At 64.8% G+C, this 52836-nt stretch carries 65 protein-coding genes (2 of these 65 cut by a window edge); 19 read left to right on the plus strand and 46 right to left on the minus strand.

Features of this window, described 5'->3' with window-relative positions; genetic code table 11:
• The 12 genes from J2X92_RS19200 to J2X92_RS19255 form a co-directional block, all read right to left on the minus strand.
• Positions 1-1382, minus strand: the 5' portion of a protein-coding gene (locus J2X92_RS19200; protein ID WP_307577757.1) for a sugar ABC transporter ATP-binding protein. 157 nt of this gene lie to the left of the window's left edge; 1382 of the gene's 1539 nt are visible here — the first part of the coding sequence; its start codon is at positions 1380-1382; its stop codon lies beyond the left edge, outside the window.
• On the minus strand, positions 1379-2548 hold the full coding sequence (locus J2X92_RS19205) for an ROK family protein (protein ID WP_307577923.1): 1170 nt from the start codon (positions 2546-2548) through the stop codon (positions 1379-1381). The genes J2X92_RS19200 and J2X92_RS19205 overlap by 4 nt, the downstream gene beginning before the upstream one ends.
• A 236-nt stretch (positions 2549-2784) precedes the next feature.
• Positions 2785-3204 carry a F0F1 ATP synthase subunit epsilon gene (locus J2X92_RS19210; RefSeq protein WP_307577759.1) on the minus strand — a complete coding sequence of 140 codons (420 nt, stop codon included), beginning with the start codon at positions 3202-3204 and terminating at the stop codon, positions 2785-2787.
• A gap of 127 nt (positions 3205-3331) precedes the next feature.
• A complete protein-coding gene (gene atpD, locus J2X92_RS19215) occupies positions 3332-4732 on the minus strand; it encodes a F0F1 ATP synthase subunit beta (protein WP_021012757.1) in 1401 nt (466 codons plus the stop codon).
• A gap of 127 nt (positions 4733-4859) precedes the next feature.
• On the minus strand, positions 4860-5246 hold the full coding sequence (locus J2X92_RS19220) for a hypothetical protein (protein ID WP_307577761.1): 387 nt from the start codon (positions 5244-5246) through the stop codon (positions 4860-4862).
• A gap of 86 nt (positions 5247-5332) precedes the next feature.
• Entirely contained in the window at positions 5333-6208 is an 876-nt protein-coding gene (gene atpG / locus J2X92_RS19225) for a F0F1 ATP synthase subunit gamma (RefSeq protein ID WP_307577763.1), read from the minus strand.
• Positions 6209-6229: 21 nt separating this feature from the next.
• Positions 6230-7783, minus strand: coding sequence for a F0F1 ATP synthase subunit alpha (gene atpA / locus J2X92_RS19230; protein ID WP_307577765.1), 1554 nt, complete (start codon positions 7781-7783; stop codon positions 6230-6232).
• A gap of 48 nt (positions 7784-7831) precedes the next feature.
• Positions 7832-8362 carry a F0F1 ATP synthase subunit delta gene (locus tag J2X92_RS19235; RefSeq protein WP_307577767.1) on the minus strand — a complete coding sequence of 177 codons (531 nt, stop codon included), beginning with the start codon at positions 8360-8362 and terminating at the stop codon, positions 7832-7834.
• Between the two features lie 8 nt (positions 8363-8370).
• On the minus strand, positions 8371-8841 hold the full coding sequence (locus J2X92_RS19240; protein ID WP_007830193.1) for a F0F1 ATP synthase subunit B: 471 nt from the start codon (positions 8839-8841) through the stop codon (positions 8371-8373).
• A 77-nt stretch (positions 8842-8918) separates the two neighbouring features.
• Positions 8919-9182: a F0F1 ATP synthase subunit C gene (atpE, locus tag J2X92_RS19245; protein WP_007830191.1), complete on the minus strand. Its 264-nt coding sequence runs from the start codon at positions 9180-9182 to the stop codon at positions 8919-8921.
• Between the two features lie 60 nt (positions 9183-9242).
• Positions 9243-10112 (minus strand): F0F1 ATP synthase subunit A, encoded by an 870-nt coding sequence (gene atpB / locus J2X92_RS19250; RefSeq protein WP_093017239.1) that lies wholly within the window; start codon positions 10110-10112, stop codon positions 9243-9245.
• A 4-nt stretch (positions 10113-10116) separates the two neighbouring features.
• Positions 10117-10602, minus strand: a complete 486-nt coding sequence (locus J2X92_RS19255; RefSeq protein ID WP_093017241.1) for an ATP synthase subunit I — start codon at positions 10600-10602, stop codon at positions 10117-10119.
• 157 nt (positions 10603-10759) lie between these two features.
• Between J2X92_RS19255 and J2X92_RS19260 the strand changes: the two genes are divergently transcribed.
• The 15 genes from J2X92_RS19260 to J2X92_RS19330 all read left to right on the plus strand — a co-directional run bounded on the left by J2X92_RS19260 (position 10760) and on the right by J2X92_RS19330 (position 24261).
• Positions 10760-11653, plus strand: coding sequence for a D-amino acid aminotransferase (locus tag J2X92_RS19260; protein ID WP_307577770.1), 894 nt, complete (start codon positions 10760-10762; stop codon positions 11651-11653).
• Positions 11650-11958, plus strand: a complete 309-nt coding sequence (locus J2X92_RS19265) for a YbeD family protein (RefSeq protein WP_093017245.1) — start codon at positions 11650-11652, stop codon at positions 11956-11958. The genes J2X92_RS19260 and J2X92_RS19265 overlap by 4 nt, the downstream gene beginning before the upstream one ends.
• Before the next feature lie 10 nt (positions 11959-11968).
• The gene (lipB, locus tag J2X92_RS19270; protein WP_307577772.1) at positions 11969-12670 is read left to right on the plus strand and encodes a lipoyl(octanoyl) transferase LipB; all 702 of its coding nucleotides are present in this window, start codon (positions 11969-11971) and stop codon (positions 12668-12670) included.
• Between the two features lie 7 nt (positions 12671-12677).
• Complete coding sequence (lipA, locus tag J2X92_RS19275) at positions 12678-13676, plus strand: lipoyl synthase (protein WP_307577774.1); 999 nt, start codon at positions 12678-12680, stop codon at positions 13674-13676.
• Positions 13677-13711: 35 nt separating this feature from the next.
• Entirely contained in the window at positions 13712-15190 is a 1479-nt protein-coding gene (locus J2X92_RS19280; protein WP_307577776.1) for a glycosyltransferase family 4 protein, read from the plus strand.
• Positions 15187-15963, plus strand: a complete 777-nt coding sequence (locus tag J2X92_RS19285; RefSeq protein WP_307577778.1) for a hypothetical protein — start codon at positions 15187-15189, stop codon at positions 15961-15963. The genes J2X92_RS19280 and J2X92_RS19285 overlap by 4 nt, the downstream gene beginning before the upstream one ends.
• A 7-nt stretch (positions 15964-15970) precedes the next feature.
• A complete protein-coding gene (cysC, locus tag J2X92_RS19290) occupies positions 15971-16504 on the plus strand; it encodes an adenylyl-sulfate kinase (RefSeq protein ID WP_307577780.1) in 534 nt (177 codons plus the stop codon).
• Positions 16505-16518: 14 nt separating this feature from the next.
• Positions 16519-17394, plus strand: coding sequence for a sulfotransferase family protein (locus tag J2X92_RS19295; RefSeq protein ID WP_307577782.1), 876 nt, complete (start codon positions 16519-16521; stop codon positions 17392-17394).
• A gap of 46 nt (positions 17395-17440) precedes the next feature.
• Complete coding sequence (locus tag J2X92_RS19300; protein WP_307577784.1) at positions 17441-18394, plus strand: Gfo/Idh/MocA family protein; 954 nt, start codon at positions 17441-17443, stop codon at positions 18392-18394.
• Complete coding sequence (locus J2X92_RS19305; RefSeq protein ID WP_307577785.1) at positions 18391-19545, plus strand: DegT/DnrJ/EryC1/StrS family aminotransferase; 1155 nt, start codon at positions 18391-18393, stop codon at positions 19543-19545. The genes J2X92_RS19300 and J2X92_RS19305 overlap by 4 nt, the downstream gene beginning before the upstream one ends.
• Entirely contained in the window at positions 19542-21080 is a 1539-nt protein-coding gene (locus tag J2X92_RS19310; RefSeq protein ID WP_307577787.1) for a class I adenylate-forming enzyme family protein, read from the plus strand. Before J2X92_RS19305 ends, J2X92_RS19310 begins: the two co-directional genes overlap by 4 nt.
• Entirely contained in the window at positions 21061-22191 is a 1131-nt protein-coding gene (locus J2X92_RS19315) for an SLC13 family permease (RefSeq protein ID WP_307577789.1), read from the plus strand. The genes J2X92_RS19310 and J2X92_RS19315 overlap by 20 nt, the downstream gene beginning before the upstream one ends.
• 37 nt (positions 22192-22228) lie before the next feature.
• The gene (locus J2X92_RS19320) at positions 22229-22942 is read left to right on the plus strand and encodes an AraC family transcriptional regulator (protein ID WP_307577791.1); all 714 of its coding nucleotides are present in this window, start codon (positions 22229-22231) and stop codon (positions 22940-22942) included.
• Positions 22943-23012: 70 nt separating this feature from the next.
• Entirely contained in the window at positions 23013-23858 is an 846-nt protein-coding gene (locus J2X92_RS19325) for a DMT family transporter (protein WP_307577793.1), read from the plus strand.
• 79 nt (positions 23859-23937) lie between these two features.
• Positions 23938-24261 carry a hypothetical protein gene (locus tag J2X92_RS19330; protein WP_055807961.1) on the plus strand — a complete coding sequence of 108 codons (324 nt, stop codon included), beginning with the start codon at positions 23938-23940 and terminating at the stop codon, positions 24259-24261.
• 7 nt (positions 24262-24268) lie between these two features.
• On the opposite strand, the gene J2X92_RS19335 is transcribed toward J2X92_RS19330, so the two are convergent.
• From J2X92_RS19335 to J2X92_RS19380, 10 genes are all read right to left on the minus strand, one after another.
• The gene (locus J2X92_RS19335; protein ID WP_307577795.1) at positions 24269-25312 is read right to left on the minus strand and encodes an NADP-dependent oxidoreductase; all 1044 of its coding nucleotides are present in this window, start codon (positions 25310-25312) and stop codon (positions 24269-24271) included.
• Between the two features lie 108 nt (positions 25313-25420).
• Positions 25421-26815: a HAMP domain-containing sensor histidine kinase gene (locus J2X92_RS19340; protein ID WP_307577797.1), complete on the minus strand. Its 1395-nt coding sequence runs from the start codon at positions 26813-26815 to the stop codon at positions 25421-25423.
• Positions 26812-27513 (minus strand): response regulator transcription factor, encoded by a 702-nt coding sequence (locus J2X92_RS19345; RefSeq protein ID WP_307577925.1) that lies wholly within the window; start codon positions 27511-27513, stop codon positions 26812-26814. Before J2X92_RS19345 ends, J2X92_RS19340 begins: the two co-directional genes overlap by 4 nt.
• A gap of 112 nt (positions 27514-27625) precedes the next feature.
• Positions 27626-28159 carry a DUF4260 domain-containing protein gene (locus J2X92_RS19350; RefSeq protein ID WP_307577799.1) on the minus strand — a complete coding sequence of 178 codons (534 nt, stop codon included), beginning with the start codon at positions 28157-28159 and terminating at the stop codon, positions 27626-27628.
• Positions 28113-28580, minus strand: coding sequence for a Spy/CpxP family protein refolding chaperone (locus J2X92_RS19355; RefSeq protein ID WP_307577801.1), 468 nt, complete (start codon positions 28578-28580; stop codon positions 28113-28115). The genes J2X92_RS19350 and J2X92_RS19355 overlap by 47 nt, the downstream gene beginning before the upstream one ends.
• 42 nt (positions 28581-28622) lie before the next feature.
• Positions 28623-28994 (minus strand): DUF4148 domain-containing protein, encoded by a 372-nt coding sequence (locus J2X92_RS19360; protein WP_307577803.1) that lies wholly within the window; start codon positions 28992-28994, stop codon positions 28623-28625.
• Between the two features lie 140 nt (positions 28995-29134).
• Entirely contained in the window at positions 29135-30928 is a 1794-nt protein-coding gene (gene ptsP / locus J2X92_RS19365; protein ID WP_307577805.1) for a phosphoenolpyruvate--protein phosphotransferase, read from the minus strand.
• On the minus strand, positions 30925-31194 hold the full coding sequence (locus J2X92_RS19370; protein WP_093017279.1) for an HPr family phosphocarrier protein: 270 nt from the start codon (positions 31192-31194) through the stop codon (positions 30925-30927). Before J2X92_RS19370 ends, ptsP begins: the two co-directional genes overlap by 4 nt.
• Positions 31163-31618 (minus strand): PTS sugar transporter subunit IIA, encoded by a 456-nt coding sequence (locus tag J2X92_RS19375; RefSeq protein WP_055807946.1) that lies wholly within the window; start codon positions 31616-31618, stop codon positions 31163-31165. Before J2X92_RS19375 ends, J2X92_RS19370 begins: the two co-directional genes overlap by 32 nt.
• A 270-nt stretch (positions 31619-31888) precedes the next feature.
• The gene (locus J2X92_RS19380; protein WP_307577809.1) at positions 31889-32431 is read right to left on the minus strand and encodes a hypothetical protein; all 543 of its coding nucleotides are present in this window, start codon (positions 32429-32431) and stop codon (positions 31889-31891) included.
• Positions 32432-32520: 89 nt separating this feature from the next.
• Here J2X92_RS19380 and J2X92_RS19385 point away from each other — a divergent pair, with 89 nt between their 5' ends.
• Complete coding sequence (locus J2X92_RS19385) at positions 32521-33018, plus strand: TlpA disulfide reductase family protein (RefSeq protein ID WP_307577811.1); 498 nt, start codon at positions 32521-32523, stop codon at positions 33016-33018.
• Between the two features lie 94 nt (positions 33019-33112).
• On the opposite strand, the gene J2X92_RS19390 is transcribed toward J2X92_RS19385, so the two are convergent.
• On the minus strand, positions 33113-33559 hold the full coding sequence (locus J2X92_RS19390; RefSeq protein WP_307577813.1) for a c-type cytochrome: 447 nt from the start codon (positions 33557-33559) through the stop codon (positions 33113-33115).
• Positions 33560-33718: 159 nt separating this feature from the next.
• Between J2X92_RS19390 and J2X92_RS19395 the strand changes: the two genes are divergently transcribed.
• Positions 33719-34441 (plus strand): cytochrome b/b6 domain-containing protein, encoded by a 723-nt coding sequence (locus J2X92_RS19395; protein WP_307577814.1) that lies wholly within the window; start codon positions 33719-33721, stop codon positions 34439-34441.
• Positions 34438-35025, plus strand: coding sequence for a GNAT family N-acetyltransferase (locus J2X92_RS19400; RefSeq protein ID WP_307577816.1), 588 nt, complete (start codon positions 34438-34440; stop codon positions 35023-35025). Before J2X92_RS19395 ends, J2X92_RS19400 begins: the two co-directional genes overlap by 4 nt.
• On the opposite strand, the gene J2X92_RS19405 is transcribed toward J2X92_RS19400, so the two are convergent.
• From J2X92_RS19405 to J2X92_RS19515, 23 genes are all read right to left on the minus strand, one after another.
• Complete coding sequence (locus tag J2X92_RS19405) at positions 35026-35532, minus strand: peroxiredoxin (RefSeq protein ID WP_307577818.1); 507 nt, start codon at positions 35530-35532, stop codon at positions 35026-35028.
• Positions 35533-35626: 94 nt separating this feature from the next.
• Positions 35627-35896 (minus strand): 30S ribosomal protein S17, encoded by a 270-nt coding sequence (gene rpsQ / locus J2X92_RS19410; RefSeq protein WP_015867662.1) that lies wholly within the window; start codon positions 35894-35896, stop codon positions 35627-35629.
• A gap of 9 nt (positions 35897-35905) precedes the next feature.
• Positions 35906-36115: a 50S ribosomal protein L29 gene (gene rpmC / locus J2X92_RS19415; protein ID WP_041946241.1), complete on the minus strand. Its 210-nt coding sequence runs from the start codon at positions 36113-36115 to the stop codon at positions 35906-35908.
• A 55-nt stretch (positions 36116-36170) separates the two neighbouring features.
• Positions 36171-36587: a 50S ribosomal protein L16 gene (gene rplP / locus J2X92_RS19420; protein WP_015867664.1), complete on the minus strand. Its 417-nt coding sequence runs from the start codon at positions 36585-36587 to the stop codon at positions 36171-36173.
• 28 nt (positions 36588-36615) lie between these two features.
• Entirely contained in the window at positions 36616-37542 is a 927-nt protein-coding gene (rpsC, locus tag J2X92_RS19425) for a 30S ribosomal protein S3 (protein WP_028259872.1), read from the minus strand.
• Positions 37543-37559: 17 nt separating this feature from the next.
• Positions 37560-37892 carry a 50S ribosomal protein L22 gene (rplV, locus tag J2X92_RS19430; RefSeq protein ID WP_007838134.1) on the minus strand — a complete coding sequence of 111 codons (333 nt, stop codon included), beginning with the start codon at positions 37890-37892 and terminating at the stop codon, positions 37560-37562.
• A gap of 9 nt (positions 37893-37901) precedes the next feature.
• On the minus strand, positions 37902-38180 hold the full coding sequence (gene rpsS, locus J2X92_RS19435; protein WP_007838132.1) for a 30S ribosomal protein S19: 279 nt from the start codon (positions 38178-38180) through the stop codon (positions 37902-37904).
• A 10-nt stretch (positions 38181-38190) separates the two neighbouring features.
• Entirely contained in the window at positions 38191-39015 is an 825-nt protein-coding gene (rplB, locus tag J2X92_RS19440; RefSeq protein WP_055807934.1) for a 50S ribosomal protein L2, read from the minus strand.
• Positions 39016-39017: 2 nt separating this feature from the next.
• Entirely contained in the window at positions 39018-39353 is a 336-nt protein-coding gene (gene rplW / locus J2X92_RS19445; protein WP_007838129.1) for a 50S ribosomal protein L23, read from the minus strand.
• On the minus strand, positions 39350-39970 hold the full coding sequence (gene rplD, locus J2X92_RS19450) for a 50S ribosomal protein L4 (RefSeq protein WP_013543942.1): 621 nt from the start codon (positions 39968-39970) through the stop codon (positions 39350-39352). Before rplD ends, rplW begins: the two co-directional genes overlap by 4 nt.
• Positions 39970-40650: a 50S ribosomal protein L3 gene (gene rplC / locus J2X92_RS19455; protein ID WP_055807931.1), complete on the minus strand. Its 681-nt coding sequence runs from the start codon at positions 40648-40650 to the stop codon at positions 39970-39972. Before rplC ends, rplD begins: the two co-directional genes overlap by 1 nt.
• A gap of 253 nt (positions 40651-40903) precedes the next feature.
• Positions 40904-41449: a hypothetical protein gene (locus J2X92_RS19460; RefSeq protein ID WP_307577823.1), complete on the minus strand. Its 546-nt coding sequence runs from the start codon at positions 41447-41449 to the stop codon at positions 40904-40906.
• Positions 41450-41463: 14 nt separating this feature from the next.
• A complete protein-coding gene (locus J2X92_RS19465; protein ID WP_307577825.1) occupies positions 41464-43062 on the minus strand; it encodes a hypothetical protein in 1599 nt (532 codons plus the stop codon).
• A 152-nt stretch (positions 43063-43214) separates the two neighbouring features.
• Positions 43215-43529, minus strand: coding sequence for a 30S ribosomal protein S10 (gene rpsJ / locus J2X92_RS19470; RefSeq protein WP_007838118.1), 315 nt, complete (start codon positions 43527-43529; stop codon positions 43215-43217).
• Positions 43530-43550: 21 nt separating this feature from the next.
• Positions 43551-44744 (minus strand): elongation factor Tu, encoded by a 1194-nt coding sequence (gene tuf / locus J2X92_RS19475; RefSeq protein ID WP_012745744.1) that lies wholly within the window; start codon positions 44742-44744, stop codon positions 43551-43553.
• Positions 44745-44889: 145 nt separating this feature from the next.
• Positions 44890-46989: an elongation factor G gene (gene fusA / locus J2X92_RS19480; RefSeq protein ID WP_307577827.1), complete on the minus strand. Its 2100-nt coding sequence runs from the start codon at positions 46987-46989 to the stop codon at positions 44890-44892.
• Positions 46990-47085: 96 nt separating this feature from the next.
• Positions 47086-47559, minus strand: coding sequence for a 30S ribosomal protein S7 (gene rpsG / locus J2X92_RS19485; protein ID WP_013543947.1), 474 nt, complete (start codon positions 47557-47559; stop codon positions 47086-47088).
• A 150-nt stretch (positions 47560-47709) separates the two neighbouring features.
• Positions 47710-48087, minus strand: a complete 378-nt coding sequence (gene rpsL, locus J2X92_RS19490) for a 30S ribosomal protein S12 (protein WP_013543948.1) — start codon at positions 48085-48087, stop codon at positions 47710-47712.
• Between the two features lie 161 nt (positions 48088-48248).
• Positions 48249-49418 (minus strand): D-alanyl-D-alanine carboxypeptidase family protein, encoded by a 1170-nt coding sequence (locus tag J2X92_RS19495; protein ID WP_307577828.1) that lies wholly within the window; start codon positions 49416-49418, stop codon positions 48249-48251.
• A 41-nt stretch (positions 49419-49459) separates the two neighbouring features.
• Positions 49460-50098 carry an alpha/beta hydrolase gene (locus tag J2X92_RS19500; RefSeq protein WP_307577830.1) on the minus strand — a complete coding sequence of 213 codons (639 nt, stop codon included), beginning with the start codon at positions 50096-50098 and terminating at the stop codon, positions 49460-49462.
• 72 nt (positions 50099-50170) lie between these two features.
• The gene (locus J2X92_RS19505) at positions 50171-50524 is read right to left on the minus strand and encodes a (2Fe-2S) ferredoxin domain-containing protein (protein WP_307577832.1); all 354 of its coding nucleotides are present in this window, start codon (positions 50522-50524) and stop codon (positions 50171-50173) included.
• Between the two features lie 44 nt (positions 50525-50568).
• A complete protein-coding gene (locus J2X92_RS19510; protein WP_307577834.1) occupies positions 50569-51684 on the minus strand; it encodes a VanZ family protein in 1116 nt (371 codons plus the stop codon).
• A gap of 13 nt (positions 51685-51697) precedes the next feature.
• On the minus strand, positions 51698-52126 hold the full coding sequence (locus J2X92_RS19515) for a CopD family protein (protein WP_307577836.1): 429 nt from the start codon (positions 52124-52126) through the stop codon (positions 51698-51700).
• A gap of 370 nt (positions 52127-52496) precedes the next feature.
• Between J2X92_RS19515 and hemB the strand changes: the two genes are divergently transcribed.
• A protein-coding gene (hemB, locus tag J2X92_RS19520; protein ID WP_307577927.1) for a porphobilinogen synthase crosses the window boundary here: on the plus strand, positions 52497-52836 show its 5' end (the start). Its footprint extends 650 nt past the window's final position; the window shows 340 of its 990 coding nt (coding positions 1-340); its start codon is at positions 52497-52499; its stop codon lies off the right edge, out of view.

Raw genomic sequence — 52836 nt, forward strand, 5'->3', positions numbered from 1 at the left:
ACGATCACCGCGAGCCCTTCGCGGGCGAGTCGCTGGATCAGGAAATAGATGTCGCGCTTGGCGCCGATGTCGACGCCGCGCGTGGGCTCGTCGAGCACCACCACCTTGGGCTTGGGCTGCAGCACTTTGGCGAGCGCGAGCTTCTGCTGGTTGCCGCCCGAGAGCGAAGATGCCTTGACGTCGAGCGAGCCGGTGCGAATGCCGTAGTCCTTCACGGCCTCGGCCAGCGCGCCGCGTTCGGCCTCGGGCTGGAGCCAGGGCTGCGCATAGCGCTCGAGCGCCATCAGCGTGAGGTTCTGGCGCAGGCCGAAGTTCACGTGCAAGCCCTTGCCCTTGCGGTCTTCGCTCAGGTAGGTGAGGCCGTGCCGCGCCGCGTCGCGCGGATTGCGCCAGCCCGTCTGGTGCGGCACTGGCTTGCCGAGCATTTCGACATCGCCGCTGGCGGGCCGAAGGCCCAACAGGCCTTCGAACAGCTCGGTGCGGCCGGCGCCCACAAGGCCCGCAAAGCCGAGGATCTCGCCGGGGCGCACCTCGAAGTCGACGTCGTGCGCCCAGCCGGGCACGCTGAAGTTGCGCACCCGCATGGCGGGCGCATCGGCCGCCACCACCACGTCGCGCGGCGGGTACAGGTCGGCGAGTTCACGGCCCACCATGAGATTGGCCATCTGGTGGCGCGTGACCTGGGGCGTGGGTGCGCGCGCCACGAAGCGGCCGTCACGCATCACGATCACCTCGTCGGTCACCTGCTCGACCTCGTCCAGCTTGTGCGAGATGTAGACGATGGTCACGCCGTCGGCGCGCAGCTGCGCAATGAGCTTGAAGAGGCGCTCGGTCTCGCCGGGCGTGAGCGTGGCGGTCGGCTCGTCCATGATGAGCAGGCGCGCGCGTCGTGCGATGGCCTTGGCAATCTCTACCAGCTGCTTCTCGGCCACGATGAGCCGCCGCACCTTGGTGCGCGGATCGACTTGCAGGCCGACGGCGGCGAGCGCTGCCGCAGCATCGCGTTCCATCGACGCATCGTCGAGCAGCCAGCCTTTCTTCTTCTCGTGGCCGAGGAAGATGTTCTGCGCCACGCTCAGGTCTTCGGCGAGATTGAACTCCTGGTGGATCAGCACGATGCCCAGCGCCTCGGCATCGCGCGAACTCGCGAACTGCTGCGGCTGTCCGTTGACGCGCAGCGCGCCGCCGGTGAGCGACTCGTACCCCGCAAGAATCTTCATCAGCGTCGACTTGCCGGCGCCGTTCTCGCCGAGCAATCCGTAGACGCGTCCGGGCGCGAGCGAAAAGCTCACGCCGTGCAGCACCTGCACCGGGCCGAAGGCCTTCACCACGCCGTCGAATTCGACCGCGACGCTTCCCTTGGTTGCTGCCTGTGCCGTCATGGCGCCACCCCGCGGACTTTCAGTGTTTCGTGCATTGCGAGCACGCCTGCGCCGATCAGCCCGCCCTGCACGCCCAGTGGCGTGTACTGGATTTCCAGGTGGCGCGTGGAGAGCGCGAGCGAGCGCTGGTAGACGCTCTGCCGCACGGCCGCGAGAAACAACGGCCCGATGCGCGTGATGCCGCCGCCGATGAACACATGCGACGGATTGAAGAAGTTCACCACCGACGCCAGCATCTGGCCGATGAGATTGCCGGCCCGCTGGATGATGCCGTTGGCGGCCGTATCGCCGGCGCGGCTCGCCTGGCCTACGTCGACGGCGTCGATGCGCCCGTGCACGCGCAAGCATTCGGCGAGCAAGGCGCTCTCGCCGGCTTCGGCCGCCTGCACGGCCATGCGCGTGATGGCCGGCCCCGCGGCCATGGCCTCGACGCAGCCGACGTTGCCGCAGTGGCAGCGCGGGCCCTCTTGGTCGACGCAGATGTGGCCCACGTCGCCGGCCGAACCGGCCGCGCCGCGATAGACCTCGCCGTGGCAGACGATGCCGCAGCCGATGCCGGTGCCGATCTTGATCACGAGAAAGTTGTTTAGCGAGCGCTTCAGCCGCCAGAGCTCGCCGAGCGCCATCAGGTTCACGTCGTTGTCGACGAAAACCGGCGCGGCGTAGTCCTCCCGCAGGTAGTCGCGGATCGAGAAGCTGTCCCAGGCCGGCATGAGCGGCGGGTTCACCAGCTGCCCGATCTCGAAGTTGACCGGACCGGGCACGCCGATGCCAATGCCCAGCACGTTCCTGGCGCTGCTGTTGCAGCGCGCGAGCAGTTCACGCATGAGCACGCGCACCCGCGCCAGCACCACGGCGGGGCCTTCGCGCACGTCGGCCGGTTCGTCGTGCTGCGCGAGAACGGTGAGGTCGGGGCGCAGCACCGCGACGTCGAGGCTGGTGGCGCCGATGTCGATGCCCACGAGCACGCCCAGGCCGGCGTGGAGCTGGAGGTTTTCGGCACGCCGTCCGCCCGACGAGCGCTGCAGTCCGGCTTCGGCCAAGAGGCCTTGGTCGACCAGGCCCGCAATCAGCGCATTGGCCTTGCTCTTGGAGAAGCCGAGCTGCTCGGCCATGGCATGGCGCGATCCGCCGGCAGACCAGAAGGTGGTCTCCAGCAATCGCATTTCGTCCGCAGTGATGCCACTCCAGGGTGCCACGCGCCATGTCTCCGATATTCTTTTGCCATCCCGCAGCGGATGCTGTTCGGGCGGAATGCGAATACTAGGTGCGCGGCTTCAGCCGAACAAGATCGAACTTTGACCAAATTTGGATCAAAACGGCACAACCCGAAGCGCCAGACGCGAAAAAGCCGCCCGGAGGCGGCTTTTTGTGAAGCAACGACGAAGAGCCTTCTTCGCGCTTACTTTTTCTGGCGGTACTTGCGCAGCGCTGCGAGCTGCGCAGCCATCACGGCGAGTTCCGACTGCGCCATTGCGATGTCGATGTCGGTCCTGGCGTTCTTGAGCGCTTCCTCGGCGGCCGCCTTGGCCTTGTTGGCCTTCTCGTCGTCGAGGTCCTTGCCGCGGATGGCGGTGTCGGACAGCACGGTGACGGCGTTGGGCTGCACTTCGAGAATGCCGCCGGCCACGAAGACGAACTCTTCGCCGCCATCGGCCGTTTCGATGCGCACCGCACCGGGACGGATACGCGTGATCAGCGGGGTGTGGCGCGGATAGATGCCGAGCTCACCGGCTTCACCGGGCAGCGCGACGAACTTGGCTTCGCCCGAGAAGATCGACTCTTCCGCGCTGACCACGTCCACATGAATGGTGTTTGCCATCTTTTTTCCTTTGCCGTTCTATGGAGAACATCGGAAAGCAAGCAGTCGGCCGTCTGGTGAGGCGCCGCGCAGCCGTACAGAAGTACGGCGAGCACGGCAACGAAGCCAGGGGGTCGACCGCGCCGCTTTACGCGACCTTCTTGGCCTTTTCGAACGCTTCGTCGATACCACCCACCATGTAGAACGCTTGTTCCGGCAGGTGGTCGGCTTCGCCGTTCACGATCATCTTGAAACCGCGGATGGTTTCGGCCAGCGGCACGTACTTGCCGGGCGAACCCGTGAACACTTCGGCCACGTGGAACGGCTGCGACAGGAAACGCTGGATCTTGCGGGCGCGGGCCACGGCCAGCTTGTCTTCCGGTGCCAGTTCGTCCATGCCCAGAATCGCGATGATGTCGCGCAGTTCCTTGTAGCGCTGCAGCGTGCCTTGCACGGCGCGGGCCACGTTGTAGTGCTCTTCGCCGACCACGTTCGGGTCGAGCTGGCGCGAGGTCGAGTCCAGCGGATCCACGGCGGGGTAGATACCGAGCGAAGCGATGTCGCGCGACAGCACCACGGTCGAGTCCAAGTGGGCGAAGGTGGTGGCGGGCGACGGGTCGGTCAAGTCGTCGGCTGGCACGTACACGGCCTGGATCGAGGTGATCGAGCCGACCTTGGTCGACGTGATCCGCTCTTGCAGGCGGCCCATTTCTTCAGCCAGCGTCGGCTGATAGCCCACGGCGGAAGGCATGCGGCCCAGGAGAGCCGACACTTCGGTACCGGCCAGCGTGTAGCGGTAGATGTTGTCCACGAAGAACAGCACATCACGGCCTTCGTCGCGGAACGACTCGGCGATGGTCAGGCCGGTCAGCGCCACGCGCAGACGGTTGCCCGGGGGTTCGTTCATCTGGCCGTAGACCATGGCCACCTTCGAGTCCTCGAGCTTCTCGAGGTTCACGACGCCGGAGTCGGCCATCTCGTGATAGAAGTCGTTGCCTTCGCGGGTACGTTCACCCACACCAGCGAACACCGACAGACCCGAGTGAGCCTTGGCGATGTTGTTGATGAGTTCCATCATGTTCACGGTCTTGCCCACGCCGGCGCCGCCGAACAGGCCCACCTTGCCGCCCTTGGCGAACGGGCACACCAAGTCGATCACCTTGATGCCGGTTTCCAGCAGGTCTTGCGAGGGCGACAGTTCGTCGTACGCGGGAGCCTTGCGGTGGATCGAAGCGGTGAGGTCTTGGCTCACTTCGCCGCGCTCGTCGATCGGGCGGCCGAGCACGTCCATGATGCGGCCCAGCGTGGCCTTGCCGACGGGCACCGTGATGGGTGCGCCGGTGTTGGTGACGATCAGGCCGCGGCGCAGGCCGTCGGACGAGCCGAGCGCAATGGTACGCACCACGCCGTCGCCGAGCTGCTGCTGGACTTCGAGGGTCAGCCCGCCGCCTTCGAATTTCAAGGCGTCATACACCTTGGGCATCTGGTCACGCGGGAACTCCACGTCGACCACGGCGCCGATACATTGGACAATTTTTCCTTCAGCCATGGCGTTTCCTTCTGGATCTCAATAATGTTGCGACAGGTTCTTGCAGAAGCGTCCTTGTGCCATCGCGGGCCGCTTTTGCAAGAATGCCGGACGGGCCGGCACCCTTGATTTCAGATACTTCTTCCGATCAGCACTTCATTGCCGCCGCCTGTGCGGCGAAAGCATCGCTGGCAGCCTTGCAGGCCTGGCCCAGTGCGGCCTTGTCGGTGCCCAACGAAGCCCAGGCGGCCTTGGTCTGCTCCACGCTGGCCTTCATTGCATCGGCGGCTGCACCGCTTTGCGCGGACGCGCAGGCCTGCGCCTTGGACAGGTAGTCGTTGCACTCCTGCGGCAGGTCCGCGGCCGATGCCGTCGGCGCGGTTGCAGCCGGCGGTGCAGCTGGCGCAGGCGCCGCCGGAGCGGGAGCCGGTGCTGGCGTGGCGGCGGGTGCAGGCGGTGCCGCGGGTGCCTCTTCCTTCTTGGAGCAGGCAGTCAGCGCGGCGGCCATGGCCACCAGAACGAGAAGTTTTTTCATTATGCAGAGTCCCCTAAAAAAGGCCTTCGGTTATCGAGCCCGCAGAGCGGACCTCGAATGGCAATGTGGCCCGGTACATTGCCGCATCAAACACCGGCGGCCGCAGCGGCGCCGGACACGATTTCCGAAAGTTCCTTGGTGATGCCTGCCTGGCGGGTCTTGTTGTAGACCAGCTTGAGCTCGTTGATCACGTTGCCTGCGTTGTCCGTTGCCGCCTTCATGGCCACCATGCGGGCAGAGTGCTCGGAAGCCATGTTCTCGGCCACGGCCTGGTAGACCAGCGATTCCACGTAGCGCACCAGCAGCTCGTCGATCACGCTTTGCGCATCGGGCTCGTAGATGTAGTCCCACGAATGCTGGCCCGCCTCGACTTGCAGCGAGTCTGCGGCCAGCGGCAGCAGCTGCTCGACGAGCGGCTCCTGCTTGATCGTATTGATGAACTTGGTGTAGCACAGGTACACGGCCGACAGCTTGCCTTCGGCATAGGCGTCGAGCAGCGTCTTGACCGGCCCGATGAGCTTGTCCAGATGAGGCGTGTCGCCCAGGTGGGTGACATGGGCCACCACGCGCGCACCGATGCGGTTCAGGAAGCCCAGGCCCTTGCTGCCGATGGCCACCGAGTCGATGGCGATGCCCGCGCTCTGCGCCTCCCGCAGCTTGCCGGTGACGGCGCGCAGCAGGTTGGTGTTCAAGCCACCGCACAGGCCCTTGTCGCTCGTGACGATGATGAAGCCGATGGCCTTGGCATCGTTCTTCTTCATGAACGCGTGGGTGTACTCGGGATTCGCCTTGCCCAGGTTGGCCGCAATGTTGCGAATTTTCTCGCTGTAGGGGCGGGCGGCACGCATGCGCTCTTGCGCCTTGCGCATCTTGGAAACCGAGACCATTTCCATGGCCTTGGTGATCTTCTTGGTGTTTTCCACCGATTTGATCTTGCCGCGGATTTCCTTACCAGCTGCCATGAGTGCTCCTTGTCCGGCCGATCAGGCGAACGACTTCTTGAACGACGTGATGGCGGCGGTCAGCTCGGCTTCGGCATCCTTGTCGAGCGCCTTGGCCTTTTCGATCTTGTCGAGCAGCGCAGCATGGCTGGACTTCAGGAACTGGTGCAGGCCGTGTTCGAACGGCAGCACCTTCTTGATCTCCAGGTCGTCCATGAAACCCTTGTTCACCGCGAACAGCGTGGCGCCCATCAGCGAGATGGGCAGCGGGCTGTACTGGGCTTGCTTCAGCAGTTCGGTCACGCGGGCGCCGCGGTCCAGCTGCTTGCGGGTGGCTTCGTCCAGGTCGGAAGCGAACTGCGCGAACGCAGCCAGTTCACGGTACTGGGCGAGGTCGGTACGGATACCGCCCGACAGGCCCTTGATGACCTTGGTCTGCGCCGACGAACCCACGCGCGACACCGAGATACCGGCGTTGATGGCGGGGCGGATGCCGGCGTTGAACAGGTTGGTTTCCAGGAAGATCTGGCCGTCGGTGATCGAGATCACGTTGGTCGGAACGAAGGCGGACACGTCGCCGGCTTGCGTTTCGATGATCGGCAGCGCGGTGAGCGAACCGGTCTTGCCCTTGACCGCGCCCTTGGTGAACGCTTCGACGTAGTCGGCGTTCACGCGGGCTGCGCGTTCGAGCAGGCGGCTGTGGAGATAGAACACGTCGCCGGGGTAGGCTTCGCGGCCTGGCGGGCGACGCAGCAGCAGCGAGACCTGGCGATAGGCCACGGCTTGCTTGGAAAGGTCGTCATAGACGATGAGCGCGTCTTCGCCGCGGTCACGGAAGTATTCGCCCATCGTGCAGCCCGAGTAAGCCGACACGTATTGCATGGCTGCCGATTCGGAAGCCGATGCGGCCACCACGATGGTGTAGTCCATCGCGCCGGCTTGTTCCAGTGCACGCACCACGTTCTTGATCGACGAAGCCTTCTGGCCGATCGCGACGTAGACGCAGGTCATGTTCTGACCCTTCTGGTTGATGATCGCGTCGATTGCCACGGCGGTCTTGCCGGTCTGGCGGTCGCCGATGATCAGCTCGCGCTGGCCACGGCCGATCGGCACCATCGAGTCGATCGACTTGAGGCCGGTCTGCATCGGCTGGTCGACGGACTTCCGTGCGATCACGCCCGGAGCGACCTTTTCGATCACGTCGGTCATCTTGGCGTTGATCGGACCCTTGCCGTCGATCGGCTGGCCGAGGGCGTTCACCACGCGGCCAATGAGTTCGGGGCCCACGGGCACTTCCAGGATGCGGCCCGTGCACTTGACGGTGTCGCCTTCGGAGATGTGCTCGTATTCGCCCAGAATCACGGCGCCGACCGAGTCGCGCTCGAGGTTCAGCGCGAGGCCGAACGACGGCGTGCCGTCTGCCGTGGGTGGGAACTCGAGCATTTCGCCCTGCATTGCATCGGACAGGCCGTGCACGCGCACGATGCCGTCGGTCACCGAGACCACGGTGCCCTCGTTGCGGATGTTGGCGCTGACCCCAAGGCCCTCGATGCGGCTCTTGATCAGTTCGGAAATTTCTGCGGGATTGAGTTGCATGACTCTTTCCTTCTTTCTTTGAGGCTACAAGTAGAGGGCTGAAGACCGTCAGGCCGCCAGCGCAACTTTCATTTGTTCAAGGCGCGCTTTGACGGAGGTGTCGAGCACCTCGTCGCCGACCACCACACGGATGCCGCCGATCAGTTCCGGCTCTTGCTGGACCGTGACCTGCAGCTTGCGGGCGAAACGCTTTTCGAGCGCGGCCGCCACATTGGCCAGAGCCGCGGCGTCGATTGGAAAGGCGCTGTAGACCACGGCGTCGGACGAACCGCTCTTCGCATTGGCCAGTGCCCGGAACTGCTTCGCAATTTCCGGCAGCACCGAGAAACGCCCGTTGTCCAGGAGCGCACCCAGGAAGTTCTGGGCATTGGCAGTCAGCGGTGCACCGAAGGCGCCGGCGACCACACCGAGAACCTGTTCGGCCGTGGCCTTGGGGTTGTCGGCGAACTGCTTGAGTTCCGAGTTGGCCGCGATGGCGGCCACCTTGTCGAGCCATGCGCTGGTTCCGGCGACGTCGGACGACGACGCCTTGAAAAGCGCTTCGGCGTAGGGACGTGCGATGGTGGCGAGTTCTGCCATGGCTTCTATCAGAGTTCGGTCTGCAGGCGGGCAAGCAAATCGGCGTGAACGCCCGCATTCACTTCCTTGCGCAGAATCTGCTCTGCGCCCTTGACGGCCAGTGCGGCAACCTGCTCGCGCAGTGCTTCGCGCGCCTTCAGTGCCTGCTGGTCGGCTTCGACACGTGCAGCAGCAACGATCTTGTTGCCTTCTTCGGTCGCGCGGGCCTTGGCCTCTTCAACGATGGCCTGGGCGCGACGTTCGGCGTCGGCAAGACGTTGCGCGGACTCATTGCGTGCCTGGCCCAGTTCGGCTTCCACGCGCTTGTTGGCGGCGGACAACTCGGATTTGGCCTTGTCGGCTGCAGCGAGGCCTTCGGCGATCTTCGCAGCGCGGTCGTCCAGCGCCTTGGCGATCGGCGGCCACACGAACTTCATCGTGAACCCGACCAGGATCAGGAACACGATCATCTGAACGATCAGGGTACCGGTAATGCTCACTTTTCACCCTCTCTTTGGGATTGAATGCGAAGCCATTCCACGGAAGGGAACGACGTCACGGGTCCGACGAGAAAGACTTACTTCGGCAGGTTGGCGATCTGAGCCAGGAACGGGTTGGCCGTTGCGAACCACAGCGCGATACCGGTGCCGATAATGAAAGCGGCGTCGATCAGACCAGCCAGCAGGAACATCTTGGTTTGAAGTTCACCCATGAGTTCAGGCTGACGTGCGGCCGACTCGAGGTACTTGCTGCCCATGATGCCGATGCCGATACATGCGCCCACAGCGCCCAGACCGATGATCAGGCCGGCGGCCAGTGCAACAAAGCTAATAACTTCCATGATGACTCCTAGAGGACTTTGGTTGAAGAGAAAACAAAAAACTAAAACGAAACCGAACGATCAGTGGTGATCGTGAGCCTGGCCGATGTAGACCAGCGCCAGCATCATGAACACGAAGGCTTGCAGCGTGATGATCAGGATGTGGAAGATGGCCCAGGCCGTGCCCGCGATGATGTGGCCGATGGCCAGGCCGATGCCGGTGGCCGACAGCGTGAAGGCACCGCCCATCAACGCGATCAGCAGAAAGATCAGTTCGCCGGCGTACATGTTGCCGAACAGACGCATGCCGTGCGAGACCGTCTTGGCGACGAACTCGATCATCTGCATGGCGAAGTTGAACGGATACAGCGCCCAGTGGTTGCCGAACGGCGCAGTGAAGAGCTCGTGCACCCAGCCGCCCAGGCCCTTGATCTTGATGTTGTAGAACAGGCAGACCAGCAGCACGGCAACCGACATGCCCATCGTCACCGAGAGGTCGGCCGTGGGCACGACACGCAGGTAGGCGTGGTGCGGGTCTTCACCGGCGATGCCGAAGATCTTGGCCCAGATTGCCGGGAACAAATCGACCGGGAACAGGTCCATTGCGTTCAGCAGGAAGATCCACACGAAGATGGTGAGCGCCAGCGGAGCGACGAACTTGCGGCTGGTGGCGTTGTGCACGATGCCCTTGGCCTGCTGGTCGACCATTTCGACCAGGAGCTCGACGGCCGCTTGAAAACGCCCGGGAACACCCGAAGTAGCCTTGCGGGCCGCGAGCCAGAGCAGCCAGCAACCCAGCATGCCCAACGCGATCGAGAAAAAGAGCGAGTCGAAATTGAATACCGAGAAATCCGCAACACCTCCGGGCTTGGAGCTTTGCAGGTGCGTCAAGTGGTGAATGATGTATTCACCCGCGGTCTGACCATGTTCCGCAGCGTTTTCAGCAGCCATTCAGTTACTCGTCTCTATGTTGCCGGCGCCGGGGCGAGAACATCACCGCCAACCAGGCCGCCTTCATTGTCACCACCAAGCCGACCAGCATTGCAGGCCAGCTCAGCGCCGTAATCAGCCTTGGCGCCGCGAACAACATCGCAAGCGACAAGGCCATCTTGACCATTTCCCACAGGAAGAACCCAACCACCGCAGTGCCCGGATTCAGGGAAGAAAACCGGCCGGTCAACCCCCGTGCGAACACCGCAGCAGGAATGACCACCGCGATCGCACCGTAAGCGGCGGACCAACCCAGATTTTGCCTCCCCGTCAGTCCCCAGGCGGCCAACGCCACCAGCAGACCGACAACCAACTGCCCCGCGATGACCCACCAAAGGGAAATCGAGGGATGCCTTGCTCGCAGTTCACGCGCCTCATCGGCGGTCAACGGCTTGTATTCCGTGTCGAGGTCTTCAGCGACCCCTTCATCTTTTCGGGCGATTGTTTTCATTTCGAATGAAGCCCGGATGACGACCCAGAATTTCTACAAAGCCATTGATTATAAGTAAAAACCCAGCCCGTCCGGCCACTTGAAGTGTCGCCGTTGCAAATCGAGGCTTCGCAGGCTGACGAGAACCCGACTTGGCGCACGCAACCATAATTCCTGCATGCATCCTCTCACTGCCGCACTTCCCAACACGCTCTGCTACCTCGACGGCGAATACACCGCCGTCAAGGATGCCAAGGTCAGCGTGCTCGACCGTGGCTTCATTTTCGGCGACGGCGTCTATGAGGTCGTCCCCGCCTATGGTGGCCAGCCCTTCTGCTTCGAAGAACATATGGCGCGGCTCGATCGTTCGCTGACCGAGTTGCAAATTGCCAATCCACTCACGCTCGCCGAGTGGCGCGGCATCGTGATGCGCTTGATTGCCCCGGGTGGCGATGCACCGCAAGCCGTCTACTTCCAGGTCACCCGCGGCGTTGCGCCGCGCGACCATGCGATGGTCAAGGGCCTCCAGCCTACCGTCTTCGTGATGGTGAACCCGCTGCCACCGGTGTCCGATGCGGTGCGCGCCAAGGGCGTGACCTGCGTGACCGCAGACGACTTCCGCTGGCAGAAGGCCCACATCAAGAGCACCAGCCTGCTGGGCGCCGTGCTCTCCCGGCAGATCAGTGTCGAGGCCGGCGCGGCAGAGACCGTCATGTTCCGTGGCGACTGGCTCAGCGAGGCTTCGTCGAGCAACGTATGGATGGTGAAAGACGGCGTGCTCATCGGCCCGCCCAAGGACAACCTCGTGCTCACCGGCATCCGTTACGGCCTGCTCGAACGCCTGTGCAAGGAAGGCGGCATTCCCTTTGCGCTGCGGCGCGTTTCGCGCGATGAAGTCTTCAGTGCCGACGAACTGATTCTGTCCTCGGCCAGCAAGGAAGTGCTGCCCGTCGTCGCGCTCGACGGCAAGACCATTGGCAATGGCCATCCCGGCCCCATCTACAAGAGCTTGTATGCGGCCTACCAGCAGGCCAAGCAACGCAACGCTGAGAAGCAAGGAGCCCCGGCATGACCGAGAACACGACCGACGCAGTCACCACACCCATTCCCGATCCGCGCAAGGAATCGCTGATCGAATATCCCTCGCAATTTCCGATCAAGGTCATGGGCGTCAAGGTCGATGGCTTCGTGCATGCGATCACCCAGATTGCCGAGCGCTTCGATCCGGCCTTCGACGCCACCACGGTCGAGCTGCGCGACAGCAAGGCGGGCAACTACCTGGGCGTGACCATCACCGTGACCGCCACCAGCCGCGAGCAGCTCGACGATCTCTACCGCGCGCTGTCGGCCCATCCGTCGGTCAAGGTCGTTCTCTAGGCAGGACCTGATGCCGCTGGCAGAGCAACCGACGGGCACCGCCATCGCACCGCGCTGGCTGGGCCGCGTCGGCTATGCCGAGACCTTTGCGGCGATGAAGCAGTTCACGCTCGATCGCCAGCCAGAAACCCCCGACGCGCTATGGATGTGCGAGCACTCCCCCGTGTTCACGCAAGGCCTCGCGGGCAAGCAGGACCACATCCTGAACCCCGGCGACATTCCCGTCGTGCAGACCGACCGCGGCGGCCAGGTCACCTTCCACGGCCCTGGCCAGGTGGTCGGCTACCCGTTGATCGACCTTCGGCGGGCGGGCTACTACGTGAAGGAATACGTTTACCGCATCGAGGAATCGGTGCTGCGCACGCTGGCCCACTTCGGCGTAACGGGGCATCGCGTGCCGGGCGCGCCGGGCATCTACGTGCGGCTGGACGACCCGTTCTCGCATGCGGCGCTGACCGGCCCGCTGCCCGCCAGCGACCCGTTCCGGGGCCTCGGCAAGATCGCCGCGCTCGGCATCAAGGTGAGCCGCCACGCCACCTATCATGGGGTCGCACTCAATGTCGACATGGACCTCGAACCCTTCTCGCGGATCAATCCGTGTGGTTATGCGGGCCTGCAAACGGTCGATCTTTCTACAATCGGCATTCAAACCACATGGGAAGAGGCTGCCCGCGTCCTGAGCCAGAAGCTCACTACCTACCTGGCGCCCTAACAATCCAATGAGCACCACCGAAGTCGTCCGCGACGCCCAGAGCGCCGAAAACTACAACCCGCTGGCCAAGCAGAAGGCCGCGGCCAAGCTTTCGCGCATCCCCGTCAAGGTGGTTCAGGGCGAAGTGCTCAAGAAGCCCGAGTGGATCCGCGTGAAGGCCGGCAGCCCCACCACCCGCTTCTACGAGATCAAGCAGATCCTGCGCGAGAGCAACCTGCACACGGTTTGCGAAGAAGCCTCGTGCCCGAACATCGGCGAATGCTTCGGCAACGGCACGGCTACCTTCATGATCATGGGCGACAAGTGCACGCGCCGCTGCCCGTTCTGCGACGTGGGCCACGGCCGCCCCGACCCGCTCGACAAGGACGAGCCGCTGAACCTGGCCAAGACCATCGCCAAGCTGCGCCTGAAGTACGTGGTGATCACCAGCGTCGACCGGGACGACCTGCGTGACGGCGGCAGCCAGCATTTCGTCGATTGCATCCAGAACATCCGCGAGCTCTCGCCGATGACGCAGATCGAGATCCTGGTGCCCGACTTCCGCGGCCGCGACGACCGCGCGCTCGACATCCTGAAGGCGGCGCCGCCGGACGTGATGAACCACAACCTCGAGACCGCGCCGCGCCTTTATAAAGAAGCACGCCCCGGCAGCGACTACCAGTTCAGCCTCAACCTGCTGAAGAAGTTCAAGGCGCTCCACCCCAACGTGCCGACCAAGAGCGGCATCATGGTGGGCCTGGGCGAAACCGACGAAGAAATCTTGCAGGTGATGCGCGACATGCGCGCGCACGACATCGAGATGCTGACCATCGGGCAGTACCTGTCGCCGTCGGGCTCGCACCTGCCGGTGCGCCGCTACGTGCACCCCGACACCTTCAAGATGTTCGAGGAAGAGGCCTACAAAATGGGCTTCAGCCACGCCGCCGTGGGCGCGATGGTGCGGTCGAGCTATCACGCGGATCAGCAAGCTGGGCATGTTCTGGCGGGTACGCCAGCCAACGATTGAATACGTCCGCGTTCGCAGTGGAGGCAGCCGCCCCCATGACCGGGCGCCCGTTGCGCATCCTGCTCGCGATGTGCTACCTCGTGCACCGCACGGGCGCGGAGATGTTCACCCGAGATCTTGCACTGTGGCTGCGGCGGCGCGGCCACGCCGTCACCATTCTTGCAACGGCTTTCGGCGACATGGCCGACGAATTGCGCCATGCGTCGATCGCGTGCATCACCGATGTGGCCGACATGGCCGCCCGACCCGACGTGATCATCGGCAACACCCACCACGAGACGGTGCGCGCCCTGCTTCACTTTCACGACGTGCCTGTTCTCACGATCTGCCACGACCGCAGCGCAGAACACGGCCGCCCACCGCAGTTTTCACAGGTGGTGCGCCATATCGCGGTCGACGAGAACTGCGCCGAGCGGCTGGTGCATGAGTTCGGCATCGAGCGCGAGCACATCGAACTGATCCAGAACGGGGTCGATCTTTCACGCTTCCTGCCGCGCACGCCATTGCCGGCCGCACCTCGCGCGGCCCTGGTCTTCAGCAACTATGCATCGCACGATGCCCAGCTCGAAGAGATTCGCGCCGCCTGCGCGGAACGCGGCCTTACGCTGGACGTGATCGGCAGCGGCACCGGCAACCACCTGCCCGACCCGGCCGCCGCGCTGGGCCGCTACGACGTCGTGTTCGGCAAAGGACGCTGCGCCACCGAGGCACTGGTCACCGGCAACGCCGTGGTGGTGCTCGACCCGAGCTCGGGCATGGGTGAGATGGTGACGGCGGCCACGGTGGCGCACGCACGGCGCTGGAACTTCGGCCGAGCATTGATGACTCGGCCGATCACGCGGCAGAACGTGATGGCCGAACTCGACAAGTTCGACGCGCAGGATGCAGGGGAGGCTGCGGCCTGGATGCGTTCGCACGGAGGGCTGGATGCCACGCTGTCCGCACTCGAAGCCTGCGTGCGGCGAATGACCGACGGCCGAGAGATCATTGCAGTGCCCGCCGAGCAGCGTGCGCGCGAAATGGCCCGCTACATGGACGACTGGATCCGGCGCGGAAGCGCCACGACCGCGCACCTCGGCCTTGCGTCGCTGCATCAGCACGTCGCGGGGCAGCAGCAGGCATTGAACGATCAGCAGCGCGCACATCAAGCCCAGATCGAGGTCTGGCGCGCCGAGGCGCAGCGGCAGTCGGAGCATGCCGCTGCGCTGGCCGCGCGGTTGCAGGAGGCCGAGGCTGCGCTGGCCGCGCGGTTGCAGGAGGCCGAAGCCGCGCTGGCCGCACAGCAGCGGGATGCCGAGTCCGCACAGACCGCGGCGTCCACGGCGCACGCTGCGCTGAGTGCGCGGCTGGATGAAGCCGGTTCGCGCCTGGCCAACGCCGAGCGGCAGGCGTTCGACAACGCCGCAGGCATGGACGCACGGCTGCGCGAGGTCTACGCCAGCCGGTCCTGGCGCCTTACCGCTCCGCTGCGGCAAATCTCCACTTTCATACAGGCCAGAGTTCAGCGCTCATGAAGCACCTGCTGATCGCCGCTCATCCGGGACACGAGCTTCTGCTCTGGAAATGGCTCCGGAGCGAACGGCCGGATGTCGTGGTGCTCACCAATGGTGCCGGATCGAATGACGCGCCGCGGCTGGCCCCCACGACCGACAACCTGGTGCAAGCAGGCGCAAACTGGATTCCCCAGGTGGTATCGCCCGTGGCCGACGCCGAGATCTATCAGGCCCTGCTGGACGGCGACGCGAACATGTTCGCGCAGTGGCTGGACCGCCTGACGTCGTACGTGATTTCGGATGGTATCGAGTGCATCGTCGCGGACGAAGCCGAGGACTACAACCCTTCCCACGACCTGTGCCGCCTGTTGGCCAATCAGGTCGCCGCCCATGCAACGGCGCGCGGCCATGCCGTTCTGTCCTTCGGCTACCCGACGGTCGGCCATCCCAGTCCACCGGCACGACTCGCGATCGAGAACCATCTCGCGGTCGAACTCGATAGACAGGAACTGCAGGCCAAGCTGGCCGACATGCACAGTTATGCCCAGCGCTTCGGCGGGCAGTTGCAGCGGGAACTCGATGGCTTCATTGCGGAATTCGGAGCGCAAGCCTATGGCAGGGAGTGCCTGTTTGCCGCCAGCCCCACGCGCTACGAGCAGGCCGAAGCCCCCACCGCCAAGCCCTTTTTCGAGATCGCCGGCGAAGAGCGCGTCGCTGCCGGCGTCTACAAACATGTCATTCGTGGTGCCCACCTGCAGGTTGTGGCCGATCGGCTGCGCGGCCTCGTTCGCTGAAGCATCGATGCGTACCGATCTGACTCCTACCCTGTGGCTCACCGGTCTGAGTGGAGCAGGCAAGACGACCCTGGCCCGGACGTTGGCGCAGGCGCTGAACGACAGCGGCCGCCACTGCACCGTGCTGGACGGCGACGCGTTGCGCGGCGGACTGAACCGCGACCTGGGTTTTGATCCGGACTCTCGCAGCGAGAACATCCGCCGGACCGCCGAGGTCGCCCGGCTGATGAACGATGCCGGCCTGATCGTCGTTGCGGCGCTGATCTCCCCTCTTCGGGTCGACCGAGCACAGGCGAGCTTCATCGTCGGAGCTCAGCGCTTCCTGGAGATCCATGTCAGCACCCCGCTGGCCGTGTGCGAGGCCGCTGATGCCAAGGGCCTCTATCGCAAGGCCCGACGAGGCGAGCTTGTCCAATTTACCGGTGTCAGCGCGCCCTATGAGGCTCCGGAAGCGCCGAGGCTCGCAGTAGACCCCATGCGAATGGGGCTGCAGCCCGCCGTGAGCAAACTGTTCGGCCTGATCGGAGACTTGACCACATGAGCAAACATCCTCCCATGCCGGTCGTGGTGGGCGCGCCGCGTTCGGGCACGACCCTGCTAAGGTTGATGCTCGATGCCCATCCGGACCTCGCGATCCCGCCCGAAACCAGCTTCCTCGCCGCAGTTGCGGCGCTGAACGAATCGGACGGCGATCTTCGCACCCGCTTTCTTGAAACAATCACCGCTTATCCGCCGGGCGCCCCCAACTGGCAGGACTTCGGTCTTGCACGCGAGGCACTCGCCGAAGCCGTGCAGACGCTCGAACCCTTCACCGTGGCCGATGGTCTGCGGGCCTTTTATCGACTCTACGCGCAGCGTTTCGACAAGTCGCGCTGGGGCGAAAAGACCCCGGACTATTCGCTCCACGTCGGAACGATCGCCGCGCTTTTGCCCGAAGCCCGGTTTGTCCACCTCATTCGCGACGGCCGCGACGTCGCAGCCTCGTGGCGCCAACAGTGGTTCTCCCCGGGCCACGAACCCGAAGTACTAGCGCGCGCCTGGGCCGACCGCGTCGAAGCGGCCCGCAGCGCCGGCTCCGGTTGCGCCCACTACACCGAGGTCTTCTACGAAGACCTGGTGGCACGGCCTGAGCCGGTGCTGCGCCGCCTGTGCGAGTTCCTGGAGTTGCCGTGGTCGAATCAACTGCTCAACCATCAGGAGCGCGCGCCCAAGCGGCTGGAAGAGCATCGGGCGCGCGTCTCGCTCGATGGCAGCTTCACTGTGAGCCATGCGCAGCGTCTGCACCAGCAGCGCAGAACGATGGAGCGACCGGGCACCGGGCGCATCGGTTCCTGGCGCGAGACGATGAGCGACAAAGAAGTGCAGCGCTTCGAACGCGTCGCGGGCAAGCTCCTCATCCAGCTCGGCTATGAATTGCAGGGCAACAGTTGATTCGGCGACAGGCATCTGCGCGCTTGAGGAACCAGCCGCGTCGTCCATGACCTTCACGATGTCCTCACTCGATCAAGACTCGGCGGCCTCCTGCGGCGATGCCGAATCAGAGATCGCCCTCGCTACCCCCGACTTGACTCACGCCCTCGTGGGCCTGGGTCGTTTCGGCAGCACCCATGCGCGCAAGCTCGCAAGCCTGCCCGGCTTCCGTCTGAGCGCCGTGGTGGACAGCTCTCCCGCGGCCAGGCCCGTCGCCGACCTTGCGGCATTGCCGCTGCTGTCAGGCATAGACGAGCTGCCGCCGGGCATCGAGTCGGCCACGGTCGCCACCAGCGACGGAACACACGCCGAAGTGGCGATGGCGCTCATGCGGCGCGGTTGCCACGTATTGGTCGAAAAGCCACTCTGCATCGACCGGCGGGACGGCCTACAGATGCTTCGGATGGCGCAGCAATGCGGCGTCGTCCTGAGCACAGGACACGTCGAACGCTTCAATCCGGCGTTCGATGCGGCCGCGTTGTCGTGGATACGCCGCGCCGCCCTGCGCCATCAGGACAGCGCTCATCCATTTTTGCGATTCCGTCGCTTTTCCTGCCGTGAGGCAAAGGCCGCGGACAGCGTGCTGGATTTGATGGTGCACGATCTCGACCTGCTCGCGTGGCTCTGCGCCATTCCGGCGGAGGCGCAGCTGCAAGTAATCAGCCGGCGGATCGACATGCGCAGTGTCCGCGCCCGGGTGCGCCTGGGCGGCATGATCGCGGAACTGGAGAGCGGTTACGGCAGCATGCCTCCCGCCGCGCGGCTGCAGGTGTGCAACAGTGGACGGCAACACGTGCTGGACTTGCGCAAGCCCCACCGTGCGATGGCGGGAGGCGACGATGCGCTGGCGCGCCAGTACCGGGATTTTCGCCATGCCGTGCAGGGCAATGGCAGGCGCATTGCCTCCGGCGCCGACGGCCTTGCCGCGGTCATCCGCGCGTCCCAGGTGCTGCACGCATGAATATTCCGTTGTTCCGTTCCGCGGCATGCGCCGAACCCATGGCCGAACGCCTTGTCCAGGCATGTGCCACGGTGCTGCGCAGCGGCACCTATGTCCTCGGCCCACAGGTCAGCGCATTCGAGGCGCGACTGTCGGACTTGCTACAAGGGCGCGAGGTGGTGGCCGTGGGTTCCGGTTCGGACGCACTGCTGCTTGCCCTCAAGAGTCTGGGCGTCGGCAGCGCGGCCGGAGGGCATCCGGACGACGAAGTCCTGCTCCCCTCCTACACCTTTGCGGCCTGTGCCGAAGCGGTGATCGCTGCCGGTGCGCGTCCGGTGTTCGTCGACAGTGCCGCCGATGATTTTCTGGTGCCACTTGCGCAATTCCGGAACGCGAGAACGCCCAGCACCCGCGCCGTTCTCGCGGTCGGACTTTTCGGCGATCCCACCGGGCTGCCCGAGTTGGCCGCCTATTGCCGGGACGAGCAGCTGCATCTGATCGAGGACGTGGCCCAGTGCCTGGGTGCCAGTGCTTGCGGCGCGGACGGACGCGCGCAACTTGCCGGCAGCTGGGGCGACGCAGCGGCGATGAGCTTCTATCCCACCAAGACCCTGGGCGCGGCCGGCGACGCGGGAGCCCTGGCCTTCAAGAACCCGCGCCATGCCGAGAAGGCGCGCCTGCTCCGCAACCACGGATACCAGAACGGATTGCACACGTGCCTGGGCCAGAACAGCCGCATGGACGAGTTGCAAGCGTCGCTCCTTCATGTGGCGCTGGATGATTTCCCTGCCGCCATTGCGCGGCGCCGCGCCATCGCCGCGCGCTATCTGGCGGCGTGGGCCGGGTGCCCGATGCAATTGCCGAGCGAAGCGGCAGGCCATGCCTGGAACTATTTCGTCGTTGTCTTACGCGGCGCGCACGAGCGGAACGCGCTGGCGGTCCAACTGGCGACAAGGGGAATTGCCACCCGCGTCTACTATGAACAGCCGCTGCACCTGCACGAGGCGCTGGGGCGCTGGCGAGGCGCCAGCACGCTGCCGCACAGCGAGCGGCTGGCCCGCTCTTCGCTGGCCCTGCCGCTTTACCCGATGCTCAGCGACGAGGAAATCGAATACATCATTCACGCCGTACGAGAGGCCGTCGGCGACGTAACCAGGCACAGTCAGACATGAACACGATGCAAGAGTTCGGCACCATCGCCCAACTGGTTCACGAGCATGCAACGCAAGCGCCCCGGCGTACTGCGCTGGTCGACAATGAGCGAAGCCTGACCTACGGCGCCCTCGACGCGCTGATGGACCGCATCGCGGCCGGCCTGCAGCGCGAAGGGCTCAAGCCCGGCGATGCCATCGCGGTATGCGCAGCTTCCTCGGTGAACTACGCGGCAGTGTTCCTGAGTGCTCTGCGCGTCGGTGTCGCAGTCGCGCCGCTCGCGCCCGGGTCGACGCCCGCCAGCCTGGCCCGCATGATCGAGGATGCCGATGCGCGCATCCTCTTCACCGACGCTTCGGCGGCCGAGGTTGTCGGCGCGCCGAAGGAAGGCGGCATTCCGCGCGTGGCGCTCGACGGTTCCACCGCGGGGCAGAGGCTCGAGAGTTGGCTGGCCCCCGTGGGCGCACAGCCGAGCGCCGTCGAGACGCAGCCCTCCTGGCCCTTCAACATCATCTATTCCTCGGGCACCACGGGCGAGCCCAAGGGCATCGTGCAAGGGCACGGCATGCGCTGGGCTCATGTACAGCGCGGCGCCAAGTACGGCTATGGACCCGACACGGTCACGCTGCTGTCGACGCCGCTTTACTCCAACACAACGCTGGTGGTTTTCTTCCCCACCATCGCATTCGGCGGCTGCGTGGTGCTGATGCCGAAGTTCGACGCGCTCGGCTATCTTCAACTGGCTGAAAAACACCGCGTGACGCACACGATGCTGGTGCCGGTGCAGTACCAGCGCCTGATGGCGCATCCGCGCTTCGACGCGCACGACCTCTCGTCGTTCCGCTTCAAGTTCAGCACCAGCGCGCCCTTCAATGCCGCGCTCAAGGCCGACGTGCTCAAGCGCTGGCCCGGTGGGCTGATCGAGTTCTACGGCATGACCGAAGGCGGCGGCACCTGCATTCTCGAAGCGCACCTGCATCCCGACAAGCTGCACACGGTGGGGAGCCCGGCCGAAGGCAGTGACATCCGGCTGATCGACGAAGACGGCAACGAGATTCCGCGCGGCAACACCGAACGGGCCGGCGAAGTGGTGGGCCATTCGGCCGGCATGATGACCGGCTACCACCGCCAGCCCGCCAAGACGCGCGAGGCCGAATGGTTCGACGCGAGCGGAAAGCGCTTCATCCGCACCGGGGACGTCGGACGCTTCGACGCCGACGGCTTCCTGACGCTGTTCGATCGCAAGAAGGACATGATCATCAGCGGCGGCTTCAACATCTATCCGAGCGACCTGGAGACCGTGTTGCGAGGCCATGCCGCCGTGGCCGACGTCGCAGTGGTCGGCGTGCCCTCGGAGCAATGGGGCGAAACGCCGGTGGCCTTCGTGGTACGCCGCGAGGGCGACGCCACCACCGACGACGCGCTGCTGCAATGGGCCAACGCCCAGCTCGGCAAGACGCAGCGCCTGGCACGCCTTCACTTCATCGACGAATTGCCGCGCAGCGCCATCGGCAAGGTGCTCAAGCGCGAACTGCGTGAACTCGTCGGCCGCTGAATCACTGGTCACGGCGCCGTCCGAACAGGGCGGCGGCAACGGTTTGCTGTGGCTGCTGGCCGCCGTCGCGGTCGTGTTCGCCTTCTTGCGCCCGCGTGCGCCCATGGACTGGCTGAAGCTGGTCGACTGGCAGACCGTGGGCGCACTTGCGGGCCTGCTCGCCATCACCCAAGGCGTGGAAAAGAGCGGCATGCTGCAGGCCGCCGCCCAGCGCCTGCTCGCGCGCACGCACAGCCAGCGTAGCCTGGCGCTGCTGCTGACCGCCAGTGCCGCATTGCTCTCCGCGCTGGTGACCAACGACGTGAGCTTGTTCCTGCTGGTGCCGCTGACGCGCGTACTCGCCAATCAGGCGCACCTGCCGCTCGCGCGGCTCGTGGTGCTCGAGGCGCTGGCCGTCAATGCGGGTTCGGCGCTCACGCCCATCGGCAACCCGCAGAACCTCTACCTGTGGCATCGCTCGGGCGAGAGCTTCGTTGCCTTCATGGGAATGATGCTGCCGACCGTGGCCGTGATGCTGTTCTGGCTCTTCGCGGCAGCCTGGCTGCTGGTGCCGCGCACGCCCATCGCGCTCAAGCCCGAGGCCGAGGCCGCGCCGGTGCAGCCGCGCCTGCTGGCACTGGCGGGGGTTCTGTTTATCGGCTTCGTGGTCGCGCTGGACCGCCATTGGCTGCTGGCAGGCCTGGGCGTCGTGTTCGCGGTGTTCCTGGTTTCGTACCCGCGCGTGCTGCGCGGCATCGACTGGGCCCTGCTCGCGATCATTGCGCTGATGTTCGTGGACCTGCGGCAGCTGGCCGAGCTGCCCGCGGTCGTGGCGCTGCTGAACCATTGGCCGATCACCGAAGGATGGCGCGCCTACCTGGCCGCCATCGTCGCCTCGCAGTTCATCAGCAACGTGCCAGCCGCGATCCTGCTCGATGGCCACGTGCGCGATCTGCCGGCACTGGCCGCGGGAGTGAGCGTGGGCGGCTTCGGATGCGTGCTGGGCTCGCTGGCCAACCTGATCGCATTGCGGCTTGCCAAGTTGCCGCACGGGCTGCGCGAGTTTCACCGCATCAGCATTCCGTTTCTGCTGGTGTGCGCGGCTTCCGCATTGCTGCTGCGGCTGGGATGACAGCGGCGGAGCACGGAACGACAATCCGATCCTGCCGATGCAAGCCTTATCCCAACGCTTCCACTCCGAGCCGCGCGGCCTTTCGCTGCGCGATTACGGCACCTCGCGCGGCAGCCACGCACATGACCACTTCCAGATACTGATCGGCTTGGCCGGCGTGCTCGAACTGGAAGTGGAGGGCCGCGGCTCGCGGGTTGGCGCGGGGGATGCGCGAGTGGTGATGCCCGGCGACCGGCACGACTTCGAATCGCGCAGCGGCAGCCAGTGCCTCGTGCTCGACACCCGCCATTCGATGTGGTCGCGCTGCGCCGAGCGCCTGCCCGCCGATGCTTCGCGGCTGCAGGCGCTGGCGCAGTACCTCGCGCTGTGTGCGCAGCATCCGGAAGCTTCCATGTTGACGCTGCAGCATGGCCCCGCACTGTTGCTCGAAGCCTGGGGCGCGGCCGCCTCTGTCCCTTCGCGAAGCCGCCCCATCGACTGGACCGCGCTCGCCGCATGGGCCCGGACGCGCTGGCACGAGCCGCTTGCTGTTGCCGATCTCGCAGGCGTGGCGTGCCTGAGCCCCAGCCAGTTCGCGCAGCGTTGCCGCGACGAGCAGAGCGTTAGCGCGATGCACTGGCTGCGCATGCTGCGGCTCGCGCATGCCCGCGAACTGCGCCTGGCCGGCATGGGCGTCGCAGAGACGGCGCGTCGCACGGGCTACCGTTCGCCCTCGGCGCTCACGGCGGCATTGCGCAGGCTCGGCAGCTGAACGGCGACATCGTCGCCGCGCGACGATTCACCGGCGCTGCGCGACGACGGCGCCGCTTAAGCTCGGTGCGATGTCCGCCACGCTTCTTGCCCTTGCCGCCATTGCGCTGTGGGCCACCCTCGCCTCGCTCGGCACCGCGCTCTCGCACCTGCCGCCGTTTCTGCTGACCGGCCTCGCGCTGATCATCGGCAGCATTCCCAGCTGGCCACTGGTGCTGCGCGACCGCAGCGCCTGGAACGTGCCGCCGCGCACTCTGGCCCTGGGCATCTATGGCCTGTTCGGTTTTCACTTTCTGCTGTTCATCGCGCTGCGGCATGCCCCGCCCGTGGAAGCCAACCTGGTCAACTACCTGTGGCCGCTCTTCATGGTGGTGCTGGCGCCGGCGCTGCTGCCTGGGCTGTCGCTGCGGCCGCTGCATCTGGTGGCCGCCCTGCTGGGTTTTACCGGCGCGGCCATCGCAATCCTCGGCGCGCGCGAGGGTGCCGCTTCCGTGCCCGGCGCCTCGGCCTGGGGTTTCCTGCCAGCGCTGGGCTCGGCCTTCATCTGGGCCAGCTATTCGCTCTGGACGAAGCGCGTGCCGGCGTTTCCTACCTCGGCAATCGGCCTGTTCGGCGTCGTGTCCGGCGTGTTGTCGCTCGCCTGCCACGCGCTGCTGGAGACTTCGGTTGTGCTCTCCGTCCAAGACTGGCTGCTGGTCGCGCTGTGCGGCCTCGGTCCGCTGGGCGCGGCTTTCTTCGTATGGGACATGGCGCTCAAGCGCGGGGACGCGCGGCAGATCGGCATCCTGAGCTATCTCACGCCGCTCGGGTCCACCGCCCTGTTACTGGCCGTGACCGGGCGCCCGCTCACCTGGAGCATCGGCCTTGCAGCGGGGCTGATCATCTCGGCCGCCGTGATGGGCACGCGCGCGCGCTGATGAATAGGTCCGCGTCCGACGAGACCGGCGCCTCGTTTGTGGCTAGAGTGGAGGCTTCGGAAATTAGGAGGCTCACCCTATGGATAACAAGAACAAGAACGATGAATTCGAGATCACGCCCAAGCTGGTGTTCGACCTGAATCTGGCGCTGTACCTCGACCTGGTGGCAGCGCTCGAAGGCGCGGGCGCCATCAGCTATCGGCAGATGGCGGCCCGTGTGCTCAACATCAGCATGGATGCCCGCGCCGACGGCGACATCGGCCTGTCGACGGTGCTGGAAGGCGTCGCCAAGGGCTTCGCCGGCCACGGCGACGGCCTCTCCATCGAAACGCTGAAGGCCGCCCGCGGCCTGCGCGAGGACGACGCCATGGGCGACATTCCCATGCGCCCCAGCGAGCCTTGAGCCGGCTTCAATCTTCGGCGACCTGCAAGATCAGCTTGCCGAAGTTCTCCCCCGCGAACAGCTTGTTGAGCGACTCGGGGAAGGTCTCCAGACCCTTCACGACGTCCTCCTTGCTCTTCATGCGCCCGTCCTTCAGGTAGCCGGCCATCTCGGCAATGGCAATGTGGAACCGGTCGGCGTAGTCGAACACCACGATGCCTTCCATGCGCGCGCGGTTCACCAGCAGGCTCAGGTAGTTCTTCGGCCCGGCGCCAGGCATGCTGTTGGCGTTGTTGTACTGGCTGATGGCGCCGCAGATGATCACGCGGGCCTTGCGTGCGAGCCGCGCCAGCACCGCGTCGAGGATCTCTCCGCCGACGTTGTCGAAGTAGATGTCCACGCCCTTCGGGCAATGGGTCTTGAGGCCGTCGCGCACCGCCGACGCGCCGGCCTTGTAGTCGATGCAGGCATCGAAGCCCAGCTCCTTCACCACCCAGTCGCACTTGGCAGCGCCGCCCGCGATGCCGACCACGCGGCAGCCCTTGATCTTTGCAAGCTGGCCCACGGTTTGCCCCACCGCGCCTGCCGCGCCGGAGATGACGACCGTTTCGCCCGGCTTGGGCTGGCCCACGTCCATCAGGCCGAAGTAGCCGGTCATGCCGGGCATGCCGAGCACGTTGAGCCACTGGTTGATGGTGCCGACCCTGAGGTCGATTTTCACCAGGCCGTTGCGCTTGATCTGGTCTTGCGGAATCAGGATGTATTCCTGCACGCCGAGGGTGCCGTAGACGGTATCGCCGACCGCAAACTCGGGATTCTTCGATGCGATGACGCGGCCGACGCCGCCGGCGCGCATCACGTCGTCGATGGCCACGGGCGCGATATAGCTCTTGGCATCGTTGAGCCAGCCGCGCATGGCCGGATCGAGCGAGAGCGACAGCGTCTTGACCAGCACCCCGCCCTCGGCCGGTTCGCCCACGGGCTCGGTGGTGAAGCGCCAGTTCTCGCGGGTGGCCGTGCCCTCTGGGCGCTTGGCGAGGCGGACCTGGTGGTTGACGAGTGAGCTGCTCATGGTGGTGTCTCCTTGATTGACGGGCGCTGGCACGGAGGCGCATCGTAGCCCCGCATTGCCCGTCGGCTGGTAGCGCAGGCGACAGCGCCAAGACACCGTGACCGAAGCCTACATTCGGACGACGATCTGCAGGCCGGGATGCGCATTGCGGACCACGAAAGTCCCGCCATGCGCCTCTGCGATCAGCCGGCAAAGGTACATGCCAAGGCCGACGCCGCCGGTGGCACGCGCCCGCGCGCCGTCGGTGCGGTAGAAAGGCTCGGTGAGCCGCTCCAGCTGCGCTTCGTCGACGCCGGGGCCGTAGTCCCGCACCTCGAGCTCGATGCCCTGCACCTTGCCATCCACCACCGCACGCAGCGACACGCAGGGCGGCCGCGGCGCATCGGTGCTGTAGCGCAAGGCGTTGTCCAGCAGGTTGCGCACCAGGAGGCGAACACGCATTCGGTCGATCGAATGCGCGGGCAGGCCTTCCGCCAGGTCGAGATGCACGTACTGCGCGCCCGGCATCTCGGCGACGGTCTCGCGCACCAGCACGGCCAAGTCCACCGGCTCGCGCTGCAGCGCCGCATGCGGGCTTGCCAGGCGCTCGCTTTCGAGCAGGTCGCTGATCAGGTCGCGCATTTCGTTCAGGTCGCGCAGCAATGCTTCACGCTCGGCGGCGCCCTCCGGTGTGGCGGGCAGCAGTTCGGCGTTGAGGCGAGCCCGCGTGAGCGGCGACCGCAGTTCGTGGCTCAGCGCGAGCAACAGGCCACGCTTGGCATCGAGCATGGCCTGGATGTCGTCGGCCATGGTGTTGATGTGTTCCGCAAGATCGCCGAGGTCGTCGTTCTGGCGGATTGGAATGGGCTGCGTGAACTCGCCGCGGCCAAAGCGCTGCGCGCCTTCGCGAATGTCGATCAGCGGCCGCAGCAGGCGACTCACGTAGACGTAGCCCAGCACCATGAGCAGCAGCAGCGCGCAGAGCGTAGCCCAGCCCGCCGCGCGCGGCGCAAGCTGCCAGAGCTTGGGCGCCCAGCCGAAGATGACGCGGTGGCCGTCGGCCGTCGGACGGATGAACCACTTGTCGTTCAGCGGCTCCTCGTCGAGGTGCTGCATCCATCCGCCGCGGCCATTGGCGCCCGCGGGGTTTGAATCCCAATTGACCTTGGGGCCCACGATGCGGATCGTGATCGGCAGCCGGCTCACCAGCGCTTGCGCGCGCCCAATGTCGGGCGGCGTGCCGATCTCGGCGACGAGTCGGTCGGCATAGTCCACCAGCATCGGCTTGGCGGCCTCGGCCCAGCCGGTGGAGAAGGACTTCTTCATGCCGCCCATGAACACCACTGCCATCACCACGGCCAGGAGCAGGAACATCATGACGAGCCGGATGCGCAGCGAACGACGCCAGCGGCGCTTGCCCTGCACCTTCTCGTGCCATTGCTCGTGCCATTGCCGGTGCAGCTCGGCACGGCGGCAGGCCATTTCGCCCCACGCCTTGCGCCAGCCTCTCCTCGAAGATCTCATGCGGGCTCGCTGCGCGCGACGGCCAGCGCGTAGCCGGCATTGCGCAGCGTCTTGATGCAATCCAGCGGCTCGAGCTTCTTGCGCAGGCGGCTCACCACGATGTCGACCGCGCGGGTGTAAAGCTCGGCTTCATGGCCGCGGAGGCGGTTCAGGATGTCGTCGCGGCTGAACACCTTGCCGGGCTCGGCCGCCAGCAGGGCGAGCAGTTCGAACTCGGTGCCGGTGAGTTCCACGCGCTCCCCATGGCGCAGCACCTGGCGTCGATCGAGGTCGATCGACAAGCCGTCGAACACGCGGTGCTGCGCACTGCTGCCGTTGGTGGCCGCGGCGGGCGCACTGCGCTGGCGGCGCAGAATCGTCTGTACGCGTGCTACCAGTTCACGCGGCTCGAAAGGCTTGGGCACGTAGTCGTCGGCGCCGAGCTCCAGGCCGACCACGCGGTCCATCACCTCGCCGCGCGCGGTGAGCATCACGATCGGGATGTCGCTTTCCTTGCGGATCTCGCGGCAGAGCGCAAAGCCGTCCATCTCGGGCAGCATCACGTCGAGGATCGCGGCGTCATACTGGCCAGCACGCAGCTTGGCGAGCCCTTCGCTCGGACGCACGGCGCTCTCGAGCGTGCAGCCGAAGCGTGCGAAGTAGGTGGTCAGCGGCGCGGCGAGATGTTCGTCGTCGTCGATCAGCAGGATGCGCGGCATGGCGGGATTGTGCCTCCTGGCGAACAATTGGCTGACGATCAGGCCCGCCGGCATTGCACCGCCATTGTCATTTCGATAGCCGGCCACCGGAGCGCGCAGCATCGTGCGGCCTTCACCACGGATCGGGCCGCCCGATGCGGCCGAGGTGCGTGGCGCCGAAGCCGGCTGCGTACTTGAGGCCGTAGCCCAGCGCCCGGTCAAGGCCGATGTGCGCGCACCAGATCAACCCGCCAGCTACCGCCCATGGCATTGCGGCGAGCACGCCGAGCACCAGCAGTGCAACGGCGCCGGCGTACGAATGCGCCGCGTTGTAGAGCGCCGCGCCCACGCGCGGGCCCGCGAGGTAGCCGAGCATCGAGAGGTCGGGCACGAGCAGCCACAGCGCGAACACGCCCCAGCCGGCGCCGAACTGCGCATAGGCCGCGAGCGCCGCGGCCAGCACGACGACGCCTTCGAGCCGCAGCAGCGTGCGCACGCCGCCAACGACGGCCTGTTCGCGAGACACTGTGGAACCGGCTTCGCCGGCCCACAGGTGGCGCCCCCTGGCGCTGGGCTGGCGAAGCGACACGAAGCGCGCGAAGCCTGGGGGTGAGCCAAGCCTAGCCACGATGGCCCCAGCGACGTCCGCCGCGGTCCATGAAGTCACGCACCTTCTGCTGCTGCGCGGCGTTCAGGCTATCGAAGAAATCGGCGGCGGCCGCGATGATTTCAGGGCTGCCGTTGCGCACGGCCGTGGTCTTCTCGTCGACGAGCCGGGCGGCGCCCGCCTGGTCGAGCTTGTTGCCCGCGAACAGCGACTTGAACTGCGACCGCGGATCGCCCGCGCCACCCGCGCCGCGCATCGCTTCACGCTGGGCCTGCAGCTTCTCGGCCAGCACGGTGAGCTTCTGTTTTTGCGCCGCGTCGAGTTCCAGCTTGCTGCCGACGCGCTCGACCATCTTGGTGCGGAATTCGGCGGGGTCGCCGCTGCCCCAGCCATGCCGATGGCCGGCGCAGCCGGCAATGCTGCCCGCCACCACCGCGAGGCCTGCGAAACCGAAGAGAGTGCGTTTGATCCAGTGTTTCATGATGTTCCTTGCAGCCCGAGGGACCTCCCGCGGGCGTGAGACTTAAAGCTTGTTGCTGTTGCCGGCGGCTGCGGCACGTGCGTCGAGCGGGTTCTGCAGCGTCGAAATGACCTTGCTGTTTACACGCGAGCCCGAGGTCACGTTCTGGTCGGGCGCGGCGGCGGCGCGCATGGCTTCGTAGACGACGCCGGCGCGGTCTCTCGAGACGGCCATGGTCTCGGCGCCGCGCGAGCCGCGCACCACGTTCTGGTCCGGCGCGGAAGCCGCGCGAACGGCCTCGGCGTTGACTTCGGCGCGGCTCATGGCCGATGCGAGCGGCTGTACGCCTTCGTAGGATTCAGCATTGGCACCGGCTGCGGCCAGCAGGGCGAAGGAGCCAACCGCGACGATCTGGGTGAGGGAGAGGGACTTCATGTTTCAGGCCTTTCTGTAGTGGAAGAGGAGACCTGATGGTGCTTGCGGTCCGTCCGCAAGTCCTTTCGCCACAGTTTCGGCGTGTTTCGTTTTATGTCGATTCGCCCTGCCCTTGAGCGAATTGAGTGCGGAAGACCTAACTATCCGGCCAAGGCGGCGGCGGGATCGTCCGATTCGAGCACGCTCTTGGCCCAGGCTTCGAGCTTGCCGGTGTCGGCGCGCAGCACTTCCTGCTTGACGGCGAGGATGCGCGAAGGATGCATCGAGAAGCTGCGCAGCCCCAGGCCGAGCAAGAGGCGCGTGAAGGCCACGTCGCCCGCCATTTCGCCGCACACGGCCACGCCCTTGCCTTGGCGGCGGCATTCGGCAATGGTGTCGGCCACCAGCTTCAGCACCGCAGGATGGGCGGGGTCGTAGAGATGCGCAACCGCCTCGTCGGCACGATCTATGGCCAGCGTGTACTGGATCAGGTCGTTGGTGCCGATCGACAGGAAGTCGAAGTACTTGAGGAAGGTCTTGAGCGTGAGCGCCGCGGCGGGAATCTCGATCATCGCGCCGAGCTTCACGTGGCCGTAGACGGCGCCGCGGCTGTCGAGTTCGGTGCGCGCGAAGTCGATCAGCGAGAGCGTCTGGCGGATCTCGCTGGCGTGCGCGAGCATCGGAATCAGCAGGTGGATCTCGCCATGCGCCGCCGCACGCAGGATGGCGCGCAATTGGGTGAGGAACATGGCCGGATCGGCCAGGCTCCAGCGAATGGCGCGCAGGCCCAGCGCGGGGTTCAGGTGCTCTTGCTTGCTGGCCGCCTTGCCGTCGATCGGCTTGTCGGCGCCCACGTCGATGGTGCGGATGGTGACCGGCATGCCCTGCATGCCTTCGACCGCGCGCTTGTAGGCCTGGTACTGCTCTTCCTCGTCGGGCAGCCGGGTCTGGCGCTGCGACTCGCGGCCCATAAAAAGAAACTCGCTGCGGAACAGCCCGACGCCCACGGCACCGGCCTTGACGGCGCCGACGGTGTCTTCGGGCATCTCGATGTTGGCGAGCAGCTCGACGCGCTGGCCGTCCAGCGTCACCGCGGGCTTGTGGCGCAGGCGCGCAAGCCGCCCGCGCTCGAGATCGCCCTGGCGCTGCTTGAATCCGTATTCGGCCAGGATGATGGGCGAGGGATCGACGATCACCACGCCGGCATCGCCGTCGATGATGACCCAGTCGTCCTGGCGCACCAGCTGGCTCGCGGTGCGCGCGCCCACCACGGCGGGAATGTCCATGCTGCGCGCGACGATGGCGGTGTGCGAGGTGCGTCCGCCCACGTCGGTCACGAAGCCGGCGAACACGCTCTTCTTGAACTGGAGCATGTCGGCCGGGGAAAGATCGTGCGCAATCAGCACCAGCGGCGCGTCGATGCCATCGCCGGCGGTGGGATCGTCGTCGTCCTCGGCCGCCGGGCGCTTGCGGCGCGGCGGGCTAGGCGCGAGCACCGCAGCCGTGCCCTTCATTCGGTGCAGCAACCGCTCGACAACCTGCTCGAGGTCGGCCTTGCGCTCGCGCAGGTACTCGTCCTCCATCTCGTCGAACTGGCGCGCGATGATTTCGAGCTGCGTGGTCAGCGCCCACTCGGCGTTGTAGAGGCGCTCGGTGATCCAATGCTTGACGCCGCCGGTGAGCGCCTCGTCCTGCAGCAGCATCTGGTGCACTTCAAGCAGGGCTGCAAGCTCGTGCGGCGCATCGTTGGGCCCCATCAGCGCCACGTTGGTCTGCAGCTTGGCAAGCTCGTCGGCCACCGCGTTGCGTGCCGTGCGCACCCGGTCGATCTCGGTGTCGACCTCCTCGGGCTTGATGAAGTAGTGAGCCACGTCGATGCGGCTGGACACCACCAGCACCGCGCGGCCAATGGCAATGCCACGGGCAACAGGGAGGCCGTGGACTGCGAAGGTCATTCGCCTTCGCCGAATTTGTCGTTCATGAGCCGGACGATGGCGTCCAGGGCCTCTTCCTCCTGCTCGCCGTTGGTCTCCAGCTCGACCGTCGAGCCGAGGCCTGCAGCCAGCATCATGACGCCCATGATGCTCTTGGCGTTGATGCGGCGGTCACCGCGCGAGAGCCAGACTTCGCAAGGGAAGCTGCCTGCGATTTTGGTGAGCTTGGCCGATGCGCGTGCATGCAAGCCCAGCTTATTGCTGATGGTCACGGATTTCTTGATCACTGTGCTTTCTCTTCGCCTGATTCTGGGGTGCCGCCACCGCCACCTGCATGACGCCGGCCGTGCCGCCCGCGATGGCGCGCTGCACCAGCGTTTCGAGAGGCTCGTGGCGATAGGTGACCGCGCGCAGCAGCATTGGCAGGTTGACGCCCGCCACCAGACGCGAGCGGACACCGTCCACCAGCTTCTGCGCCACGTTGCAGGGCGTTGCGCCGAACACGTCGGCCAGCACCAGCACCTGCGAGCGCGGTGCATTGAGCTGCTGCTCCAGGGTGATGCGGGCTGCGGCCAGGGTTTCTTCGGGTGAGACGTTGGGCAGCACGTCGAGTGCGACGACGGCCTGCTCGCAGTCGGGGAACACATGCAGCGCGCACCGCCGCAGCGCCTGCGCGAACGGTGAGTGGGCGATGATGAGGATGCTGTTCATGCGGGTCGGAGGACTACGCGCCGATTATGCGGGGGCGCCCAGAGAAGTAGATACATGACATAACGCAGCAGGCTGGCAAAGCGGACAACACCCGCGCGCAGAGCCAGACCAATGCGCACCCCGCCAGCGAGACCACGGCGGCGGTGCTCGGAAAAAAGCTGGTGTCCGCGGCATCGCAGCTACCAAAATGAGAGCAAAACTCAGCGCCATGCGTCGGCCAACGCGAGGCAAACAGTGGCGATTTGTCGCCGCCGATGGGATCGGCCGCACTCACGGAAGACGTAGGCCTTCGAAAAAAGTCTTGGCCGCCTCGGGGGAAGAAGGGCGCCCGAGCACCGTGGCTTGGTAGAGCGCGACGCTGCCGTCTTTTTGCGATTGGGCGAACCAGAGCACCTGGACGCGGGCGGCGCCTGGCTGGGCCGACTGCGCATCGAGCCGCACCGGCGCCGGAACCGCGGTCGCGCGCTGCAATGCGGCGGCGCCTTCGGTCAGCTGCGCGGCGCCCAGCTGGTTGCGCGTGGCCGCGCGCCATGCGGTGAGCCAGGCCTCGGCCTGCGCGGGGCTGCCGGCGGATGCGTGGGCAACGGCAAAGGTGGCGCCCCCGGTCTCGCACCCGGCCATGTCGACCTGCACCGATTCGGCACCGAGCGGCAAGGCGCGATTGGCGCGGTCGGGCTTGCAGGGCAACAGGGCCACCAAGCCGGCATCTGCTATTGGCACCTCGCGCCAGTTGAAGGTGGGGCTGCAGGCGGCCAGCACGAGCGCCACGGCTACGGCCAGCACAGGCCTGAAACGGGAAACGGGCGAAGGCATTGGGAGCGATTATCGAGCCGCCCTTGGCCTCCTCGGCACGATCGGGCGCGCGGAACTAAAATCGCGACGCCGCTCTCTTTCAAGATGCCATGAAAAAATACTTCGCCGTCGCCGCAGTTGCGCTTGCATTGGCCGCCGGCGTGGGCGTGTACCTGGGTTCGGGCGCCACTGCCGCACCGTCGTCGACCTTCGTGCTGCTCGACGGCAGCAAAAAGAGCACCGACGACCTGAAGGGCAAGGTCACCCTGGTCAACTTCTGGGCCACGAGTTGCGTGACCTGCGTGGCCGAGATGCCGAAAGTCATCGCGACCTACGACAAGTACAAGTCCAAGGGCTACGACACGCTGGCGGTGGCCATGAGCTACGACCCGCCGAGCTACGTCGTCAACTTTGCCGAAACCCGCAAGCTGCCGTTCAATGTGGCCATCGACAACACCGGCAGTGTGGCGCAGGCCTGGGGCGACGTGAAGCTCACGCCGACAACCTACCTGGTCAACAAGAAGGGCGAGATCGTGAAGCGCTACGTGGGCGAGCCTGATTTCGCGGAACTCCACAAGCTGATCGAGAAGCTGCTCGCCGAAGCTTAGGTTTGGCTCGCCCCCAGGCTTCGCGCGGTTCCGCGATATCGCTGAATTAACAAAGGCGCTTCATGGAGCGCCTTTTGCCTTTTTGCAGCCCCGCTTACTGGTTGCGGAAACTGTCGTGGCAGGCCTTGCAGCTGCCGGCCGTCGAACCGAACTGGGCCTTGAGCGCATCGATGTTGCCGGCCTTGGCCGCGACGACCAGCTTGCCGGTCTCGGCAATCATCTTGTCCTGGTGCTCCTTGAACTTGGCGCCTTCCTTCCAGACTTCGGGCTTGCTCTTGCCGCCCTCCGCGCCGGAAACGAAACCAGCCCAGGGCAACTTGGCCATTTCGGCCACGATGTCGGCGTTGGCGATGGCGGCGGCCGCGTCGTAGGGAATGCGGCCGTTCGCCATGGCACCGATACGGCCGAAATGCTGGCCCATCACGAACAGCGCGCTCTGCCGGTACTTGACGGCGTCCTCGGGTTTGGCGAACTGGGCCGCCGCTGGCAGCGAAATGGCGGCGCAGACGGCGGCCAGGGCGAACGAAGCAAGTCGAATCATCGGAGGGTCCTTATAGTTGGTGCGGCACCGCCCAAAGCGGCGCCGGGCCGAGTGTAGAGGCCGGCGTTACAGCGTGCATAGCGACAACCCGAAGCATGAAGCCGCCCGGACTTTGCTAATCTGCGCCTTCCGCAGTTTTTTGCGCACCCTCCCTTCTTGATGACCGACTCCTCCGTGGCCTCCCTGACGGCCGCAGCGTCCGACTCCCCCGTCCGAGCACGCATCTGGGACCTTCCCACGCGGGTTTTCCACTGGGCGCTCAGCGCCGCAGTCATCGGGCTGATCGCCACCGGCCTCGGCGGTGTCATGGAGTGGCACTTCCGGTTGGGCTACTCGGTGCTGGCCTTGCTGCTGTTTCGCCTGCTATGGGGCTTCGTGGGCGGGCGCTGGTCACGTTTTGCCTCGTTCTTCTACAGCCCCGGATCCATACTCGCCTACTTGCGCGGGCGGGCCCATCCCGATCATGTGATCGGCCACACGCCGCTGGGCGGCCTGTCGGTATTCGCTTTGCTCGCGGTGCTTGCGGTGCAGGTGGGCACGGGGCTGGTGGCTGACGACGAGGTTTCGGCCGCGGGGCCGCTGACGCGCTTCGTCTCGAGCCAGGTGGTGAGCCTTGCGACCGGCTGGCACGCATCCCAAGGCAAAACGCTTGTGATTGCGCTGGTGAGCCTGCACGTGCTGGCGGTGCTTTTCTATGTGCTGGTCAAGCGGCACCGCCTGGTGCGGCCGATGGTTTCGGGCGACAAGCTGATCACCCCGGCGGGCGCTTCCAGCCGCGTCGTGGCGCCAAGCCGCGACGACGCCGCCTCGCGCGGGCTGGCGCTTGTGCTGTTCGCCGTGTGCGCAGGCGTGGCCTACTGGATAGCGTCGCTGCGCGTATGAGCTTCTCGGTTTCGCGCCCCCTGCCGCTGGCCGACACGCCCGCCGTCGTGCTGCTGACGCCCGACGAACCCCACGAGATCGATGCAACGCGCGCGATCTTTCGCGATTACGAGGCCTCGCTGGGTATCGACCTTTGCTTCCAGAATTTCGACGAGGAAGTGGCCGGCCTGCCGGGCGACTACGCCGAGCCGCGCGGCGCCCTGCTGCTCGCGCTGGTTGACCCGGCGCATATCAAGGAAGCGGCTGGGCAACGGGCGCCGACCCTCTTGCGCTCCAACGGAACGCTGGCACACGTGGCCGGCTGCTGCGCGCTGCGCCCGCTGGACAATGCCGACTACGCCAATGCAGCGGAGATGAAGCGCCTGTACGTGCGGCCCGGCTTTCGCGGGCTGGGCGTCGGCCGGCAGCTCGCCGAAGCCATTCTGGACGCGGCACGCGGCGCGGGCTATGCCTGCGTGCTGCTCGACACGCTGGACGACATGGAATCGGCCCGGGCGCTGTATGAAGACCTGGGCTTCGAGGAAGTGCCGCCCTACTATCACAACCCGATTGCGGGCGCGCACTACCTCAAAGTGGACCTTTGATCAGCCGCGAGCTTGCGCCAGCAGCGTCTCGGCGTTGCTGACTTCGAACTTGCCCGGTGCCTCGACGTTGAGCGAGGCGACCTTGCCGTCCTTCACGAGCATCGAATAGCGGTTGCTGCGCAGGCCCATGCCGCGGCCGGTCAGGTCGAGCGTGAGGCCGGTCGCCTTGGCGAAATCGGCGCTGCCGTCGGCCAGCATGCGCACCTTGGTGCCGGTCTTCTGGTCGCGCGCCCAGGCGCCCATCACGAAAGCGTCGTTCACGCTCACGCACCAGATTTCGTCGACGCCCGCGGCCTTGAAGTCGTCGTAGTGCTGCACGTAGCCGGGCACATGCTTGGCCGAGCAGGTCGGCGTGAAGGCGCCGGGCAGCGCGAACAGCGCAATGGTCTTGCCGGCCGTGGCCTTGCTCACGTCCACGGCGTTCGGGCCGATGCTGCAGCCTTCGCCCTCGACCTCGGAATATTCCTGCAGGGTTGCCGAAGGAAGGGTGTCGCCGACTTTGATCATCTAGATGCTCCTGAAAAAGAAAAACGGCCCACATTGTGGGCCGTTTCCGGATGGGATGCCTTCGAGAGGCTTCCCGAGGTCGATCAACCAGTGATCAGACCAGCACGGCCTTCTCGACCAGACGGGTCACGACCCAGTTCTTGGTCTTCGAGATCGGACGGCTTTCCGTGATTTCGATGGTGTCGCCCAGCTTGTACTCGCCCTTTTCGTCATGGGCGTGGTACTTGCTCGTCTTGGCCACGATCTTGCCGTAGAGCTCGTGCTTCACACGGCGCTCGACCAGCACGGTCACGGTCTTGGCACGCTTGTCGCTGACCACCTTGCCAATCAAGGTGCGCTTGAGGGATTTTTTAGCTTCCGTCATGTTCACTCCTTACTTGGCGGCTTGGGTTTCTTGCTGCTTCTGAGCAAGAATGGTCTTGGCGCGCGCGATGTCGCGACGCGTCACGCGCAGCGTCGAGGTGTTCGACAGCTGTTGCGTGGCTTTTTGCATGCGCAGGCCGAAATGGGCCTTTTGCAGTTCCTTGACTTCGGTTTGCAGCGCTGCGACGTCCTTCGTGCGCAGGGTTGCAGCCTTGGTCACCTTGGCCGGAGCCGCGGTTTCTTTTTTCTTACGTGTTGCCATGGATGTTCTCCTCTCAGGCGCCGAGCTGGCGAGCGACGAACGTCGTGCGCAGCGGAAGCTTGGCGGCGGCCAGGCGGAACGCTTCGCGGGCGAGTTCTTCGGGCACGCCGACGATCTCGAACACGATCTTGCCAGGCTGGATTTCAGCGACGTAGTACTCGGGGTTGCCCTTACCGTTACCCATCCGCACTTCGGCGGGCTTGGTAGAGATCGGCTTGTCCGGGAACACGCGGATCCAGATACGGCCACCGCGCTTCACGTGACGCGAAATCGCGCGGCGAGCGGCTTCGATCTGGCGCGCCGTGAGGCGGCCGCGGTCGGTGCATTTGAGACCGAAGTCACCGAAGGCAACCGAGTTGCCCCGGGTTGCGACGCCGGTGTTGCGGCCCTTTTGTTCCTTGCGGAACTTTCTGCGTGCAGGTTGCAGCATTTTTAATACTCCGTAGTTCTAAGACCGATCACTCGGTCTTGGCACCGTCAGCTGCTGCAGCTGGCGCGGCTTTGCGGACGCGCTTAACGGCGGGTTTCGAGTCTGCACCCGGAGCAGCGGGAGCTGCGCCAGTGGCTTCTGCGGGCTTGTCGCTGCCGTCGGCCGGGGCGGTGTTGCCACCGATCGGGCCACGGGCACCGGCACGCGGGCCGGGACCACGACGGTCCGAACCCGGACGGTCGCCACCCGGGCGGCCATCGCGGCGCGGACCACGCGGACGACGCTCTTCGTCGGGACGCGGCGTTTCGACGGCCGGCAGGTCGTTACGACCCAGCGTGTCGCCCTTGTAGACCCAGACCTTGACGCCGATGACGCCGTAGGTGGTCTTGGCTTCCGAGGTGCCGTAGTCGATATCGGCGCGCAGCGTGTGGAGAGGCACGCGACCTTCGCGATACCACTCGGTACGAGCGATTTCGATACCGTTCAGGCGGCCAGCCGACATGATCTTGATGCCTTGGGCACCCAGACGCATGGCGTTTTGCATGGCGCGCTTCATGGCGCGGCGGAACATGATCCGCTTTTCGAGCTGCTGCGTGATGCTGTCGGCAATCAGCTGGGCATCGATTTCGGGCTTGCGCACTTCTTCGATGTTCACTGCCACCGGCACGCCGAGCTGCTTGCCCAGTTCACGCTTGAGGTTCTCGATGTCTTCGCCCTTCTTGCCGATCACGACGCCCGGACGAGCCGAGTAGATCGTGATGCGTGCGTTCTTGGCGGGACGCTCGATCATGACGCGCGACACCGAAGCGTTCTTCAGCTTCTTCTTCAGGTATTCGCGAACCTTGATGTCTTCGGCCAGCATGCCCGCGAAATCGCGGTCGCTTGCGTACCAGCGGCTGGACCAATTACGGGTAACCGCAAGGCGGAAGCCGGTCGGATGGATTTTCTGTCCCATATTTCTTCCAGGCGTTCTTAGTTGCCAACCGTCACGTACACATGGCACGTGGGCTTGCTGATGCGGTTACCGCGACCCTTGGCTCGCGCGGTGAAGCGCTTGAGCGTTGCGCCCTGTTCGACGTAGATGGTCTTGACCTTCAGTTCGTCGATATCGGCGCCATCGTTGTGCTCGGCGTTGGCAATTGCCGACTCGAGCACCTTCTTGATGATCACAGCGGCCTTTTTCTGCGTGAATTGCAGAACGTTGAGCGCTTGATCAACCTTCTTGCCGCGGATCAGGTCAGCGACCAGACGGCCCTTGTCGACCGAGAGGCGGACACCGCGGAGGACTGCACGTGTTTCAGACATGGTCGTTCCTTACTTCTTCTGGACTTTCTTGTCCGCGGGGTGCCCCTTGAACGTGCGCGTGAGCGCAAATTCGCCGAGCTTGTGGCCGACCATTTGATCGGTAATGTAGACAGGCACGTGCTGCTTGCCGTTGTGCACGGCAATGGTCAGGCCGATGAACTCGGGCAGAACCATCGAGCGGCGCGACCAGGTCTTGATCGGCTTCTTGTCCTTCGTCGTCACAGCCTTGTCGGCCTTGGCCACGAGGTGATGGTCAACAAACGGACCCTTTTTGAGAGAGCGAGTCATTTGCTATCCCTTACTTCTTGCGGCGCGACACGATGAAGACCTGCGTGCGCTTGTTGTTACGGGTACGGTAGCCCTTGGTCAGGTTGCCCCATGGGTCGACAGGATGGCGGCCTTCGCCGGTCTTGCCTTCGCCACCACCGTGCGGGTGGTCGACCGGGTTCATCACCACACCGCGAACGGTTGGGCGAATACCCATGTGACGCTTCACACCGGCCTTGCCGAGTTGGCGCAGGCTGTGCTCTTCGTTTGCGACTTCACCGATGGTGGCGCGGCATTCGATGTGGATGCGGCGCACCTCACCCGAACGCATGCGGACCTGGGCGTAGACGCCTTCGCGAGCCAGCAGCGTAGCCGACGTGCCGGCCGAACGCGCGATCTGTGCGCCCTTGCCGGGTTGCAGTTCGATGCAGTGGATCGTCGAGCCGACCGGAATGTTGCGGATCGGCAGCGTGTTGCCGGCGCGGATCGGGGCTTCCGAACCGCTCAGCAGCGTTGCACCGGCTTCAAGACCGCGCGGGGCGATGATGTAGCGGCGCTCGCCGTCGGCGTAGCAGACCAGGGCAATGTGGGCGGTACGGTTCGGGTCGTATTCGATGCGTTCGACCTTGGCCGGAATGCCGTCCTTGTTGCGCACGAAGTCGACAACGCGATAGTGATGCTTGTGACCACCGCCGCGATGGCGAATCGTGATGTGACCGTTGTTGTTGCGACCGGCAGCCTGGAACTGCGGCTCGAGCAACGGCGCGTGAGGGGCACCCTTGTACAGGTGGTCCCGCGAAATCTTCACCGCGCCACGTTGGCCCGGCGAAGTGGGTTTCATCTTGATGACGGCCATGATTAAGCGCCTTCCCCGACGAGGTTGAGCTCTTGACCGGGCTTCAGGGTCACATAGGCCTTGCGAACGTTGTCGCGGCGGCCGATGGACTTGCCAAAGCGCTTGGTCTTGCCCTTGGTGTTGAGCACCGACACGCCCTGGACTTCGACCTTGAACATCAGTTCGACAGCGGCCTTGATCTCGGGCTTGGTGGCGTCTTGCAGCACCTTGAAAGTGACAGCGTTCGACTTCTCGCCGACCATCGTTGCCTTTTCGGACACGATCGGGGCGACCAGCACCGCCATCAGGCGGCCTTCTTCGAACGTACGTTCAGCGGCGGTAGGGTTCACGCGGCTCATGCGAACATCTCCTTGAGCTTGTCGACGGCACCCTTGGTGACCAGCACCTTCTTGTAGTGGACCAGCGACACCGGATCGGCGTAGCGGGGTTCGACCACGAGGATGTTGACCAGATTGCGCGAGGCAAGGTACAGGTTTTCGTCGACTTCTTCGGCGATCACGAGCACGGACTCGAGATTCATTGCCTTGAAACGGGCTGCCAGCGGCTTCGTCTTGGGCGAATCCACGGTCAGCGAATCCACCACGGCCAGACGGCCTTCGCGAGCGAGCTGCGAGAAGATGGCGGCCATGCCGGCGCGGTACATCTTCTTGTTGATCTTCTGCGAGAAGTTTTCGTCAGGCATGTTCGGGAAAATCCGGCCACCCCCGCGCCACAGCGGCGAGGACGTCATACCGGCACGGGCGCGGCCCGTTCCCTTTTGCTTGAAAGGCTTCTTGGTCGAGTGCTTGACCTGCTCGCGGTCCTTCTGGGCGCGCGTGCCTTGGCGGGCATTGGCCTGGAACGCAACGACGATCTGGTGAACCAGGTCTTCGTTGTAGTCACGGCCGAACACGGTCTCGGGGGCGTCGTACTTCGACGCGGCCTGGCCTTGTTCGTTCAGGAGTTCGAGTTGCATTACTTCGCTCCTTCAGCCGCTTGCGGCTTGGCCTTGATGGCGGGACGCACGGTGACGAAGCCACCCTTTGCGCCCGGGATCGCGCCCTTGATGAGCAACAGTTGACGCGCTTCGTCGATGCGGAACACATCGAGGTTCTGCGTCGTCTTGGTGACGTCGCCGAGGTGGCCCGTCATGCGCTTGCCGGGGAACACGCGACCGGGGTCTTGTGCCATGCCGATCGAGCCGGGAACGTTGTGCGAACGGCTGTTACCGTGCGACGCGCGTTGCGAGCTCATGTTGTGGCGCTTGATGGTGCCGGCGAAGCCCTTGCCGATCGAGGTGCCTTGCACGTCGACCTTCTGGCCCACCGAGAACACGCTGCTCGCGGCGATGACGCCGCCAGCCTTGTGCTGGTCAGCGGTGTCGGCGGTCACGCGGAATTCGCGGATGATTTCACCAGCTTCGACACCCGCCTTGGCGAGGTGGCCGGCTTGCGGCTTGGTCACGCGCGATGCTTTGCGCGAACCGAACGTCACTTGCAGTGCGACGTAGCCGTCGGTCTCTTGCGACTTGATCTGGGTCACACGGTTGTTGGACACATCCACCACCGTGACAGGAACTGCGTCCCCGTCATCGGTGAAGAGACGCATCATCCCCACCTTGCGGCCCAGCAACCCGAGGGAGTTGCTCAGACTCATTTGTTTTCTCCAAAAATGGAAGCTCCCTTCGCCGCTGCCACTTCAATTGGCGACAGCGTTTGGCCGATTCCCTGGGGGCACCCGGCCTGCGAAAGAAGGTTGATAAATCTCCGCTCCCGCGGCAAACACATGCAAGCATGCGGACGCAACAAGGGCAGAGCCAGCGATTATAGCCCGCCATGCGGCCGCGGTGCAAGCAGCGTTGCAAAGCGACTCCTGAGGCGTGTTCAGCCCCGAAAAGTGGCGTTTTTACCTACTTGACCGGCATCGTGATGATGCTGTCGCCGCCCGGCATGGGCTTCATTTCACCGGTGGATTTCAGCGCTGGTGCCGCCGTGCCCGTCTGGACGGGGATGGAAATTGCGCTCGAGGCGCCGCCCTGGGTGATGAACACATTGAGGTAGGCCAGGCCTTCGCCCTCGCTCACCACGACCACGGTGGCCGTGGTTCGCTTGCCTTTTGGCAGCGTCAGCGTGCTGTTGCCTTCGAGCGTCAGTCCACGCTCGGCACTCAGGCGCACCGTGGCGCCCTCGGCCTCGGTTACGTGGTCGAACTGCAGCACGATGGGCGTCGCGCGGCCCACCTGCGGCACGGCGTCGAGTCGGTATTGCAGCTTGACGCCGGAGCTTCCGGGCTTTTGCGCTGCCGTGGTCATGGGAGCGTTCCGGTGCTGGACTGCGGGCTGCCTGGGCTTGGCGTTGCGCGCCTCAGCCTCGCCGTCTGCCGCAGCCGGTACCGACAGCGTGGCCAGCGCGAGGCACGCGACGGCCAACATCGAATTCGAGCGGCGGATGTTCATGGCAGCCCTTCCTGTTACTGGATCGAGACGTTGAAGCATGTCTGCGCTCCGAAATTGTTGAGGTCCGACACCGCAAGAACGTACTCGCCGGCCGGCAGGCTGACCGCGTTGCTTTCTCGCGCGATGAACCCGCCCCTGAAGACGTCGAAATCGGGGTTGGACCCTGCGGGCCCGCCATTGACGACGATCTGGTAGCTGCGGCTGGCTGGCGCGGTGAAGCGAAGGTAGGAGAAGCTGCCCAGCTTGTTGTCGGTACCGGCCGAATTGGAAACGCAGGCCTGGGTCGGGGCGCCGCCGACTGTCGCGAGTCTGTACATCGGCAGCGTGATCGGCATTCCCCCGTCGTTCGTCTCCGCGCCGCCGTAGGGATCGTTGGTAGCGTTGATGTTTTGGGCGGCGAGCAGGGCCGCCAGCTGCGCGGCGCTCCCCGGTGCCGTCGCGTTGAAGGCCGCTGCGAAAGGATGGATCGAAGTGACGGCCGTGCCGCTCCTGAACTGACTTCCGGTCAACGTGTCGTGAATCGGCCTAAAGCCGACCTGCTGGTTGAGATTCCAGAAAATCGACTGAATCGAAGGTTCACGGTACCAGCCCGGCGTGGTTGCCGCACCGGCAGCAAGGTCGATGTTGGCGCCGGGCAATGATTGCTGCGGGCCAATTGAATCGACATAGTTCCTGCGTCCGAGTGCAATGCCCGACCATGCATTGCCCCAACCTTCGGAGAAGGCAAGCCGGCGATCAAGCCGGTCGTTCTGCCCATGCTCACCGCCCATCGAGTCGTCGCGGCTCAGGGCGGATTGGTAGTAATGCCCCCACTCATGCGCGACCACCGAACTGTCATATTCGTCGGTGTCCGAATCTTCCTTCCCGAGCACATAGATTTCGCGGCCACTGCTTCTGTTGACGAAGAAAGTGGTGCCGATCTGCCCCGCCGCAACGTTGCCAGTGGACGGCGCATTGTTGACGCTCCAGTACACGCGCAGCGCCGGAAACGCAGTGGCGGGCGCGACCGACGTCACCTTCTGCATGGCGGTATAGACCGTATCGAGTACGGCAAACGGCGCCGCCGCCCGATCGCCCGTGTAGCTGGATCCACCCCAGCCCGACGGCGCGTTGATGTCGCGAACCATGGCCACCGCACCCGAGGAGAAAGCGGGAGTCTGCATGCTGTACAGCGCGCCAGAGCGGGTGTTGTCGCGAACCGTGACATCCCAGCTCGCCCCCGGACCGCTGCGGGCCAGTTGGGCCTTGACGCGCACAGCGATGGCGGTGTTTGCGGGCACGGACACCGAGTAGGCGCCGTTGTCGTCAGTGGTCGCCGCAGCTAATTGCGTGGAAGTTGCAGCATCGAGCACTTCCACTGGTGCACCGCGCACCGGCTTGGACTCGGCGCTGGCATAAACCAGCGTGCCATTCGGATTTGGGATGGATTCATAGGTGGCCGTGCCGCTCAGCGTCACCTGGCTCGCTGCCCCTGGCGTCACCGGCGTCATCGGCAAGAAAGGAAGGCCACCACCGCCGCCGCCTCCCCCGCCCCCTCCGCCGCAACCGGCCAGAAGCGCCGCTGCCGCGATGCACGCCGTCAAACCCGACGCGAAAGAGAAGCTTTGTCTCATGCTGTGCTGCCCGTGTTGTCCGCTGACCGATGCCTCTCGATGGGGGAGAGGCCGCCGCCGGCGAGGATGCCACATCCGCGCGCCAAAAAACAAAGCCCGCCTGCATTTCTGCAGTCGGGCTTGTCACAAGATGCGGCGCGAGGCCGCAGTACTTATTGCAGCTTGATTTCGACGTCCACGCCGGCCGGCAGGTCGAGCTTCATCAGCGCGTCCACGGTCTTGTCGGTGGGGTCGACGATGTCCATCAGGCGCTGATGCGTGCGGATCTCGAGCTGGTCGCGCGACGTCTTGTTGACGTGCGGCGAACGCAGGATGTCGAAACGCTTCATGCGGGTCGGCAGGGGCACGGGACCCTTGACGATCGCGCCGGTGCGCTTGGCGGTATCGACGATTTCGGCTGCCGACTGGTCGATCAGCTTGTAGTCGAACGCCTTCAGGCGGATGCGGATTTTTTGCTTGGTAGCCATGATGATTCCTTTGCGTCCGGCTTAGATGTCGAGGATCTTGGCCACGACGCCCGAACCCACGGTACGGCCGCCTTCGCGGATGGCGAAGCGGAGACCCTCTTCCATCGCGATCGGGTTGATCAGCTTCACGGTGATGCTGACGTTGTCGCCAGGCATGACCATTTCCTTGTCCTTGGGCAGCTCGATCGCGCCGGTCACGTCCGTGGTGCGGAAGTAGAACTGCGGACGGTAGTTGTTGAAGAACGGCGTGTGACGGCCACCTTCGTCCTTGGACAGCACATACACCTCGGCGGTGAAGTGGGTGTGCGGCTTGATCGAGCCGGGCTTGCACAGCACTTGGCCGCGCTCGACTTCTTCGCGCTTGGTGCCGCGCAGCAGCACGCCGACGTTGTCGCCCGCCTGGCCTTGGTCCAGGAGCTTGCGGAACATTTCCACGCCGGTGCAGGTGGTCTTGACGGTCGGGCGGATGCCGACGATCTCGATTTCCTCGCCGACCTTGATCACGCCGCGCTCGACGGCGCCGGTCACGACGGTGCCGCGGCCGGAGATCGAGAACACGTCTTCCACAGGCATCAGGAAGGTGCCGTCCACGGCGCGCTCGGGCGTCGGGATGTAGGTGTCGAGCGCTTCAGCCAGCTTCATGATGGCTTCTTCGCCGAGCTTGCCCTTGTCGCCTTCCAGGGCGAGCTTGGCCGAGCCGTGGATGATGGGGGTGTCGTCGCCCGGGAATTCGTACTTGTCCAGCAGCTCGCGCACTTCCATTTCGACCAGCTCGAGCAGTTCGGCGTCGTCGACCATGTCGCACTTGTTCAGGAACACGATGATGTAGCCCACACCGACCTGGCGGGCCAGCAGGATGTGCTCGCGGGTCTGGGGCATCGGGCCGTCGGCGGCCGAGCACACCAGGATGGCGCCGTCCATTTGAGCGGCGCCGGTGATCATGTTCTTGACGTAGTCGGCGTGGCCGGGGCAGTCGACGTGAGCGTAGTGGCGGTTGGCCGTTTCGTACTCGACGTGAGCCGTGTTGATGGTGATGCCGCGGGCCTTTTCTTCGGGCGCTGCGTCGATCTGGTCGTAGGCCTTGGCTTCGCCGCCGAACTTGGCCGACAGCACCGTGGCGATGGCCGCCGTCAGCGTGGTCTTGCCGTGGTCGACGTGACCGATCGTGCCCACGTTCACGTGCGGCTTGGTGCGGGTGAATTTACCTTTTGCCATTTTTCAATCCTTGAAAGAGCATTCCCGTGTATTGGTTTTATGTCTGCACCCGATTGCTGATTCGCCTCGCACGGGAACGCGGCGGCACCGGATCGCAGACAAGTTGGGCTGCGCTTCGCGCAGCCCCACATTCTTTTTAAAGACCTTACTTAGCGCGAGCAGCCACGATGGCTTCGGCAACGTTGCGCGGAGCTTCAGCGTAGTGCTTGAACTCCATCGTGTACGTGGCGCGGCCTTGCGACATCGAACGCAGCGTGGTCGAGTAGCCGAACATTTCCGACAGCGGCACTTCGGCCTTGATGGACTTGCCGCCACCGATCATGTCGTCCATGCCCTGCACCATGCCGCGGCGTGAGGACAGGTCGCCCATCACGTTGCCGGCGTAGTCTTCAGGCGTTTCGACTTCCACGGCCATCATCGGCTCGAGGATCACGGGGCTGGCCTTGCGGGCGCCTTCCTTGAAACCGAAGATGGCGGCCATCTTGAACGCCATTTCGTTCGAGTCCACATCGTGGTACGAACCGAAGTGCAGCGTGACCTTGACGTCGACGACGGGGTAGCCCGCCAGCACGCCTTGCGTCAGCGCTTCGACAACGCCCTTTTCCACCGCGGGGATGTATTCGCGAGGAACCACACCGCCCTTGATGGCGTCGACGAACTCAAAGCCCTTGCCCGCTTCCTGCGGCTCGAGCTTCAGGATGACGTGGCCGTATTGGCCCTTGCCGCCCGACTGGCGAACGAACTTGCCTTCGGCATCTTCGACGGTCTTGCGGATCGTTTCGCGGTAAGCCACTTGCGGCTTGCCCACGTTGGCTTCCACGCCGAATTCGCGCTTCATGCGGTCCACGATGATTTCAAGGTGGAGCTCGCCCATGCCGGCGATGATGGTCTGGCCCGATTCCTCGTCGGTCTTGACGCGGAACGAAGGATCTTCCTGAGCGAGGCGCTGCAGGGCGATGCCCATCTTTTCCTGGTCGGCCTTGGTCTTGGGCTCGACAGCCTGCGAGATCACCGACTCAGGGAACACCATGCGCTCGAGCGTCACGATGGCCGCGGGATCGCACAGGGTTTCGCCCGTGGTCACTTCCTTCAGGCCCACGCAGGCGGCGATGTCGCCGGCGCGGATTTCGTTCACTTCTTCGCGGTTGTTCGCGTGCATCTGCACGATACGGCCGATGCGTTCCTTCTTGCCGCGCACCGGGTTGTAGACGCTGTCGCCCTTGGTCAGCACGCCCGAGTAGACGCGCACGAAGGTCAGCTGGCCCACGAACGGGTCGGTCATGAGCTTGAACGCGAGGGCCGAGAACTTCTCGCCGTCGTCAGCCTTGCGGGTGACAGGCGCTTCGTCTTCGTCCAGGCCGTTGACCGGCGGGATGTCAGTCGGAGCCGGCATGTATTCGACGACGGCGTCGAGCATGGCCTGCACGCCCTTGTTCTTGAAGGCCGAGCCGCACAGCATCGGCTGGATTTCACCGGCGATGGTGCGCTGGCGAATGGCCTTCTTGATTTCTTCCTCGGTCAGCTCATTGCCTTCGAGGTACTTGTTCATCAGCTCTTCGCTCGCTTCGGCAGCGGCTTCGACGAGCTTTTCGCGGTATTCGTTGCAGACGTCGGTCAGGTTCGCGGGAATTTCACCGTAGGTGAAGGTCACGCCCTTGTCTTCGTCCCAGATGATGGCCTTCATCTTCACGAGGTCGACGATGCCCTGGAAGTGCTCTTCGGCACCAATCGGGATCTGGATCACGACGGGATTGGCCTTCAGGCGATCCACCATCATCTGGCGCACGCGCAGGAAGTCGGCGCCGGTGCGGTCCATCTTGTTGACGAACGCGAGGCGCGGAACCTTGTACTTGTTGGCTTGGCGCCAGACGGTTTCCGACTGGGGCTGCACGCCGCCAACGGCGTCGTACACCATGACAGCGCCGTCCAGCACGCGCATCGAGCGCTCGACTTCAATCGTGAAGTCCACGTGGCCGGGGGTGTCGATGATGTTGATGCGGTGTTCTTCGAACTTGCCGGCCATGCCCTTCCAGAAGCAGGTGGTGGCAGCCGAGGTGATCGTGATGCCACGCTCTTGCTCTTGCTCCATCCAGTCCATCGTGGCGGCGCCATCGTGCACTTCACCGATCTTGTGGTTCACACCGGTGTAGAACAGGATGCGCTCGGTCGTCGTGGTCTTGCCGGCGTCGATGTGCGCGGAGATGCCGATGTTGCGGTAGCGCTCGATGGGGGTCTTGCGGGACATGATTTACTTTCGGGTTAAATGCGTTGAGCGCTGGGCCTTGAGCACGGGCGACATCGCCCGACACTCAACGCCCAACGCCCAAGCGAAGTTTGATTCTTAGAAGCGGAAGTGGCTGAAAGCGCGGTTGGCTTCTGCCATGCGGTGCACTTCATCGCGCTTCTTCATGGCGCCGCCACGGCCTTCCGTGGCTTCCATCAGCTCGTTGGCCAAACGCAGGGCCATCGACTTTTCGCCACGCTTGCGGGCGGCTTCCTTGATCCAACGCATCGACAGGGCGAGGCGACGGACGGGACGGACTTCGACCGGCACCTGGTAGTTGGCACCGCCGACACGGCGCGACTTGACTTCGACCATCGGCTTCACGTTGTTGATGGCAACGGTGAAAGCTTCGAGCGGGTCCTTGTCAGGGTTCTTCTTTTCGATGAAGTCGAGCGCGCCATAAATGATGCGCTCGGCGATCGCCTTCTTGCCGCCTTCCATGATCACGTTCATGAACTTCGACAGCTCGACATTGCCGTACTTGGGATCCGGCAGGATTTCACGTTTGGGGACTTCGCGACGACGTGGCATGTTACTAACCTCTTTGCTTCAGTTGGCACCGTTTCCGGCACCGCGAGAGCCATTCCGGACTCTCACTTACTCGACCCGACATTGGGTCACTTCGTTCGATATGCCCGCCAAGGCAACCGAACACCGTTTGTTTTTTGACGACAGGAAGGCTTAAGCCTTCTTGGGACGCTTCGCGCCGTACTTGGAACGCGACTGCTTGCGGTCTTTCACGCCTTGCAGGTCGAGCGAACCGCGCACGATGTGGTAGCGAACACCGGGCAAGTCCTTGACACGACCGCCGCGAACCAGCACGACGCTGTGTTCTTGCAGGTTGTGGCCTTCGCCGCCGATGTAGGAAATGACTTCGAAGCCGTTGGTCAGACGGACCTTGGCAACTTTACGAAGCGCCGAGTTGGGCTTCTTTGGCGTCGTGGTGTAGACGCGGGTGCAGACACCGCGGCGTTGCGGCGAGTTCTGCATGGCAGGGCTCTTCGAATTGATCTTTTCGACCGTTCGACCCTGACGCACCAGTTGATTGATGGTTGGCATGAATGAATTAGTCCCAAAACAACCCGGCTTTGGCTCTGAACCGCCCTTGTCGTGACTCAAGGAGGCCGGGAATAACGAAAACGTGAAACCCTTCGGAAAATTCCGAAAAGCCCACGAGTATAGCAGTCGACCCTGCCGTCAGCAATTGCCGTGTGCGGGCGTTACTTGATCCAGAGCCGGATGGCGTCCCAGGCGCGGCCAAGAATGCCCGCCTGCTCGACGCCCTCCAGCGCCACCAGCGGCACATCCGCCAGCGGCTGGTCGTCCAGGGTCACCTTGAGCGAGCCGACGGCCTGGTACTTGGTGAACGGCGCCACCAGCGGATCGGGCCGGGCCACCTGGGTCTTGATCTTGTTGGCGGTACCGGCTGGTACCGCGACCACGATCGCTTCCGGACGGCCCAGCTTGAGCGTGTTGGCCTTGCCTTTCCACACGGCCGGCGTGGCGGCTGGCTGGCCGGCGTCGAACAAACGGACGGCGTCGTAGGCGGTGTAGCCCCAATTCAGCAGCTTCTGCGATTCGTTGGCGCGCACGGTTTCGCCCGAGGTGCCCAGCACGATCGACAGCAGGCGGCGGCCGCCGGTGAGATTGGGGAAGTCGCGCTTGGCGGTGGCGATCATGCAGTAGCCGGCCGCCTCGGTATGGCCCGTCTTGAGGCCGTCGACAGTCGGATCGCGGAACAGCAGCAGGTTGCGGTTGGTGTCGTTGGTCGAGGGCGTGCCCGGGTAGCGGTACTTCTTGATGGCGTAGTACTTGGCTTCCTCCGGGAAGTCGCGCACCAGGCGCGTTGCAAGAATGCTCAGGTCGCGCGCGGTGGTGGTGTGGCCCGGTGCGGTGAGGCCCTCGGGGTTCTTGTAGCTGGTGTTCTTCATGCCCAGGGCCTTGGCCTGCGCATTCATCAGCTCGACGAAATGTTCGACCGTGCCGCCCACGCCTTCGGCCAGCGCCACGGTAGCGTCGTTGCCCGACTGCACGATGAGCCCCTTGATCAGGTCTTCGACCGGCACCTGCATCTTGGGGTCGATGAACATGCGCGATCCGGGCATCTTCCAGGCGCGCTGACTCACCGGCATCGTCTGGGCCAGCGTGATCTTCTTGGCGCGCAGCGCGTCGAACACGATGTAGGCCGACATCAGCTTGGTGAGCGAGGCCGGCTCGATCGGGCTGTCGATGTCCTTCTGGGCGAGGATCTGGTTGGCCGTGACGTCGAGCAGCAGATAGCTGCGCGCGGCAATTTCCGGCGGCGCCGGCACCTGGGCAGCGGCAATCATGCAGAGCGAGGCGGCGGCGGTCAGCACCAGGGCGCGAAACGCGTCAAGAAAACGATTCATGGGAGAGATTGGGAGAAGACGAAAACAAGCCCGCAGGGCTTTCATGCAATGCCCGCGCGCAGATGGCGGACGACCAGACTTTTGAGCAGCGGCAATTGTCCGTGAAAGAAATGGCCGCCCCCTGGGACAACCGTGACAGGAAGTGACTGCGGCCGCGCCCAATCCATGACGGCGGACAGCGGCACCGTGTCGTCCGCCTCGCCGTGGACCACCAGCGTGCGCTCGTGCGCATCGGCCGGCAGCGTGGCAACGGCAAAACGAGAGGCGGCCGTTCCGACGAGCACGAGCTGGCGAATGTCGCGCGACGCCCAGAGGTCCTCGGCCGTGCAGCTTGCAACGAAGGCGCCGAACGAAAAGCCGGCAATGGCCAGCGGGCCCTCGGGAGCGAGCTGTTGGACGACGTTCAGCATGTCTTCACGTTCGCCGCGGCCTTCGTCGTGTACGCCTTCGCTCGCACCCACGCCGCGAAAGTTGAAGCGCACGGCAGTCCAGCCGCAGGCGACGAACGCACGCGCCATGGTCTGCACCACCTTGTTGTCCATGGTGCCGCCGAACAGCGGGTGCGGATGGGCGATGACCGCAATGCCACGCGTACCGTCGGCCTGGGAGGGCTGGTCGCGCTGCACCTCGATCACGCCGGCGGCGCCCTGGAGGCGGATTTTTTCGGTCTGGGAATTCATGGTGCTTTGGATGGAGCGGCGTGGCTGCGGCCGGCCGGGTGCACGGTACGAGCGCGGAGCTTCCGCAAAAGTTCAGCGGCCGACATCGGGCGGCAACACCAGACGCTCGACGATCTTGCCGTTCTTCAGATGCGAATCGACGATTTCGTCAATGTCTTCGGCATCAACGAAGGTGTACCAGACGGCCTCAGGATAGACCACCGCCACCGGCCCGCCGGCACAACGGTCGAGGCAGCCGGCCTTGTTGACCCTGACTTTGCCCGGACCCGCCAACCCGGCTTCCTTGACCTTGGCCTTGCAGCGGTCGAAGCCTTGCTGGGCGTTGTGCAGAGCGCAGCAGTCTTCACCGTTCTTGCGCTCGTTGAGACAAAAGAAGATGTGGCGACCGTAGTAGCCGTGCGGCGCGGCGGGAGTGGAACTGGGCATCAAGCGATTTTAGTGACGCCAACCATGCGCCGAGGTTGCCACGTTCAGTGGGCCGGGCGCCCCCGGCGCGAAAGCGCAGCCACCACATAGGCCAGCACCGCGAATGGCCACACCCAGCCCAGCCACTGCGCCAGGCCGTGGAAGCGGATGAATCGCCCCTGCTCCCAGGTGGCCAGCGTCTGCGCGAAATAGGCGCTCTCGGGCGCCTGGTTCAGCAGGCTTAGTTGAATTACCAAGCCCACCAAGAGCAGGGCTGCGCACAGCCGGCGCGGCGCTCCCAGCAGCAGCATGCCCGCGACCAAGGCGCTTGCAATGCCGACCTGCACCGGCAGGCCGAGCCAGGCCCATGCATGCTCGGGCCCATAGCTCAAGGCGGCCGACAGCGCCGAGGCACCGATGCCCGCCAGCAGCGTGAGCGGCAGCAACACGGCACGCCGGGCCACCGTGCGCGTCACCAGGAAGGCCAGCAGGCAAGGCACCAAGGCCCCGAGCATCACGCACAGCAGTTCGACGGCGGGCACCAGCGGTTCGAGCTCGAACTGTCGAAGCGGCATCCAGTCGATGAAGGGCGTGTCCAGCAGCCATTCCGAGATCGCAACTTCGAGCCGCTCGAACACCTGGCCGAGCCCGAAGGTCACGGCCGCCGGGAACAGGAGCGCGATGGGCCACAGCGCCAGCAGCACCAGCGCGCCGCGAGACTCTTCCACGAACCATTGCGAGCGCGTGCGGCTCCAGTGCGCCACTGCGCCAAGGCGCTCCAGGCCCGCCGCCAGCATGGCCCCCAGCAGAGCGCCGGAAGTGTTCAGGCCCAGGTCGACATTGGAAGGAATGCGCGCGGGAAGGTAACTCTGCAGCGTCTCCATCGCGAACGCCACGGCCGCGCCGGCCAACGTCGCGCGCAGCATGGCGCGCCAGACGCTCGCATCGCGCCGCGTGCGCAGCACGGCCAACGCGCACAAGAACCCGAAGGGCACGTAGCCGCCGACGTTGATGGCAAAGTCGAAGCCCGTCCAGTACTTGGGCCACGACGCCGACAGATAGGCCCAGGGTGCAATGCCCTGATCGCGCCAGTCGGTAAATGGATAAAGGCTGGCATAGACGATCAGTGCCGCATAGGCGAGCGCAAGGGGCAGCGCCGCGGTCTTGTGCTGCGTCTCCACCTTGGGTTCCGGCTCAGAACGGCTTGACGACCACGAGCACCACGATGCCGAGCAGCAGCAAGACCGGCAGTTCATTGAACCAGCGGTACCAGCGGTGGCTGCGCTGCTGGCCGCCGGCCACGAAGCGGCGCAGCAGCACGCCGCAGCCATGGTGATAACCAATCGCCGCCAGCACCAGCGCCAGCTTGGCATGCATCCAGCCGTTGCCTGGGCCGCGCCCGATGCCATAGCCCAGCCAGAGCCAAAGGCCGAAACCCAAAGCCGGGATGGCCAGGAACGTCGTAAACCGAAGCAGCTTGCGTGCCATCAGCAGCAAGCGCTCACGTTCGGCCACGGACTCCGGCGGCACCATCGCCAGATTGACGAAGATTCGCGGCAGATAGAACAGACCCGCGAACCAACTCGCAATAAAGACAATGTGAAAAGATTTGACCCAGAGCATGGCCGCAGTTTAGTGGCCGGTTGCGCCCTTCCGGCCTTGGCCCGCCCTCACTGGCGCGGCAGGCAAAAAAAAGCCCGACGTCTGCACGTCGGGCTGGGAAGCCCTTTTGCTGTCACACATCAAGGCACCCGCTCAGGGAGGAAAAGCGGGGAGCGGCAAGCCGCCCGCTTCAGAATTTAACAAAGACGAAACAAGGTTTCAAGCGAAACGACCACTTTCTTTGACATTTCCGCCTAAAAAAAAGAGAACCTTCGGGCTACCGATTCGAGCAGCAATCCAGCGACCATCCAGAGGCCGCTCCGCCCCTGCCAAGCGGCGCTTCAGGCACAATTTTCCGCTTATGACGCCATCTTCCTTCTCCTCCTTCGCCATGTATCCCGCCGGTCGGCCGCGCCGCTTGCGCCGCGATGCCTTCACCCGCAACCTGGTCCGGGAGCACGCGCTCACGGCGCACGATCTGATCTATCCCGTGTTCGTGCAGGAAGGCCAAAAAAAACGCGAGGCCGTGGCTTCGATGCCCGGCGTGGACCGCCTGAGCCTGGACATGCTGCTGCCGCTGGCCGAGCAGTGCGTGGAAGCGGGCATTCCGGTGATGGCGCTTTTTCCGGTGATCGATGCAAGCCTCAAGACACCGTCGGGCGACGAAGCCTTCAACCCCGATGGGCTGATTCCTCGCGTAGTCGCCGCGCTCAAGTCGCGCTTTCCGGAAC

The sequence above is a fragment of the Variovorax paradoxus genome (assembly GCF_030811855.1).
GTDB lineage: Bacteria > Pseudomonadota > Gammaproteobacteria > Burkholderiales > Burkholderiaceae_C > Variovorax > Variovorax paradoxus_L.

What these genes read in the sequence shown, in the direction of transcription:
- J2X92_RS19205 (WP_307577923.1), bottom strand. Translation starts at nt 2,548, where the DNA reads ATGCGATTGCTGGAGACCACCTTCTGGTCTGCCGGCGGATCGCGCCAT.
- J2X92_RS19210 (WP_307577759.1), bottom strand. Translation starts at nt 3,204, where the DNA reads ATGGCAAACACCATTCATGTGGACGTGGTCAGCGCGGAAGAGTCGATC.
- atpD (WP_021012757.1), bottom strand. Translation starts at nt 4,732, where the DNA reads ATGGCTGAAGGAAAAATTGTCCAATGTATCGGCGCCGTGGTCGACGTG.
- J2X92_RS19220 (WP_307577761.1), bottom strand. Translation starts at nt 5,246, where the DNA reads ATGAAAAAACTTCTCGTTCTGGTGGCCATGGCCGCCGCGCTGACTGCC.
- atpG (WP_307577763.1), bottom strand. Translation starts at nt 6,208, where the DNA reads ATGGCAGCTGGTAAGGAAATCCGCGGCAAGATCAAATCGGTGGAAAAC.
- atpA (WP_307577765.1), bottom strand. Translation starts at nt 7,783, where the DNA reads ATGCAACTCAATCCCGCAGAAATTTCCGAACTGATCAAGAGCCGCATC.
- J2X92_RS19235 (WP_307577767.1), bottom strand. Translation starts at nt 8,362, where the DNA reads ATGGCAGAACTCGCCACCATCGCACGTCCCTACGCCGAAGCGCTTTTC.
- atpE (WP_007830191.1), bottom strand. Translation starts at nt 9,182, where the DNA reads ATGGAAGTTATTAGCTTTGTTGCACTGGCCGCCGGCCTGATCATCGGT.
- atpB (WP_093017239.1), bottom strand. Translation starts at nt 10,112, where the DNA reads ATGGCTGCTGAAAACGCTGCGGAACATGGTCAGACCGCGGGTGAATAC.
- J2X92_RS19255 (WP_093017241.1), bottom strand. Translation starts at nt 10,602, where the DNA reads ATGAAAACAATCGCCCGAAAAGATGAAGGGGTCGCTGAAGACCTCGAC.
- J2X92_RS19260 (WP_307577770.1), top strand. Translation starts at nt 10,760, where the DNA reads ATGCATCCTCTCACTGCCGCACTTCCCAACACGCTCTGCTACCTCGAC.
- J2X92_RS19265 (WP_093017245.1), top strand. Translation starts at nt 11,650, where the DNA reads ATGACCGAGAACACGACCGACGCAGTCACCACACCCATTCCCGATCCG.
- lipB (WP_307577772.1), top strand. Translation starts at nt 11,969, where the DNA reads ATGCCGCTGGCAGAGCAACCGACGGGCACCGCCATCGCACCGCGCTGG.
- lipA (WP_307577774.1), top strand. Translation starts at nt 12,678, where the DNA reads ATGAGCACCACCGAAGTCGTCCGCGACGCCCAGAGCGCCGAAAACTAC.
- J2X92_RS19280 (WP_307577776.1), top strand. Translation starts at nt 13,712, where the DNA reads ATGACCGGGCGCCCGTTGCGCATCCTGCTCGCGATGTGCTACCTCGTG.
- J2X92_RS19285 (WP_307577778.1), top strand. Translation starts at nt 15,187, where the DNA reads ATGAAGCACCTGCTGATCGCCGCTCATCCGGGACACGAGCTTCTGCTC.
- cysC (WP_307577780.1), top strand. Translation starts at nt 15,971, where the DNA reads ATGCGTACCGATCTGACTCCTACCCTGTGGCTCACCGGTCTGAGTGGA.
- J2X92_RS19295 (WP_307577782.1), top strand. Translation starts at nt 16,519, where the DNA reads ATGCCGGTCGTGGTGGGCGCGCCGCGTTCGGGCACGACCCTGCTAAGG.
- J2X92_RS19300 (WP_307577784.1), top strand. Translation starts at nt 17,441, where the DNA reads ATGACCTTCACGATGTCCTCACTCGATCAAGACTCGGCGGCCTCCTGC.
- J2X92_RS19305 (WP_307577785.1), top strand. Translation starts at nt 18,391, where the DNA reads ATGAATATTCCGTTGTTCCGTTCCGCGGCATGCGCCGAACCCATGGCC.
- J2X92_RS19310 (WP_307577787.1), top strand. Translation starts at nt 19,542, where the DNA reads ATGAACACGATGCAAGAGTTCGGCACCATCGCCCAACTGGTTCACGAG.
- J2X92_RS19320 (WP_307577791.1), top strand. Translation starts at nt 22,229, where the DNA reads ATGCAAGCCTTATCCCAACGCTTCCACTCCGAGCCGCGCGGCCTTTCG.
- J2X92_RS19325 (WP_307577793.1), top strand. Translation starts at nt 23,013, where the DNA reads ATGTCCGCCACGCTTCTTGCCCTTGCCGCCATTGCGCTGTGGGCCACC.
- J2X92_RS19330 (WP_055807961.1), top strand. Translation starts at nt 23,938, where the DNA reads ATGGATAACAAGAACAAGAACGATGAATTCGAGATCACGCCCAAGCTG.
- J2X92_RS19335 (WP_307577795.1), bottom strand. Translation starts at nt 25,312, where the DNA reads ATGAGCAGCTCACTCGTCAACCACCAGGTCCGCCTCGCCAAGCGCCCA.
- J2X92_RS19340 (WP_307577797.1), bottom strand. Translation starts at nt 26,815, where the DNA reads ATGAGATCTTCGAGGAGAGGCTGGCGCAAGGCGTGGGGCGAAATGGCC.
- J2X92_RS19345 (WP_307577925.1), bottom strand. Translation starts at nt 27,513, where the DNA reads ATGCCGCGCATCCTGCTGATCGACGACGACGAACATCTCGCCGCGCCG.
- J2X92_RS19355 (WP_307577801.1), bottom strand. Translation starts at nt 28,580, where the DNA reads ATGAAACACTGGATCAAACGCACTCTCTTCGGTTTCGCAGGCCTCGCG.
- J2X92_RS19360 (WP_307577803.1), bottom strand. Translation starts at nt 28,994, where the DNA reads ATGAAGTCCCTCTCCCTCACCCAGATCGTCGCGGTTGGCTCCTTCGCC.
- ptsP (WP_307577805.1), bottom strand. Translation starts at nt 30,928, where the DNA reads ATGACCTTCGCAGTCCACGGCCTCCCTGTTGCCCGTGGCATTGCCATT.
- J2X92_RS19375 (WP_055807946.1), bottom strand. Translation starts at nt 31,618, where the DNA reads ATGAACAGCATCCTCATCATCGCCCACTCACCGTTCGCGCAGGCGCTG.
- J2X92_RS19380 (WP_307577809.1), bottom strand. Translation starts at nt 32,431, where the DNA reads ATGCCTTCGCCCGTTTCCCGTTTCAGGCCTGTGCTGGCCGTAGCCGTG.
- J2X92_RS19385 (WP_307577811.1), top strand. Translation starts at nt 32,521, where the DNA reads ATGAAAAAATACTTCGCCGTCGCCGCAGTTGCGCTTGCATTGGCCGCC.
- J2X92_RS19390 (WP_307577813.1), bottom strand. Translation starts at nt 33,559, where the DNA reads ATGATTCGACTTGCTTCGTTCGCCCTGGCCGCCGTCTGCGCCGCCATT.
- J2X92_RS19395 (WP_307577814.1), top strand. Translation starts at nt 33,719, where the DNA reads ATGACCGACTCCTCCGTGGCCTCCCTGACGGCCGCAGCGTCCGACTCC.
- J2X92_RS19400 (WP_307577816.1), top strand. Translation starts at nt 34,438, where the DNA reads ATGAGCTTCTCGGTTTCGCGCCCCCTGCCGCTGGCCGACACGCCCGCC.
- J2X92_RS19405 (WP_307577818.1), bottom strand. Translation starts at nt 35,532, where the DNA reads ATGATCAAAGTCGGCGACACCCTTCCTTCGGCAACCCTGCAGGAATAT.
- rpsQ (WP_015867662.1), bottom strand. Translation starts at nt 35,896, where the DNA reads ATGACGGAAGCTAAAAAATCCCTCAAGCGCACCTTGATTGGCAAGGTG.
- rplP (WP_015867664.1), bottom strand. Translation starts at nt 36,587, where the DNA reads ATGCTGCAACCTGCACGCAGAAAGTTCCGCAAGGAACAAAAGGGCCGC.
- rpsC (WP_028259872.1), bottom strand. Translation starts at nt 37,542, where the DNA reads ATGGGACAGAAAATCCATCCGACCGGCTTCCGCCTTGCGGTTACCCGT.
- rplV (WP_007838134.1), bottom strand. Translation starts at nt 37,892, where the DNA reads ATGTCTGAAACACGTGCAGTCCTCCGCGGTGTCCGCCTCTCGGTCGAC.
- rpsS (WP_007838132.1), bottom strand. Translation starts at nt 38,180, where the DNA reads ATGACTCGCTCTCTCAAAAAGGGTCCGTTTGTTGACCATCACCTCGTG.
- rplB (WP_055807934.1), bottom strand. Translation starts at nt 39,015, where the DNA reads ATGGCCGTCATCAAGATGAAACCCACTTCGCCGGGCCAACGTGGCGCG.
- rplW (WP_007838129.1), bottom strand. Translation starts at nt 39,353, where the DNA reads ATGAGCCGCGTGAACCCTACCGCCGCTGAACGTACGTTCGAAGAAGGC.
- rplD (WP_013543942.1), bottom strand. Translation starts at nt 39,970, where the DNA reads ATGCAACTCGAACTCCTGAACGAACAAGGCCAGGCCGCGTCGAAGTAC.
- rplC (WP_055807931.1), bottom strand. Translation starts at nt 40,650, where the DNA reads ATGAGTCTGAGCAACTCCCTCGGGTTGCTGGGCCGCAAGGTGGGGATG.
- J2X92_RS19460 (WP_307577823.1), bottom strand. Translation starts at nt 41,449, where the DNA reads ATGAACATCCGCCGCTCGAATTCGATGTTGGCCGTCGCGTGCCTCGCG.
- J2X92_RS19465 (WP_307577825.1), bottom strand. Translation starts at nt 43,062, where the DNA reads ATGAGACAAAGCTTCTCTTTCGCGTCGGGTTTGACGGCGTGCATCGCG.
- rpsJ (WP_007838118.1), bottom strand. Translation starts at nt 43,529, where the DNA reads ATGGCTACCAAGCAAAAAATCCGCATCCGCCTGAAGGCGTTCGACTAC.
- tuf (WP_012745744.1), bottom strand. Translation starts at nt 44,744, where the DNA reads ATGGCAAAAGGTAAATTCACCCGCACCAAGCCGCACGTGAACGTGGGC.
- fusA (WP_307577827.1), bottom strand. Translation starts at nt 46,989, where the DNA reads ATGTCCCGCAAGACCCCCATCGAGCGCTACCGCAACATCGGCATCTCC.
- rpsG (WP_013543947.1), bottom strand. Translation starts at nt 47,559, where the DNA reads ATGCCACGTCGTCGCGAAGTCCCCAAACGTGAAATCCTGCCGGATCCC.
- rpsL (WP_013543948.1), bottom strand. Translation starts at nt 48,087, where the DNA reads ATGCCAACCATCAATCAACTGGTGCGTCAGGGTCGAACGGTCGAAAAG.
- J2X92_RS19495 (WP_307577828.1), bottom strand. Translation starts at nt 49,418, where the DNA reads ATGAATCGTTTTCTTGACGCGTTTCGCGCCCTGGTGCTGACCGCCGCC.
- J2X92_RS19500 (WP_307577830.1), bottom strand. Translation starts at nt 50,098, where the DNA reads ATGAATTCCCAGACCGAAAAAATCCGCCTCCAGGGCGCCGCCGGCGTG.
- J2X92_RS19505 (WP_307577832.1), bottom strand. Translation starts at nt 50,524, where the DNA reads ATGCCCAGTTCCACTCCCGCCGCGCCGCACGGCTACTACGGTCGCCAC.
- J2X92_RS19515 (WP_307577836.1), bottom strand. Translation starts at nt 52,126, where the DNA reads ATGCTCTGGGTCAAATCTTTTCACATTGTCTTTATTGCGAGTTGGTTC.